The organism is Marinobacterium marinum (genome assembly GCF_013868415.1).
GTDB lineage: Bacteria > Pseudomonadota > Gammaproteobacteria > Pseudomonadales > Balneatricaceae > Marinobacterium > Marinobacterium marinum.
In genome coordinates this window covers 1-57,671 of sequence record NZ_JACEMT010000029.1, presented here as the reverse complement: position 1 = coordinate 57,671, position 57,671 = coordinate 1, and the positions used below count along the sequence as shown (strand labels likewise).

Below are 57,671 nucleotides of genomic sequence, written 5' to 3'. Positions count from 1 at the left end.
GATCAGACAGACCGGACAGTGATTCGGAGGCGCCCAGCAGAAGGTAACCGCCCGGACGCAACTGGCGGTGCATTTTACGCAGAATCTCCTGCTTCACATCCGAGGAAAAATAGATCAGCACATTGCGACAGAAGATCATGTCAAACTGTCCCAAGGCGCCGTAGGTCCCCAGCAGATTCAGACTCTGAAAGCGCACCCGACTCTTGATTCGGGTATTAATGGTCCAGCTGCCATCAGGCATCGGCTGGAAGTACTGGTGCAGACGGTCTTGTGACAACCCCCGCCCCAGTGCCAGCATCTCGTATTCACCTCGGCGGGCCTGCTCCAACACGGTGGATGAGATATCGGTCGCCAGTATTTCCTCGCCCGAAGAAAATGCCCCCGGGTTGGCCTGCTTGAACTCATCAATGACCATGCTGATCGAATAGGGCTCCTGCCCGGTCGAACAGGCAGCGGACCAGATGCGCAGTTTCTGAAAACGGCTGGCCGCCTTCAACTCGGGCAGCAACCGCTCTTTCAGAATTTCATAGGGGTGTACGTCTCGAAACCAGAGCGTTTCGTTCGTGGTCATGGCGTCAATCACCTGCTCCTTGAGGCCACCGCCTCCCGGACGATTCAGGCGCGCCAGCAGCTCTCTAAGGTTTTGACACCCCTGCTGCTGCATGATTTTGCCCAACCGGCTCTGTACCAAATACTGTTTGTGTTCAGCCAGCAAAATACCGCAGCTTTGCTCAAGAAAGCCGCTGAACTCCCGGAACTCGTCCGGCGTAATACCAAACCCGCTAACCACCCGACTTGGTCTCCTTAATTTTGCTCAACCTGGTGGATACGGTTCACCACAACACCCGCAAGCTCATTGGGATTGAATTTGGCCAGGAAACCGTCGGCTCCGACCTTTTTAACCATCGATACGTTAAAGCCGCCACTCAGCGAGGTATGCAACACCACATGCAGTCCCGCCATGCGTTTGTCTTCGCGAATCATCGAGGTCAGGGTATAGCCGTCCATTTCCGGCATCTCGATATCGGATACCACCATCAGGAACAGCTCTTCCACATTGATGTTCTTGTCGAGCAAATCCTTCAACAGATCCAGTGCCTGACGCCCGTTATTGGCCACCGACACCTTTACACCCAGGTCTTCGAGACTGCGCTGCATCTGCTTGCGTGCCACCGCCGAGTCATCGACGATCAACACATGATGTTCCCGCGCCTTCTCCCTCACTTCAGAGGTGGCGACTTCGTCACTGACATGGGTCGACATGGGGTAAAGATCTGCCAGGATCTGCTCAACATCCAGGATCTCGACCAGCCGGTTCTCGTACTCGAAAACCGCTGTCAGATAGTTTTCATTGCCGATTTCCGCCGGCGGCGCCATGATCTGATCCCACTGCGTATTCAGAATGCGATCCACCTTGCGCACCATAAAAGCGAGCGTGCGGCGGTTATACTCAGCCACGATCAGAAAGGTTTTCGGCAGATCTTCCTCGGGAATAGGCCTGCGCCCGATCGCCTCCGACAGATCCAGAACCGGAATTGTCTCGCCACGAATGTGCGCCATCCCCTTGATGGCCGTAGTCTGTCGCGGCACTTCGGTCAATTCGGGACATTGCAGTACCTCACGCACCTTGAAGACGTTGATACCGTACTTTTGATTGGTTTCCAGCCCGAACAGGAGCAGCTCCAAACGGTTTTGTCCCACCATCTGCGTACGCAGGTTTACAGTATCCAGGATCCCTGACATGATCTAACCAACCCCGAGGTCACTATCGATGAGTTCATCCCGGCCTTTATTCGCCAGGACGCCCGCGTGAATACACATACTCTAACATTTGTTGCCGCAGTTTTTGCCATAACCTGTGGATTAATGCACCCCTTTTCAGCGCGTGCCGACAATCCTTCGACGCAGATCAGCCAACAGGCAACGGATGCCATTAAACAACACTTCAATGAAAAAGTACCTGACAGCCGGGTCGAAGTGCGCCTGAACCCCATCAACCAGCAACTGGACTTCCCACCCTGCGGCCATCCGCTCAGTGTCAGCCTGCCGTTTCACAGCGGTGCGCGCATTACCGCCAAGGTCGGCTGCAACCAACCGCGCTGGAGCCTGTTCATCACCGGACACGTTCAGATCTTCAAGCCTGTTATCATGACTGCCGGCCCTATCGTCAAAGGCAGTCGCATCCAGGCCAACATGCTGCAGCTGCGCGAACAGGACATCACCTCACTCAACGGCGACTATTTTCTGCGTCAGCAGGATGTCAACGGTCGCATGGCCCGCATCAGCATCAACGCCGACAGCGTCATAACACCCCGAATGCTGACCCATGCCAATGCCGTCCAGAGAGGCGACCCCGTCATCATTGAGGCAGGCCGCAAGGGCGTCGTGATCCGAGCAGAGGGCAAAGCTCAGGGAACAGGCCGTATCGGCGACATTATCGATGTCATCAACAGTCGCTCAGGCAACACTATTCGGGCTCAGGTCACAGCTCCCGGGCGGGTTCGCGTCCCCTGACACAGCGGTTCGCCTTCCATCACCTTTTCGCTATACTGTGACTGTTTATTGATCACTGACAAAAAACCTTAAAGTTTCAGCCAAGGCGACCGATACCCTTGCACAGAACTGATTGCGAGGTACATGAACATGGCTATCGATTTTCCCGGCCTATCGCCCGTCCAGACGGCCGGTAACCGCGGCAAAGTCAGCGAACAAACCGCCGGCAAGGCACCACAGGCGGAGACTTCGACCGCACATTCTGCCCCCGCCCGGCAGGATGATACCGTGCGACTCAGCGATACGGCACAGGCATTGCAGCAGCGCAGCAGCGAAACGCGGCACAGCCCTGATATCGATACCGATCGCGTGGAACACATCAAGGCCGCGCTGAACGAAGGCCGCTACACCATCGACAACGAGCGTATTGCCGATCGCATGCTGCAATTTGAAGAACTGCTGGGTTAACCACTGAATGAGCGCGATTCTGTCTGACGATCACCGTCAACAACTCGATACCCTGATCCATCAGGGGATCGAACGACTGGTACAGCTGCAGGCCTTGCTGGAAGCAGAGCTAGAGGCCCTGCAAAGCCGCGCCCTGGACCCTCTGCAGCACAACAATCGCGCCAAGCAGGAGTGCCTGCTCGCCATTGATCGCAATATTCGCGAACGCAACACCCTGCTGGAACAGGCCGGCATTCGCTCCGACCGAGCCTCCGTCACCCGTTGCATTGAACAACAGCCCGAACCTGCACGGCTTGGCCTTGGCGAGAGCTGGCGGTCCCTCGAGTCCGAACTGGACAAGGTTAAACAGCTCAACCAGCGTAACGAACAGGTGCTTTTACGCAACAAACAAAGCGCCGACCAACTGCTGGCCCTCCTGCAGGGACACGCACAGGGCAACACCCTGTATGACCAAAAAGGCGACAAAGGCCGCTATGAAGGCCAACGCAGCCTAGGGAAAGCCTAGTCAAAACATCTTCTTGGCGTTAAAATCCTCGCCGTTTTCTCAGCGCCTCAGTAGCTCAGTTGTATAGAGCAGCCCCCTCCTAAGGGGCAGGTCGCAGGTTAGAGTCCTGCCTGGGGCGCCATTTAAATCAATAGCTTAAGAAAGAATCCGTCTTCCGAATTGATCAAAAAACCATCATAAACCAAAAGTGCACCATGGTGCGCACCATGGTTTTACCTTTGCTTGGTCTTGCAGTTTTTTCATCCCCTTTCCACAACGTCTACCCACGCGCCTACTTCCCTGCTCGGTTTTGACGCTTCAGGATGCAACTGCATGCTCTACTTCCAGCAATAATTGACTGACGCACCTGAAATGGACATAGAGAGGACTATCAATGCGGCCGCGACCTACAAGGAGTCAAATACAGCTTGAACCCGGATCAGGTTCGTCGTTCAGTTGCCACTTCTACAGCTATAGAGACGGGTGAGCCCTCAGGCACAATCAAAAAACGCTTGCAGGAAAACAATCGCTCAGGTGAGCTTGAAGGAGGCTCAGAGGGAAGTCAGAAACAGATTCCACATACCCCCAAGCCCAATAGATGCCCAACTGCCGACTCGTAGGGCTTCTATAGAAGCTCTAGCTGGTGCAGCCATAACTGGCCAAACCGGGTAGTGTTTGAGATCCGGCACCTTGTAATTGAGGACTGTAATCCAATTCAGAAGTATTGTATCAGTTCGACATCAATAGCTTTGCCGTTCTTCTCTGCGCTGGTTTCACCTGACGGGTCTGGTTTCTTGATAACCTTGAACCGCACTCGATCGCCTTTTTTGAAAGGCACGTCACGCTGGTCTTTCACCACATTGATCTTGTTGAAGAAGAACGAGCCACTATCATTGTTAATGAAGCCATATGCATTCAACCAACGATACACCACACCTTCAGCCTCTGGGTAATGTTTACTGGCTGCAGCACTGGGACAGAGTGAAACGAAGCATTGGCTCTTGTTGCTATCATCCATTTTGAAAAGATGAGTGCTAGCCTGGATCAGGCCCTTCAAAGTTTTAAAAGAATAGCTACGCGGGTCAAAGGCAGGGTCAATGCGTTTGATGTGGGTTCCCAGAATACCCAGATAGACCGCTTCGTTATCCTCCTGTGCCTCGTTGAAAGCCTTGAGCAGAATTCGATCAAGATCCAGCTCTTCTCTGGTCTCTTCGGTATCATCAGCAGCAAAGTCGAGCAGGTCACTATAGACAAAGTGGTGACAGGCCCGGCGTAAGCGCTCAGGCGTATTGCGCTTGCCGATGCCCATCACGTACAAGCCTTTTTCGCGGATCCTGAGCGCCAGCGTGTGGTAGCCACCATCCGACGACACAATACAGACAGCATCGATCCTAGGAGTATTCATTGTCAGTTCGATAGCATCCATGATCAGAGCGTGATCGGCCGCATCCTTGCCATAGTTGAACTGGTGCACCGGACGGGCACCGGTACTATGTAAAGTCTCTTTCCAATTCGAGTGTGCTGGCTGCGTCCAATCGGCATACACACGCTGAATGGCGACATCGCCTTGCTTTTCCACTTCCCGGATGATCCCCGGGAAGTCTTTAGGGCTGGAGTTCTCACCATCCACCAGTACTGCGAATGTGTAGTTTTTCACTGTAGTCCTTTACATCAAAATTATTAGAAGAGACTTCAGCACCTGGCTCAGACCACATGCTCTAAGTTCTGAAGGATTACTCTTCAACCAGCTTCATGGTTTCTGAGCCCTGATCAAATTTGTAGACGTAAGATGCAGTGCCACTCGGACAGCAGTTAGGATCATTTTCGCGGTAAGCGGGTCCTTCGATAATGACCATTCCCTGAGCACCAGCTACAGCTTTGACAGTACGAGTGGGTACCATGACATTTGCCTTATCAGCCAATACCTTAAGGTTACCGCCAGCTCGGGAGCCAACTGTTGTCATGATAACCCCATGCGATCCGGAGCCTCCGCTACAGCCAAGGTCGCCGGACCAAACCACCGTGTAGTAATCCATGAAGGACATTGGTTCATTTTTATCACCGGCCACCTGGACGGCCTTGAAATCTGAACCTTCATAACTACATGCGACCGTACTGGCATAGAGCTTTACAACGGCTTCTACCTCAGCAAGATCCGAAGCATTAGACGTGGTGCTAACAGCGCTCATAAACGCGAATATACATGCGGCCAGTGACTTCTTCCCGAATTTCTCAATCATCCTGATTTCTCCTTTTACAGCCTCTGCTGAATTTTATAAATCCATGTCCATTCACTACTGAAGCAACCCTAGCTGACGCCTAGAGCACTGGAGCAGCAGTTTTTAACCCACTTGGCACCACAATTCGAACATGGCTGATAACGAACATACTCCAGATTTTGTATCTCAGTCATAGGTTGCTGCCTGTATATATATCGGTCATTAAACTCTTTGAGTAGCTCCCCAGGTACCGTAGACCAATCATTCTTATTTGGAGATACATTCGCTTTAGCCACTAACTGCTTTAGCCCATTCCTAGATGGAGAGATTTTCGTCCGTTTTTTTTTACTACCTGCACTGTTGAACCCAGGAACTGCATTGACCGAGAACTCCAGATCGTAGAAATCGATACTTCTTGCCTGCTGATAGTCTTCACCAACAGCCTCACAATGCACAATCAGGTCATCATCTATAGTGACCTGCAGCTGAATACGCTCTTCCAGAGGAGGAAAGTCCGGGTTAATTTCGACCACCAGGCTACCGTAGGTGGTTCGCGGATCCGCTGCCGCCGATTTGTTGACCATCTGAGGGCGTTTGAACGTAAAAATGGCCTTACCATCTCTCGGATCAGAGCAATACATGGCCTGAGGTATCTGTATAGACTCTCCTCTTGCGGGAAGACGAGTACCTTGGTGAATTATGGTCAGTAATGAGTTGCGAGCTTCTACAAGCTCAAATGGCTTTGCCAGTGCCAGCTCTACCCCATCGCTGGCAATCCATGCTGCACCTTCTGAGATAATTCGGTCGCCCTTAGGTGATATGTGCAAGGCCGACACACCAAAAATTTCCGTCAACCGCGACTTAATCAAGGGCATATTGACCATGCCGCCTGTCGCCAGACAGAGTGCTATGGTTTGTGGGTCGACATTTGCTTGGTCCTGAGCCAGCAGTGAGCTAATCTCTTCAATCCCTTGATTCACCAAGGGCTTACAAATGGACTCCAAGGTAGTCCTGTCCAACCAAACTTCAATCTCGGCCTCATCACCTTCGCCTTGGAAATAGTCTGGAAGAAAGATACTGGTTTCGTCTCGTGTAGAAAGAGTGATCTTGGCTCTTTCACATTGCGCTAACAGCTTGGACTTCATACCTGGATTTACCGGAAGTGCCGTTTCTGATGACCAGCCGTGCTTCTTTTCATGCTCACGAATCACATAAGTCAGTATGGCCTCATCTAGGTAATCGCCCCCAACCAGATTGTTGCCCCGGTTCAAGACCTGTACCAGACACCCATCGACAATCTTGCACAGGGTCAAATCCAGCGTACCACCGCCCCAGTCAAACACGAGAACCATACGCTCATCGTAAGATCGGATCGTTTCCTCGAAGCGCTCTTGGTCCCTGAAGTATCCGTAAAGTGCAGCCAATGGCTCGTGCACAAACGCATCCACGTACACACCAGCCGTCATCAAGGCTTCTCGCAGCGTCTTGCGCCCTCTGCCATCCAAAGCGACCGGTATAGTGACAACGGCTCGGGTCAGGTCCGCAACCTGTTCCGAATCGTTTTCTCGCGCATCATCAATCAGATAACGGATGTACTCTCCAATCACATCAACCGGAGTCATCAAGCGCCCTTCAACGTTAATGGTTTCGTTACTGATCAGTTTTTTGGGGCCCCTTACCGTATTGCCCAATACCCCAATACCCAGCTGTTCGAGTTTATCCCGGGCTATTTTCCCGCAGATAACCCTGTCACCCTCATAACGAACCACGGAAGGGTGAGGCCGCCCCGTGTCATCGAACGATTTAATACGATTTCCCCGGGTCACCACCGAGATCAGGCTATTGGTTGTACCGAAGTCAATTCCTACTCTTTGAACCACTGCAAATCCCTCTCAATGCTTTCAACCACCAACTCAATTTGATGTATCGCCACCTTGGTCTTCGGATTCTCGCGTTGCAATGCTGAAAGGGAGAGGCGCAACGGCTCCAACACCTCCTCTGAAAGCAAGTTGAACGCCTTGGCTCTTACCTTGCCTTCGTTATCTCTCAAATGGGTGCGTGCGGCACGTGCATCCAGCTGCTGATCTTCCGCTTGCTTCTTAAGCTCTTCCAGTGCTGTTTGGTAATTTTGTGCTTCTGTAATCGCACGCTGAACTTCATTTTTCTTGGCCGTTAGATCACATCTTAGTTGCTCTATCTGCTGGTCTTTTTGCAGCATCAGTTTTTCGGTGCGCTTCAGGTCATCTTCAAGTTGCGTGCGCTGCTCAGCCTGCATGGCCAATAAACGGATCACCCGGGAACTCGGTGACAACCATTGCCCAGCAAGAAGTAGAGAAACATCTTTCAATGTCGCTTTAGAGCCGTGGTCTATTACCACCGATTCATTTAGGTAGCCGATGATGTCACGAAGGTCGCACTTACTTTCATTGAGCAACCACAAAACACCAATTAACAGCAAGTTGCGATGTTGCTTCTCCAGCGTTTTCTGCTGCTCTCTGCTACTGAGGCCAGATACAGGTTCTAGCGCCTCAGATTCGCCAGAACTTTGGAATGTCTCCCGACTTTTAAGGCCTGCTATACGCTTTTGGTACTTTTGACTCAGGCTGTATTCAAGAATGTTCGGCCAATCATCACGGTTGTTATGCTCAACAAAAATATCCCTGAATAGATCAACAGACCCTGTATGCTTATGAATCCAGACACCACTGGCCACTTGAACACAGAATGTAAAAAGCGCTTGCTGCCAGTCGCCCTCACTTTCATCTGTCACACTCAAGGCCAGTTCTGCCAAGCAATCCAGAGATGGATCCGTCAGCGCCGCCGCTTCGGCTATAGAGTTAACCAGCTCCCTTGTTAGAACCTCGTGGGTATTCAAGGAGTTAAGGCTCTTCAGATCCCGCTTGGTGATTTTGGCCGGTTTAATGCTCCCGTCCTTATCATGCTGTTTAGAAAATGCGCCCAAAAGGATATCTTGTGCCGTTTTTTTTGGCTCACATCCTTTTACAGAGCGATTTTCTGATTTCTTTTTATTTTCAGTTTCAAGTTCATTTTTTTCCTCTACCAGGGCTCTGTCTTTTTCTATTTTCGCTACAGGTTTTTCTACAGCTATATCTTCTTTTTTTCTCAGAGAAAGCATGCTCCTTATTTTATCACCCCCTCCCCCTATTCCGCTTTTAGCATCACTCATCAATAGGCCCTACCATTTCTGAAAACGCATCATCAAACGATAGCTTTTTCTTATAATTTTGAGCAGATTCAATATCGCCAACCTTAAGAAGCTTTCGATAGAGTATATAGTTGAATTTCATTTTATCCTGTAACGAAAGATGTTTTAATGGGAAATTATTCACTTCCTTCCGAATATTATCAAGCGAACCATTTCTGTAATAATCAAGAAGAGTTGAAACAATTATCTCAGTAGCATAATCCACTGGAAGTGATCTACTTCCTAGTTCGTGGTCGGACTTAGCAAGTTCCTTACCATTAAAAAATTCTGTAGCACTATCAAGTAAAGGAAGACCAGTCTTACTGACTGCAGCGAAGTCATTTCGATTAAAATCAATTACCGACCGAACAGCATGGGAGAGTTCTGTGTCGTAATACTTCAACGCTTGAGAAGCCTGATTAAAACGCTCCAAGAAAACGTCAAATGGCTCAGCATCAGCTCGGTTATCCTTTGCCATCAGACCCTGAAGGTAGCGAACCAGCCCATCACAATAGAGCTGAACAGTTTTGAATTTTTTTACTTTTTCCGTAAAGGACACGATAGCTTTCGGATTAAGCCCATTAACTTCAAAATACTGACAGAAAATATTACCAACTTGTTCTAATTCTTCTTGGTCCGCAACACAGATATTAATCTTGAGCTGTCGCACACTGTTAGCATTGCCATAACGGACATGTAAAAACGCCAGATTATCAGCTGAGATTCTGTCAACCAGCTCCTGCGGCGTATCGAGCACCTCTCCGTTAACAACCAATGTGTCAATATCACGCAACAGTAAACCATCAGTAGTGATGGGATCAGTAATGTTTAGCCGTTCTCCACAAATTTCCTTCCCATCAACAAATATTGTCGGATTTGATACCGGATGCTCCACCTCATGAGCGTCACGAAGCTCCAGCGAATCGAAAATTTTACCGCATACCCTGCAGGTATACGTGCGGTCGATAGACTCGCAACCATCGGAGCCTCTTTCCCAGTATCGATCCCAGCCTGTTTCCTGAATCCAGTTTAATGTTGGCATTGAACTTCCTTATTTTTGGCTTTTCCGAAAATAGCTACAACCTCAGACAGAGAATCCAAAAAATTACTGTAGCTTACATTGACGACACCATACAGTTAGGTGCTTCGCCACTTTTTGCCTCTACGTACATCAACCGCTTCAGGGCATTTCATACAGCCATAGGCAACCTGCCTACAACGCCAGGTAGTACTCCCGAATCACGCGGGCCATCAGCTTACGTCGCGCTTCAAGAAACGCAGGGTAGTTATCCGCGTTCACCTCACGGATAAACGCCGGTATCGCGTTCTCGGCCATGTTGGCGTCCAGATCACTCCGTTGGGTAATCTCACCCAACTTCAGCACACCCGTATCAATCTGCCCTTCCAGCCATGCCATGTACTCTGTCGGCGGGTAGTCCTTAATAGCAATGTTGATTGGGGTTTCCGTGAGCGCGAAATTCGCCACCTGGTTGTAGTCACCCTGTTTCGGGTAACCGTTCTTGATGAGGTGATTCTTTGGCACGATATGATGCATATCACCATGCCCCTCGATCATCTGGGCAACATTGATCGACTTGGAGAGAAAACCTCGGGCACCTTTACTCACCAATGCGGCCAGAAAAATCTGAAATGCCGGGCTGCGTTTGCTGGGTGATACCAGCTCCTGTGGCAATGTTACATCCCAGAATCCCTCGCCTAACTCGGATGTTTCGATAAGGCGCAGGTACTTGGTCGCCCCCTGCTCTTCAATTCGGCGCAGGTCGGTTTCCCAGGTGGACTCAAAACTGCCCACAGCCCTGCCAGTTAGCAGTGTCATCACAAACCAGCGCTTGACCAGCTGAGAGCGCTGCCCTTCCGAAAGCTGATCATTGTCACGCAGCCGCAGATACAAGGCATAAGCGAAGTTCAGTGCGTTTTTGGAGCCGATCATGCTTGCATCAATAAAGCCTGCCGACTTGATCATCATGACGAAACGCTCGAAATGGGTCCTGCTCACTATCTTATCGAGTGCATGGCCGAAGCGTGCGTAGGCGTCCGGTATTCGGGTTTCATCGATCTTGCGCGTTTCGGGGTCTAATCCGGCCAGCTCGCTGACAATGGCCGCCGCCTTACCGCGGGAAAAGCCGACCAGACCGGCAATGCGGATAACATCTGTGTACTCCGGCTGGAACAACTCATCAGATTGGCTTTTCAGCCACTGAATCTTGTCTAGGTGCGCCGACGCACTGAATTCCTCGTCGTTCTCACGAATGTCTTCGAAGGCATGCCCGGATACCGACAGGTGGCAAAAGTAATCGATCAACTTACGCAGGTTGCGACCCTCATCGCCATAGGTAGCAATCTTACTCATCACGAAATCCGCACTGGACAGCGGGACGCCCTTGGCGTTAATACGGACAAAGATCTCAGCCACGGTATCGACATCAAGGTTGTCCGCAAGCGAGATCACCCCCACCTGGGCATGCTCTATTCCGGCCAGCCTGGCTACCGCCGCCTCCACTTGCCCCTCATCCGCATCAGGGTTCTTATCGAAATACTTGCGCAGGAAAGTCAGCTGACTACTGCCGGAAAAGAACTCACTGATATCGTGAATCCACTGGCTGCTGTTGCTGATAGCCGGGGTGCGAGTCGCAAACTCTTCCGTTAGTGGATTGAAAGAGATGGCGATACGTTTCTTCTCATACCGCTTGCCCACCACAGGCTGGCCCGCGATTGCAGCACGCAACGCCGTTACACGCTGCTGGCCATCGATCAGGATTTGCTGATGTGCAGCGACCTGCCCACCTTTTAGTTTCGCACCCACTGATTGCCAAGTAATCAGATATCCCACTGGGTAGCCGTTGTATAAGGAGTCCATCAGATCTCTGACCTGGGAGGTCTTCCAGACAAACGGGCGTTGCAGCTCCGGTATTGCGATCTTGTCACTGCGCACATCTGACAGTACCTGACTGACTGCCGTTTGTTTTACTTCGTATTTGGCCATAAATCCTTTTCCCCGCTTTAAGCGCCCTTGCAAGGACTGAGTGCCTGAACGCCTCAAATATTCCTGAATATTTTATATGCGAAATGATGGGATTGGCCTCGATTACTCGGCTTTATTCAGCAAGCGCTTTCAGCAGTGCATCTCTCGCATCCTGATAAAACTGAATATCAACCTTGGTCGCCATCTCATCTGACAAGTCATAAAGCTGACGTCTGGCAGTCACTGGCATCAGCAAGGCACTGGCGCCTTTTTCTACCGCCAGCTCTGCAATATTCACGGCATTACTGATCGGCTCGATGGAACCACCCAGGTTGATCTCGCCCACCACTATCAGGCCACCTTTCACTGATTTTTTCAGCATGCTGCTACACATGGCAACCAGGGCTGCTACACCTAGCTTGGAGCCTTTCTTGGCGGCATCAAAAGCTCTTAGCTGGACAGTGAATTCATGAGCTCGAGGATCACGATCGCCGATCAGCTGCTGGGCACGCGCATAGAGGTTCTGTTCAGCATAGCGCATGGACTCCTTAAAGGCCGGGGGTGCCGGGTTATTCAGGATTTTCACGCCAGATCCAGGGCCTTCGTTTACTTCGATGCGATAGAGACCGGCATTGTCATCGAAATCGGTACCGCCTTCGCTAATCGTCCAGATCTGACCCGGTTCAAGCGGATCATCACCGATCTCGTTGTCGGCACGTAATTCGGGTGTGGCAACAAACTTTTCAATACCATCGTCACCGATAAAATAGCTGAAATGAGTATTACGAAACTCAGCTGCACCGACTCGTTTCTGCTGCTCTTTCACTCGGCGGCGTACTTCCAAGGCCAGGCGGGTCGCCCACTCCAGATCCTCATCGGACACCTGCATTTCGGGGTCGGGGTACATAAGTTTAAGCAGGCCGGAAACGGTTTTATTCACCGCATTGGTGTCTCGGCCACTCAACGCCCCGCCGAGATGCACACGGTTCTGCATGGCCGCCACCCTGCTTTGGAAACGCAAACGGCTCATGCACTCAGAGAAGAAATCACTGACCAGACCAAAGTGGTCTGTGGTTAGCTCCTTGCTCATCTTGGGCACATCCCAACCGGGCAGGTAGCAATGAATACGGTCCATCCAGGCCGTGTCATCACGCATCTCCTGGGGCAGAGGGCCAAACAGATGACCAACCCGTTGTTGATGCTCCACATCCACGTCGAAGTTACCCACAAACACCATGGAACCATCGGCACGGATGCTCTCCTTGCCACGGCTGAATTCACCGGATTCCATGTAGCCCTTCATGATGTTGATCCCTTCCTTGCTATCAAAAGAGATCCCGCTGACTTCATCAAAGCAGACCACGTCATACTGGCATACCAACCCCCGCTGTCCAGAGGCGTTGTTGACGAACATTTTGGCAATGGTCGCCTTGCCGCCCGAGATCAGGTGCGCATAGGGCGATACCTGCTGGAACAGATGGCTCTTACCGGTACCACGTGGCCCCAGTTCCACCAGGTTATAGTTGCGCTCAACAAAGGGCACCATTCGCAAAAGAATGGAGTCCTTGGCACGGTCAGACAGGGCTTCAGGCTCAAGGCCAATGGAGCGAATCAAAAAGTCACGCCATTCATGACTATCAAATCGACCGCGCGCCTCGGCCATCACATCCAGCACGTTACGCTTGGACATCTGGATAGGGCGCAGCTCGGCGATACCAAAGGCGTTACCCTTCTCTTCAGCAATGACGGGGTCATACTCCAGCGTGACCTCGGCATAAAAGCCGCCCGTTAGCAGGCGTTCATTGTCATCGACAATCTTGTCGGCAATGCGCACGCGGTTGAGATTGAGACTGGGCAGAGAAGCGACGTAACCGCCCTCTTTTTCGACAAAGCGAACACTGACGATATCGATCAGCTTGGCTGCACCTTTCTTATAGGCACGGGCTTTGAACAACTCCTCTTCACCGGCACGTACAGTGCGGGAGGCCAGCTGGCGCTGAACAATTTCCAGACCCTCTTCGATCTCCTCGGGATCGGTGGAGGCACAGTAGCGTCCCAGCATGAACTCGACCACATAGGTCGGGACCGGAAACTGGCGGGCAAAGGTCCGCACCAGATCCTTGCGCACGATATAGCCTTCAAAAACGTCTGCGGCCTTGTTATCCAGAGCATCCAGTTCCACGCGTCTCTCTCCTAACCTTATTCGTCACCAACCAGGGTCGGCTTTTTCGCCAGTACATTGCCGCTTTCATCCAGCAGCACCAGTACGGCTGTCATGCCTTCAAAGTCGTCATCCACCATCAGGCTGCACTTGCCGCCCTTGAGTGGTTTGCGCTTGCAGATCTCAGAGTCTGCATCCGCCGCATGCGTTCTCAGCACAGCCACCACGCCATCGGCACCCGTTTCTGCCTGGACCTTACAAGTCAGCCCCAGCCAGCGCAGGTCAGACAGGGCCGCCGTCGCACTTGGACCCGTTTGGACTTGCTGATTGCTGCTGATTTCGATGATGGGCGTCAGGCACTCCTGCAGGCTCAAACCACCGTGGTCATAATGCTGGCCTGCCTTGAAGCTGCTGATGCCGGGGGCCATGGCGATGCTGACATCCTTGTTCCAGTACCAGCCCAGCTGTAGATAGCCTGTATCCACCGCATCCTTGATCACGGCACAACGGCCCCAGCGGGTATCGGTCAGGTGTTTGGTCAGATCCACCTTGGACATGGTGCCGGGTGTCAGTACCCAGCCATGATCGGTTACGATACGAATCTTGCGCCAGCCCACAGCCAGGAGTTCATCGACCCGCTCAACCACTTCTTCCAGCAGCGTGTCGATGCGCGCCGCCAGTTTCAGGCCTTTAACATGGCCTTCCTTGTCGATATCACCACTTTGCACCCAGGCATTGGCGGACGGATCGCCCGTCTCGCCCTCTTCCAAGTACACCCAGCCTTTTTCCTTGAGAAACTTCTTCAGGTAATAGGCCGAAAAATCCTTATCCTCATCCAGCAGGCTGGGTTCAAAATCCCGATCGGACACCCGTCCCGTCAGCTTGTCATGGACAGGGGTAACAGCAGCTTTGGCCGTCGCGGTTACTGAAGGCAAGGCTGCCCAGTTGGATGACAATTTGATATTCGCCCTGGATACCAACATCTGCTCCAGTCGCTGGGCGATGTCGTAGCGCAAGCCATCCACAAAGAAGACCACCTCACCGCCCGGTGCATAAGCCGCCGTGGCTTCGCTCACCTGACCAACACCCGGATAGCCCTTGGCTTTCACCAGATTCTGGAAATTACGAGTCACTTCATCCAGCCAGGGGGTGTAAATCAGCGCCAGCAGTTGCTGCACCAGCGCTTGTTGCCCATTGGACAGTGGGTAAGCCAATGCCTTGAGCGCCAAGTCATCCACCTGCCAATATTCTTGGCGATAAAGTTCAGCCATCTCTTCGGCATCAATACCGGAGAACACCTGCTGTGTACGCTCGGCGATCTGGCTCACAAACTCCATTACACCCGCCAAGGGTGCCTGCCCCAACTGTGACCAGATCCAGGTACGACGCTCGGCGTGACGCTGTTCAAGTCGCAGCAGTTGTTGGCGCACCTGGGCTGAGTCCAGTGACAACAGCTGGCTCAGGTCCTGCTCAAGCCGCTGTTCATCATCGGCATTGATCACCGGATAGCTGGCACCATCAGCGGCCAGATCGGGCTGCACCTTCATCAGCAGATCCGGCAAATTGGGATAGTGGTGACAGGACTCGGCATAACGCTGCCACACACTCTCCCAAACACCCTGGCGCTGACACAGCAACTCCGCTGCCGTCAGTTCGCCATCGCGTTCCGGACTGAAGTGATATTCAGTCTCGCAGATACCCACCAGGGCCTGCCAACGGGGTGCATCCCAGCGTTCACGGCATACTTTGCTGTCATTCATCCAGCTAAGTAGGTCACGCACCGGATCACTGGACACCAGCTTATTGAAGTCCGGCGCTTCGAGGCGGCGGTTGGCAAGGTCTTCGCGCTCGCTTTCCAGTATTTCGGTGAGTACCCGCAGCATCGCCTGCTGCGACTTGTCATCCTTGGCCACATCCAGACCGGCACCGCCATTGGCCGATATCAGGAATGCATTGACCGTCCAGTCACGGCCGGTGTTGTTGTAGATCCACCAACAGCCGCGATACTGCAGCTCAGCCAAAGGCTTGAGCATATCGGGGCAATCGGCAATCGCACGCAAGTCGCGGCGCTCTACACCTGGCAAATACAGAATCGGGGTACGATCCTGCGGCAACTGCACTTCCGGCAACACACCTTCGATGACACACTTGATCCAGATGGCCGGTCCGCGCTTCTGCTCGGGGGCATAGTCGCCCAGCACCACCAGCTCCGGCATGGCGGCCTGCAGCAGCGGCAAGGCGGATTCCCACTGGCGCTGCTTGTCAGTCCAGAGAATAACGCTCGGTGCCATCTGGATATTGGAGTTATAGGCGGCGCTGGCACGGACTTCCTCCGCCAGCAGGTCGATCAGTTTCATAGCAGTCCCTGGCGGTTCGCTTCGTACCAAACGAAGGGTGATAGCTCTTTCAGACTTTCTTCATCTTTTCTGCGAAGGTAACGGGTAAAAGCCCTACTTCTCATTTTTCGGTGCTGTTCACTATCGAGATTCAAACGCGAGATTGTCGTCGCAGCGACCTCTGCCACAGCATTATCCAGTTCCGGATTAAGCTTTATAGCACCACTTGCCAGGTTCAAAACAAATGTATCTGGCTGTATCTCAAAAGGATCAAGTAGATCGGTGAATGCGTTCTTGGAGCGATTTGGCCCCAAACAGGACAAACGATAGTTGGACCACTCGTAAGCATCACCCGCGAGGGCCGACTTGGGTATGAAATGGTCCGTGGATGATGCTCCTGATACCCACTCGAAGTAGATAGCCAGGTAGGCACAAACGCCTGAGTAGGCTTCCCACAGCTGCTCGTTGGTCTTTTGCCAATACGCCGGAAGTTTACTCGGCTCGGGTGGAGCACTCTGTAAATCGATCCCTTTTTTATCCAACCAGGCAAGCCCAGGCTGGCGTACCTCCTCGTCAAAGCTCTCTGGCTCTGGCTGTAATTTAACTGGAATCATCACATGAGTCCTTTGGACTTACAGATATAGCGCCAGTTGAACAAGAAATCATCAGCCGGATTCAATGCCCTAACAAGCCTGGTATTCATCTCCTGAAATTCGGTTTTGGAGATCGTATCTTTTTCAAGTAGCTCGGATGCTTCCTTAATCAGTCGCTCATTAGCAAGCGAGCCGGAACTTTCCAAATCAAAGGCTTCACTGGTAAGCCAGTTTGAAGCATCTCCCATCGGCTCAAAGTCACGCTGCCGCAGTTTCACTTCCCCCTGCTCAAGGTCCAGATCAAACCAGGCATCCTGTGCAGGATCGAAAACCGGCTCGACGGATGCCATGATCAGCGGCGAATGGGTAGCGGTAATCAACTGCACATCAGGACGCCGAGTAAGCTGCTCCATGACAGACAACAGCGCCGGAATGATGCTGCGCTGCCAGCTGGGGTGCAGATGCGACTCTACTTCATCGATCAGAAATACCACCTGATGGGTCGGATCTTCCTGCAACAAGTCGGCGGCCTTGCGGTGCTCTTCCCAGGCCCAGACCAGGAAATAAGCCAGCGCGATAATACGGCGGATACCGGATGACGCATGGACCACCGGAACGTCCTGGCCATAGGGCATACGGATCGTCGGAATATCGCGGGCTTCATCCAGGCTGATGCGCGTCAGGTCACCCGGCTGTAGCTCCTCTTTATCAGAGGGCGACAGCACTTTCAGTACCTTGACCAGGTGCCTGAACGCCGCGCCTTTTTCCTTCTGCCAGGTTGCCCAGTCTTGTACCAGGCCATTACACAAAACAGTGCCATCTTCGGCTTTCAGGCCATGCCATACCTCATCGGGTGCAAAGACATAGGCCGGGCGGCGCTCCTGCACATCTATACCGTTGCGGGTCTGCCAATAGTTGCGCGACGGGTCCCATACGGCAAAGCTGCCATCGGTCATGGCATAGAGCACCAAGCCAGGATTCGCCGGACGACCGGCATTGCCTGTCCAGGCTTCTTCCCTGCGCTGATAGGTGCTTTCGTAGCTAACCTCTTTCACCTTGCCCGAAAACGAGAAGCTGATGGACGATTCACCCTTGCGTTGGGGCTGAACCTTTTTCCCCACGGTCAGCTTGGGATTGATTTCAGACGGCCACTTGCGGGTCATCGACCACCAGGCGATATCCAGCAGGAAGCTTTTGCCCAGACCATTATCCCCTGTGATCAGATTAAGACGCTTGCCAAATTCCAGCTCCATAGAGGGTGCAGGGCCGACATTGGTCAATTTAAGTTCTTTAAACATCTTTAATCTCCGCCACAGGCCACTCCAAACCAAGTATCAATGTTAGAAAGCTACTCAATTGATTTTCCAGACAGTCGCAGCAAGCTCAGCCAGATTTTTCTGCCGTGCTTCTATCTTGGCTTCGTTCCACTCATCATACCGTTCGGCGACACCCCGAGTAATTTGGAACTGACTGTTACGATAGACATCCCGCTTCTCGTTATACCCGGCATTGCCCAAATCACGGTTATCACCCGCTTCCATCGGGGTCATGTTACCCAGACGGTAGATACAACGCTCCTGCTGGTTTTCATCCATATAGTTCCAGGCTTCAGACGGGCTTTCCGGTAGAATATGCTCCAGGTTGTAGGCACTGCTTTCAAAGTCAAAGTCCTGCTCGGAGCGCTGTTTCTCCAACGCGAACAGGATATAGCGCACCACCTTTTTGTTTCGGCTATTGGTGGTTTTCAGTGTCTTGGCGGTAAAGGCCGTTTTAAACGTCCTATCATCCGGGTAAACATCGCCCAAAGCCTCAAGCACATCTTGCAGGCTGGTGTAATCGCCCTCAGTCAGCTTACGGGCAATATCGTTATAGACACGCTCTTGCTCGTGGGTTTGGAAACCACAAATGACGTTGTAACGCAGTGATACAACTGATACCGCGCGCAATATCCGACTGAAACTGGCTCGCTCCTGGTCATAGAAACGCTGGTAACAGGCCATCAACATCGCCAGTGGCTGACGGACATTAAACATCATCAGCTGTTGCAGGGCCTCGCGTTCATCACGATTCCAGCCATCATGCATAGGGTCTCGCAGCGCGGCATAGGTCTCGGCAGAATGGTCCAGTTCCCGCACCAGGCCAAAAGCATTTTCCCTTGTGGCGATACGGCGGCGAATGGTTTTAAACAGGTCGGATTTGCGCACCAGCTTATTACGACTGTTCCAGAACACGCGCAGAAACTCCGGGAAACTCTCGCTACCCAGCAGCCCCACAATGCGCTCCCAACGCTCTTCCAGCGACTTCATCTCGACTTCATGCAGTTCGCCACTGCTGATAAGAGAGAACAGGTAGTTTTTCAGCAGGTCCGTAGCGGAAAGCCTTACACCACGGGCATTCAGGGTTTCAAATACCTTGAAGGCATTCAGCTCATCGGTCACCGTGATCACGGTAAAAAAAAGCTTATCAACCAGTGCATCCAGCATGGCGGCAAACTGCTGTCCACTCTCTGTCGTGCGCCCAAAGCGACTGCTGAATCGCTCCTTGAACCAGTTAAATGCCTTACGCAGCTGATGTTCGGAGGCGTGCAGATTACGCTGAGGCATCCGCTCCAGAGGCACCAGATAGGTTTGATAAAAGCGGTTGTTGTGCCGGTTCAGTTCCAACTTGGAGCGTGGCACTAACGAGACCGGGTCCACATAACCGATATAACTGTTTTGCAGATGTTCCTTACGGCGACGATTGTTATCCGCATCCTGGCCTGCACCGACCAGATCCTGCAGATAAGCCAACCCCGCCAGAATCATCACGCTCAGGGTGGTAATCCGCTGCTGGCCATCAATGATATCGAAGCGTTTGCTATCGGAGGACTGCAGCACCAGGTAGCCCATATAGTGGGCAGGTTCACCGTCTTCTTCAAACAGGGCTATCACATCCTGCCAGAGATCATCCCACTCATCATCGGTCCAGGAATAATCGCGCTGAAACGGAGGCACACGGTAGCTCAGGCCATTGCCCAGCAGCTGGCGAAAGGTGCTGTTGGTGGTATTAAAGTTCATCGACATACCCGTATGCTCCGTTGGTTTACCTGATTATGACTCATTCCGGGCTGCACGCTTTTCAGCCAGGCTCAGATGATGTTCGTTGATACGATCGCCTTCTTTGCCGTCGTATTGCAAACCCAGGTGGTACCAGGGGGCGGAGGGCACGTCTTTGCCGCGATCTTTGGTCCATTTGACGTTGGGTTTGAAGCGCAGGATACCCGCGCCTTTTTTGCCCAGGTCTTTGGCCAGCAGGAAGGGGCGGATGTTGAGGCGCACGCCGTCGTTGAGGTCGGGGGTCCAGCCGATGGGTTGTTCCGCCAGCGGTTTCCAGCGCACGAAAATATCGTAGGGCTTTTCGCCTTCGAGGATCTTTTCCAGCTCGGTTTTCAGGGTTTCTGCCGCAGCGAGACGGATATCGGCACCGTCTTCGCCGTTGGCCACGCCCACTTTCTGAGTGCGGATCCAGTCATCCAGGTAGGTGTAGATCAGGCGCTCCAGCCCGGCCTTGTCCAGCTGGTGGTAGTTGACCAGGGCGCTGAAGCCGTCTTTCAGGCCATCCCACACATGCCAGATAAAGGGGCGGTTCTGGAACAGTTTGCAGTGCTGCTCAAAGAACTTGTCACGCAACCAGAGACTGAGGGATTTGCTGCCAACGGTGTCCAGCAGGCGGTTTTTTAGCGGTGTAGTCCAAGCTTGGCCATAAGCATCTTCCAGCAGGGCCTCTAGACGCTGGTCGGCAGCTTTTTCTCCGTACACCGGTGGTAGGCAGACGATACCATCATTATCCACATGCTCTTCCAGGTCCTTACAGCGCAACACCCAGGCACGCTGCTCTTCCGCCACCTCCATATCTTTGTCGAGTTCCGCCGGCCAGAGATAACCGAGCAGACGCGCCACCGCCACCTGCAGCACGGTGTCATCGACTCTCAGCTCGCCCTGGGCAGTCCATTTGCTTTCTTCGTCCCAGATCACCGAACCACAGGGGTGGCCGTGGAAGATCCATTGGGTGGGGTCGTTGGTGTAGGGCTCAGGTAAGCCGTTGGGGTATTGCTCTTCGGCAACCTTGGTCCAGTAGTCGAGATCGAAGGGAACTTTTGCCAGAGTTGCATCCGCCACGCGTAACTTTTGATTTACTTTACGGACTTCAGCAACATACTCGGGTGATGAAATAAAGCACCAAACAGCTGTGCGATTCTGGTCCTCAAAGGGTACGAGGACGCTGGCATTCATATCGAACGATGCTTCATTAAAAAGCGAGCAATTCAGATCTCCCATTGTTTGCACAGAAATTCCTTTCCTTGCCCACGCATCCTGCCCCCTGATGTATGCACTTGGACTAGCAACTAGTGCCCCTTTACCATTTTCCCACCTGATTACTCTGCTACGCCCTTGGTAAGTAGTTTTAGCACTCGGTGAACCTTGGCATTTAAGCCATTCAGGTGCCCTAACATGTGCTATCTCCCAGAACATGCGTGCGAACTGGAAATCATCACCTGTCTGTAAACCAGTGAACGATCTCGCATACTTTGTAAGAAGTTCACCTCTGCTTTTTGTCTCAAGCATCACCGAAGCATCCGGATTCTCCAGCTGCTTGCCCTGCTCCACACTCTTCACCTCATCCGCCAGCAAGCCCGCCGCTTTTTCTGCGGCAGTGCGCGGTTCAGACACATCCACGCCACGAATACAGTTACCCGGCTCGCCACTGTTCAGCAGATCCACTGACTGGCCTGCGCTATTGCCACGGCTCAGGGTGATCAACTGCACATTGAAGTCCCACATCGGGGTCTGGAACGCCTGCGCCCCCAAACGCGCAATTAGATGCCAACTGTCGTTCTGCAACAGCTTTTCACGGAACTTGCGGTAGCTGGTCAGGAACAGCCAGTTCTGCGGCAGGACTATGCTGGAGGTGCCGCCTTTAACGCAGAACTCCAGACAGCGGTCGAGAAACACCGTGGCCAGATCGTTTTTGCCTTCCGGGTAATACTCTTCGCAGAACGCTTTCAGGGTATCGCTCTGTTTGCCCCGCGCCAGATAGGGCACGTTGGTGATCACCCAGGTGTACTGCCCTGCCAGCAGCTCGGCGGCTTTGGCCAAACCCTGGGCGACGATGCCCGCTTCAACACGGTTATTGATATCAGAGCTGCCCGCATCCGCTGCGTCCTGCTCCTGTGCCTGTTCCTGAGAAAGGGCTTCTCCCAGCAGTTGCTGCAGTTCGCTCCACTGGGCGATCTGCGCGGCCTTGCTGCGGCGCGGGTTGATCAGGCTGCCCAACACCGGGGCATCCTTAAAAGTCTGGTACATCCAGTCCAGGGCGATGGTCAGGTTCTGCTTGCCCGCTTTGCGGCTCAGTTCCTTCCACTCCTCCTTGGCGGCGGTAATGGAGAGACCACTGCAAGCCAGATGCAGCTCCGGCAGGCTGCGGTAGCCACCGGCCTCCGGGAAGCGCCAGGCTTCCATTGCTACGGCAAAGGCGGCCAGCTCGACACAACGCTGATCCAACTCCAGCCCGTGCAGGTTTTCGCTCAGCACCCGGTCGATCGCCTGTTGCGCGGTGAGCTGTTCCAGTTCCATGCGCATGGGCACCAGCATTAAAAACGCCGCGACCAGGAAGTGGCCGGAGCCACAGCAGGGATCGAGGGTTTTCAGCTCACTCAGTTGCTGCGGCCAGCTGTCAAAAGTGCCGGAGGCGGGTTGCCATTGCTGTGTAGTGTCGTCTTTTACAAAGCGCAGGTAATTGAGCGGTACACCGGGGATGGCGGCCTTGTCGCGCAGTTCCTGTTCGCTCTGGGCGTTTGTAAAATCCGTATCCGACAGGCGTTTGCCCACCCACCAGGCTCCCAGGCTGTTATCCAGCAGAAAGCTGACCATATAGGGTTCGGTAAACAGCTGGGTGACCGGAGCCAGCTCATCGGCACCGATCTTCACCTCGGATTTGTTCACCTCCTCTTTGCGTTTGCTCTGCCAGAACTGGTACACCCAACCGAGACTGTCCTGGGCCTGGAAGGTGTCCGGGGCCAGGCCAGTAACCAATTTCTCCAGGGTGCGCTGATGCTCCGGTGCCAGTTCAAGCTCAAATACGGGGGAGTCGATCCGGAAGATCTGCGGCAGCATTTTGGAGGCCAGCACTCCGGCCAGTTCCCAGCCGGTGGTGCAACGGGCTTCCAATTCATCACGGGCGATATCCGGCTCCTGCACCAGCTCGTTGCACTCCGCCAGGGTCAGCGGCGTGTGCTCGTCGTACATCAGTAGGCTGTTCTGTTCCAGAAAACGGGCAAACAGCATGCGGTGCCAGTGTTCGTAGGCGACCTCGGTCACCAGCTTGCGGATGCCTTGCTGGCCATTGTCCTGCTTACTATCCCCCAACTGGCGGCCGTGGGCACGCAGGCGGTTGCGCAGGTTGCGCTGGGCATCGTTCAGGTAATCGGCGGGTTTGGCCTCGCCGACGCTCAGGCGGGTCAGGGCCTGAGTGGCCGCCTGTTCTGCCACTTCACGGGCTTTGCCCACGGTGGTTTCCAGCGCCTTACGCAGAGTGCGTTCCAATGGCTGACGGGTGTGGTTAAAAATGCTCATCAGAATGTCACCGGTCCTTCATTCAGTTTATCGAGTACCTGCTGTTTCACCTGTTCCAGCCAGGTATCCAGATCTGCCTCGGATTCAAAGGTGGTTTTGGGCAGGTTGATCCGTTGCAACTTGGGCTGCAGCAGCTCCACCGCTTCCACACGTGCGCTGTCGAACTTGCCGGTCAGGGAGTCGGTACGTTCGCTCCACAACTCCAGGCTGACGTCATTCAGGCTGTCGATAATGGCTTCAGCATCGTTGAGTGCGGGTTCATCCAGAGTCAGCAGTTTGCGCTTGGCCAGAATCTGGTTCTGTTGCGGCTCATCCAGCTGCTGCCAGTGGCTGTCCGCCTGCAGTTGCGCCAGACACTCGGCGTGGCGGTTCAGGTAGGCTTTAACATGGAACTGGATCGCTTCCCGCAGCTTGGCCACCAGCTGCTGAATCAGGCCCGTTACCGGGTTGGGCTCGGCCAGCAGGGAGCGCTGATCGATAATGGCCTCCACTTCGGTCTGAATGGGGCCGTGGAAGGCCAGGCCTTTGCTCAGCGCCAGCAGCTCCTGCAGTTGCGTCCATTCCGGGCGGCGGGCCTCAATGCGCTGGGCGGTTTCGGCCCAGGCTTTGATCGCCTGTTTAATGGCATCCTGCTCATCCAGGGCGTATTTCAGCTGGGTATTGCCGGACTGACGCGCCAGCTCATCAAAGAGTTTAGTATCCGGTTTGGCGGGCAAGGGTGCTTCACCCCCGGCTTTCTGTGCCAGTTCACGGCCCTTTTCCGCCAGCAGTGGCAGTTTGGCCGCTTCTTCGCCGGGCTGGTTTTCAATACCGGAGGCGGTCAGCAGGCCACGGATCTTGATCAGATCCACCGGGCGGATGGTGATGCTTTCCGGCTTGAAGTTGGTTTGGGTGATCTGCTTGCGCTCCAGTTTGGTCACCGCCACCGGATTGCTGCGGGCATCTTCGGCCAGCAGAATGCCGCTGGCCAGCAGCACAAAAAGAGCACCATCGATGGCATCCTGCGGCCAGCCATAAGGCGCAGCCAGGAAGTGTTCACGGATCTCACTGCCCTTTTTGGCGACCCCGATAAAGCGTTTGATGGCGGCACAAACCGGGTGTTTTTCCGGCTCGTCACTGTGGCCCACCGCTTCCAGGGCGTTCTGGCCGCCCTCTTTACCGGCGCGGTCGAACACCTTGCCCCAACCGGCATGGTCGGCCTGGTCAAAGTCACGGTAGAGGCGCACCAGGGAGGCGCGGGCAGCGGTTTCAATGCGCTCGGCAATGCTGTTGCCTTCCACTTCGTTGCCACCGGCCTGCAGCACCTGTACGCCATCGAAGATTTCACGCAGCAGGGTTTTCACCTGCTTCTGGGCGTCGCGGTGGCGGGTTTCCATGGCGGTGCGGGCGTCTTTACCGGCATCGGTGTTGGGCATACCGCGCTTGTCGAGGGTGGTTTGCGCGGCGTGTTCGGTGACGATGGCGTTGTTCAGCTCGGAACGGTTACGGGCCGGTACATGGATAAAGATGGTCGGCTCACCGGGATTGCGGCTGCGGGCATCGGCCAGGAAGTGTTTTTCATCCACGCTCCAGCCATCCTGCACCCAGGCGTAGATTTTGTCGGCGGCATCGCGGGGCAGCTCGGGATCAAAGCAAGGGTAAACGGTACGGGGTTCTTTGCAGTTACCCTGGGTCAGGCGCACCTGGGCGATCTGCTGGCGCAGCTCCTTATGCAGCAGGTCGACACGGATATTTTCAATACGCTGCTGGTTGCCGCGCAGGTCGGCTTCCTCCTGACGCAGGGTGTCGTACCACTGGGCGCTTTCCTGGGTCTGCAGGCGGTACTCGGTACCCACGCTGGTTTCCATCGGCATGACCAGACCCTCGTCGGCCAGCGCCTGCAGCAGTTTGGGCACCCGGTTGCGGATCGCTTCCTTACCACTGTTCAGGTCATCGATCAGCAGGTCGGCCAGCATATCGGCGGTGGCGCGTACACCACAGTCGGCAGTGGGGTCGGTCGGCAGTTTACCGATCAGCAGCACAAGTGCCAGGATGCGGGATTTGAACTGCTCATCCTCATCACCGGCAGACAAACGGCCAATGGCTTCGGCGATCTCTTTGGAGATGACACCGGTCTGCTGCAGGTTGACGGTGATCTGGTTGTAGATAAAGTCCGCCGGTACCACATGGCCCAGCGGCTGATCGGCCGTGGCCTGGGCGGCTTCGTGGATCACTTTCAGCTGGTTACGCAGCTGGGAGGCGGTGCCGGTGGTATCGACAATGCGCAGCACCTTTTCCCAAAAACGGCGGCGTACCGGCAGCAGCGGATAATCCGCCAGCATCACCTGCTCATCATCCTGATGGTGTTCGATTTTGGTACCGCGCAGCTGGCGGGAGATTTCCCCCAGATTGGTTTTGATCACTGCATCCAACTCGGACTGGGCCGAGGGCTTTTTCTGCAGGATCACCTTGCGGATCACCGATTCCACATCGGTATCGGAGAGCTGAATCGGAATCTGGAAACGGCCCAGCAGGCGCTGCAAGTTGGGCATGCCGGAGAGCGCACTCTGACCGGTGGCGACAAACAACAGCTTGTTCTCGAAGATGGAGTGCTTACAGCAGGTTTCCACCACTTCCTGAACCTGGTGCGCCTTGCCGGTATCGTCCCCAACGTACTGCTGCACCTCATCCAGCACCACCAGGGTCAACGGGAACTGGCCGTTCTGGGCCAGGGCATCATGGATGGCATCGACCATCTGCTGGTTGGTGACATCGTTGGCCTGCGGGTACTGCATTTTGAGCAGCTGGCGCATCTCTTTCACATCGCTGGCCAGAGTATCGTCAGCCTGCATCAACGCACGGGCGATACTGCGGGACACGTACAGATCTTCCAGTTCGTCTTCCCAGACATCGTCGTCGGCTTCGACCTGCGCCTTAACCTGTTCCAGGATGCCCTCTTTCTTCAGCCAGAGCACAAAGCGGGTCTGATGGTACTGTTCCGGCAGACCGGCAGATTTGAAGATGATGTTCAGCAGCGCCAGACGCACGTTATTGTTCGCGCCCGCCCCCAGCGTACCGGAAGCGGCATGCAAACCACCGTGGCGGCCGGCAGCGATGCTCAGTTCCTTGAAATGATCCTTGATCTCTTGCGGCAGGTCGGCAATATCGCGGGCGCTGACACCATCGCCAAACGGCTGGTTGGTCCAAAGCGCGCGCAGCATTTTGGCCAGGTGGGATTTACCGGAACCAAAGAAGCCGGAGATCCAGACACCCGGCTGTTCATGGCCATCGCCAAGGTTGCGCAGGTAGGCCGACAGTATCTTGTCGAGACCGGCTTCATATTCGCCATCACAGACAAAGGTTTGCAGCTCATAACGCAGGGTTTTGAGCGCCTGTGCGGATTGGTCGTCCTTTACTTCGGCGACACCGTTGTTTTCCAGCCGGTTTTGCTGGGGGTCCAGTTGGTAGATATCGCGGTTCAGCATCCTGTGCGTGCTCCCTTGTCGTGTAGCCATCTATTCATCAACGCCCGCCGGTGTCGCCGGGTGTGGTTCTGTTCTTTCAGTTGTTTGCAGTGCTGCTGTTTAATGTCAGTTGTCGGCGGTAATCGCTGTGGCCTGATAGCCCCAGCCATCGCGGGCATCCAGCAGTCGGTAGCCGTTGTCGATGTACTCACCGGGAAAGAGCACCAGCAACCGGCCCGGTACATGGGCGGCCAGCTGTTTGACGAAATCCGATACTGAGGCGAAACCAAACAGGGTGCCGCAGCCAACCAGAGTCACCAAGGTGTTTTCGTCCGCTTCGGCCTGAATCTGTTCGGCCAGCTTTTCCACCGACTGGCGCACAAAGGCTTTGTACTTCGGCTCCAGGTCTTCGGGGTCTTCAAAGTAGTCTTCCCGGTACTTCTGCGAGGCCATCCATTCCGGAAACAGGCGGGTGATGTCCAGCTCCAGCCAGGTATGCCCGGCACTTTCGGTAGCCAGGCGGAACTCTTCTACCCGTGCCCGCAGCTTGAGCTCATCTTCCTTGTGGTAGACGGCAAACAGTACCCGCTGCTCATCGGCGAGCCCTTTCATCCAGGGGATGCTGATATAGCCGGCGTAGCTTTTGATCAGGCGGTTCAGTCGATTACTCATGCTCTATTACTCATACAGCCAGGCCTCTTCTTCCTTGGTCAGGCAATCGGGAAAGGTGATTTCAACCACTTCGCTGGAGTGCTTGAAGCGCAACAAACCGCTATGGCTGGCCGAGCGGGCCAGCTCCAGCAAACGCTCGGTACGGCACTGCAGTACACGGGTCCACTCGGTATTGAACAAGCGGTTGCCGGTCAGCCCCTGCAGGTAACCCATGAACAGCGCAAAGGCGACGTTGACCGGGCGGATATCCGGCTCAGTACGATGTTTTTTAGTGCGGCCCTGCAGGAAACCGGCGTTGGTCCAGGTGCCGTTGACGTTCTGGGCGATGGATTTGAGCGTCGCCGGGCTGTAGCGATCCGGGCACTGTTCGGCGAACACTTGCTCCATCTCTTCACGGGGCAGCCATTGCCCCAGCTCCAGCTGTAGAATCTTGTTCATTGAGATGCGCAGCAAGGGGTCACGCGCCAACCCCATCTGGCAAGCCAATAGCGTTCGGGCCTGTTCATCTACTTCCCAGAAACGGCGAAAGATGCGGAACAGCGGAATGGCGGTATCCATGCCGTAAAGATCCACCAGATGCTTCCAGGTCAGCTTGCGGGACTTTTCCGTGGGCTTGTGCAGGACATTGAAAAGCTCCACATCTTCCTGGTATTGAGCGGCGGTGGCGTCCATGTTGCGACCGTGAAACAGCTCGGTGATTTCAGACAGCATCATGGTCCGGCTGGCATGAACGCCATTACGGCCATACTTGAAACCGAACTTCTGCTGGGATTCGGTCGAGATCATGGGTTGGGTGTCTCCTGGGTAAAACCGGGGGCAATAGACAGGTTCGCCTGGCGGTAAACGCTGGCGGGGTTCAGTAATGCCAGCTGATATTCATCCGGCGAAAGCCTGGCATTCAAGCTGCAATCTACCCCCCAGCGGCGCAGCCAATAACCGGCGGTGGCGGCTTTGATGCTCATCTGCAGAGTTTCGCCGGGGGCAAGGCCGTAATCCAATTCGATGGCACGCTTGTGTGCTGCTGCGGGGTGTGGAAGCAACTCTACGGTCAGGTAACGATTCCACTCTGCATCCTGCCCGATGCTTTCTACCGCCAATTCGATGGCGGAATTCAGCTCATCAGCCTGAGTGATGCGTGTCAGCACAAAGTCTCGGAACTGGGCATGGGTACGGCAGTAGGCTCGCACATGCCAGCGCAATCCTGTGTTCACTAAGCTATGCGGCACAATCTCCCGCTTGGATTCGCCACTGCTCACGGATACGTAACGGATGCTGATCGCCTTGGCGGCATAAATGGCACGGGATACTGCGGCGAGGATATCGAGATTCGGCTGGTTCAGTGCAGGCGCAGCATCCACCAGAATCGGCTGCTCACAGGGTTCCTGCCCTGCTGCCTGGCCAAGGGTCAACGTCTGCAGGGTGTGCTCGCGGTCGTAGGTGAATAACGGCTGGAATTGCGGTGTGCGCCGATAGACTTTATCGCGATGATCATAGTCCAGGTTGGACGGCGCCAGCTTGCGGTAGAGGGTGAAGTCACGGGTGGCGTTGGACAGTGCAATACCAAATCGATAGGTCAGATCCTGACGTGTTACCTGACCACGAAAACGCGCCAGAAAATCGATCTGCCACAGACGTTCGCGCTGGTTGGGTGAAGCGGTATCTGCTGCCGTCGTTGGCATGGGGTGCTGTCCTTGAGTTGCGGTGTCATCGTTTGGTGGTCATAAAAATGATGATAGCAGCATACATATACCTAAGCTATCTGACTAAGACTAATGAAAGTACCTCGAGTCACCGCATAACCACATTCCAGTCGATGCTGTACCCAGCGGCATTTAGCTCTCGGGCAAGTGACTGTTTCCACCCGCCTGCAGCATCCATATCCTCCCAAACCACTCCTGCAAAATCACTGGGGATCTCCAGCTCCCCTCGTTTTAAAGTACAGACTCTGTCACGACTCAGCCTGCCAATGAAGTAGCCAAGCTCAAGGAGAACATTCTGTCGGGGGCGTGTTTGTAGATTCCCACCCTTCACGCTGCCTTCATCATCAGGAGTGAGGAGCACAACAGCGAATCCCACGTCGCCATGCTTCTCAACCTTTTCAATCACTGTTCGGCCCTGGTTTGCTTGCTCATGCAAAATAACAGGCTCAAAGTCTATTTTTTCGAGAAAGCGGGCAACCATCTCACGCGCGCCCTCATCATGACCATGTACAATGAAGACTTTCCGCGACCGCACGTCCTGTAACGCCACTAATGCACTTCCCTTTGACTGGGTGTAGCTTTTGTAATCACGAATAAATGGGATGATCAGCTGCCCGGTCAGGCTGTGAATTCCAGCAATTATCTTGCTACCTGAGTAGTAGAAGTCATGCGCAAAGGTAGCGGCGTAAGCGGGGTCTTCGCCCATTTTTTGTAGTAGTAGAAAGGTTAGCCCCAAACATTCTTCAGCACTATCAGGCCATAGGAGGCGCTGACTACCCACCATGCTGCCGCCGGTCCGTGCACTTTCTTCGAGAAACGTCTCTAAATCCAGTCCCTCTGTTAGCTCAGCATTGTATGTTTCCAAATCAGGATGCTGGAGCAAGCTCACTAGCCTTTTCAAGGGACGTTCATAGGTCTGTAACTGAGCCCCCTGTAGATCTAAAACCGCGTGATTGATTTCTTTAAACAGGTCTTGAGACATCATGAGTCTCCGTCAGATTCAAGCCGCGCTTGGCTTGCATGTTGGATGATTTGCTCACGAAGTCCTTCCTTTGTTTCCGCTACTAACGACATAACAATCTGGTTGGATGCGTAAGCTTCCGTTTTTTCATCAACCATTTGGTACACAGCTTGAATCGCGGACTCTATGCTAGCAGGATCTTCAGGGTCATAATTGACTTCACCCAGAGCCCCTCCCAACTCTTCTAGAGCCAGTTGAACTTCCTCCAGTGTTTTTTGTAACTGTTCGAACCCGTTTTTACCTGCCATGAAGCTACCTACTCTTTGCCTTGTGTATTGTTAATGGGTTCACCTGCATCAGGCTATAACGTAGAAACCTGGTGACATTGAACCGACAGAAAGATCGAAATTAGCATTTCCCTAACTTCAGCCGTAGTCAATGTTGAACAAGAGCATCATAGACGGGTCAAGCGACACATTTTGTCGCCTGTAACTAGGCTTCTGCCAAGCCGGATCCTCTAGGCTTTCAACCCTTAGCTCCTGGATACCCCAAAGCCGTGATAACGTTCACCATACACCTTTGTCCTCACCTTGCAGAGGTAGCTGATGCGCTTGAATAGATCAGGTTCTGCAGCGTATCCATCGTTACTCGATAGGTGGTAATCAGCATTTTTGGGGATATGCATAAAGCCTTCAACACCTCCCGTTTGCAAATCGATAGCCGACGACCAAGCTGCATGTACCAGTGCATAGAGGTTATCCGCATCTTGATCATAACTCCCCAAACGAAAGTATCGATCTCGGTTGAGCAGCAAAACCAGGTGATAGTGAGGGTTAGGTGAACGATCTTGCTCACGCGCCCAGATCATTCTCACTCGACAGGGGTGAACACGTTTACCATCACGCTTCAGCATTTTCGAACGCCATTGAACTCGACTATCAAGCGCTTTTTTGAAGCGTTCCATCACTTGGTTATCTTCAGTGCCAATGGCTTTGATATTCGCTGGGTACAGAAGCTCAATACGTACTGCATAGATACGGTTATATTCTTTTTTTGTACGTGCCAACAATTTCCACGCGCTTTCTAGGTACTCCAATACACAGGGATATTCCGGAGATGCTAGCACAGGAAGTCCTCTGTATACTGGCTGAGTAAACAAAGATAGATTTGGATTATGAGTTAATTTTTTATAAGGCATAACTCCTCCATTATTACCATATCGATATCAAAAAATATTCTATAAATATAGAAAAAATTAATACCATTTTATTTTTCATAATCTATTTGTTTTTGGTTATATTAATCTATAGGAAATAGGGAATTATCGTATAGATAATAGGTTATAGATATTAATACACCGACAATCGAAACATTCATTTTTCTGAATTTAGTATGAATGAATCCGAAAAAAACTGGCATTTCTCTTTATTTCATCACTCGAGGAAAGTATGGATCGATAATATTAGCAGGAATAGAAAAGGGGGCTAACCCCCTGTCACTCGTTGAACCCTTTTCCTTCATCACGTAAAGCAATACGCTCAAGAATCCATTGCTGCACTTCATCCTCGACCCAACCAACCGATTTATGCCCGAGGGACACTGGGGATGGAAAGCTTTTTTCGTTGATTTTACGGTAAATGCTAGAACGGGAAAGACCGGTAACTCTAATCACTTCGGCAAGTTTGATTATTCGCATGAACCTGACTCCTGTATGTTCGTTCATGCGATAGGGGTGGGAGTAGAAAATTACCGATCTTTAATTTTTCAGCAACGAGGCTATACCTATCAAAACTACTAGCTTCACTTGCATCTATGAGCCGCTGTACACATGCCTCACAGCTCCTCCTGATTCGCTCATGTAGCTTCACCAGCCCACTCAACACTGAATCACTGGCCAGAGGAGGAAAAAGTAGCTAGAAGCCAAAAATAGGTTGCTTTTTAACCAAAACAGATATAAAAGAGTTAAAATCACAATATAAAAGAGTTAAATCACAACATTATTATGCCAATATCGTTAGAAACGCTATCCTTTAAGTCTATTAAGGTATTATGAAATGGACAAAAAACTTAAGCGCTCTCCTCCTTTTAAGCCTCTTCTTGCCACGGATGCACCCAAGTTTAAACAGGCTCAAGCATCTGAATTAGAAAACGAATTTCGGATTCAATGGAGCCATGAAAGTTTATTTGAATTCTTCATATTCGATAAATTAAATGAAGCAGATAAAGCCGTAAAATATTTACTGAACCACCCTGATTTAGCAGTATTTATTGAAAGTAAAAATGGACGCCATAAAATCCACCCCGCACTCGTATCGATTACCAATATGGTTAAATTCCTTTCAGCTGGGTTAGTAGCCACTACTGATGACCTCCTTCCTCCTGAACATCGCGAAAGAAGCTTAAAGCCTTCGATTCGTTTACACCCGTATCTAGAACTGTTTATATGGATGGGTTACGCTTTAAAACAATTCAATGAAAATCTACGTGATTTCCGATACACCGCCCCTTCTGAAGAGAGAGCTAAACTGGAGAACTATATTGCCAAATACCTAGATAATCTAAAAAGGTTAATAAAAAATCAGTCATCTGAACCAATACAAGATGCTCGTCTCAGAGCTATCCAGGCACGTAGTGATTCATTAGAAAATGAAACTTGGAAAACGGCTATCCATCGTAATCAAAAACGGCATCGGCAGAACCATGTCTCAGCAAATAAATTTTATGAGAACACTTGGAAAAATGCTCCCAAAGAAGGATTAATATTTCTACCCATTCCTCTATGCTACACATTTAGAGGTATGTGGCCCTACCAACAGGGCATACCAGATAGCGATATTGAGATAACTAAAGAAAATTTCCAGTTACTTGTAAAAAAATTTACACTACGATTTAAAGAATGCATAGACTACATCTGGTTTATTCATTACACACCCAAAGGTGGGTTAATTGTTCGTTGGCTACTTGTGTTTCCGGGAAGCAAAAAAAAATTTGAAGTAGATGAGGTTTTAACATTTATTAAACAAAACTGGATTAGCATTAAAGTCCACTCTGGATATATCGGATTTCTTTCACAAAAGAATCAAATCTGGTGGCGGGAGCCGAAAAGAAAATCTCCATGCCGAGTTAAATCTCTACTGGATAGATGGGTACTTTATGACCAATTCATCAAAATCGAATCTCAGGGTAAAACCTTCAGAAGCATGGGACGCAAACAACACCGTCACAAGCATACTTCACTGGTAGATAAAGACGGCTTTCGGGAAACGCGTACCTAGCTGGTAGCAATCACGTAATTTTCACCTATATATCACCTCCTTGGACAGGCACGGTGTGTCTTTTCATTTACTTGTTCAAGGAGTTATTCCCATGTCTCTTCAATGTCCTTGCTGCCAATCACAGCAGTTGATTCCCCGTTCTATTGGTCGTACTGCCGGTACTCTGGTGGGTACTGCAGCAGGTTCAGCCAGTGGTGCTGCAGGTGCGCTGACAGGAGCGCGTGCTGGCGCTACCGTTGGACTTTTGGCAGGCCCTCCTGGTGTGGCACTAGGCACCCTGGCTGGGGCCTTGCTAGGTGGCTTGATCGGCGGCGCCGCAGGTGGTGTCACTGGCGGCCGTATTGGTGACCATCTTGACCGAGAAGTGCTCGATAACATCGAGTGCTTGAGTTGCGGTCATACCTTCAGAGCGGATGATTGAATCATACCACTCTGTTGGATATCCAGAATTGTGGGGGTGAAACCCTGCCCTCAACGTTACACCATCAATGCCGCTATTCTCAGGGTCATACCCTGGATGATACACGTCAAGTGGACCATCAAACCTGGCTGCAGATACGCCAGAGCGATATTGGCAGTTCTAATGCCGCTGCTTCCGCCGGGCTCAATCCGTACAAATCTCAGCTTGAACGATAGATGGAGAAAACCGGACGCCTTAGTACCGTTTCTTAATCCATCACCGCTATTCCATGTATCACAACTATCTGCATATACCCTATCCCAGCCCCGGTGGCTGGGATAGGGGTTGCTATGCCTGGAGGTTTTCATGTTGAAAGGTCTTGCTATTACCCCGCCGATCCTGGGGCGTATCGCCATTGGCAAGGTGATCGAAAAGGACGGTAAACGCCTGCCACAGAAGGATGATCAGTTCACGCTAACGTCTCAGATCCAGACACGTGATGGCTGGTTGGCCCACCCGCTGGATGAGTCCCTACGTGAAGCCCAAAGTGGTAAGTTGAGGCGTATTCCGATTCGGCTGCTGTTCAATGAGCCCGAACTCAATCTGCGAGCGGAGTACTCACTGTTTGATCGCAGTACGGCCCGACCGCTTTGTGTCGGGGATGGTGAGCAGTGCCGTCGCCGTACCCGTGAAGGGATGCAGACTCTACCGTGCCCCAGCCCTGATGGCTGCGAGCTGTCACAGGGTGGGCGCTGTAAGCCCTATGCTCGGCTGAATGTGATTGTGGGGGACGATGATCCGTTGGGTACCTTCATCTTCCGTACCACCGGCTTCAATTCGATTCGGACCTTGGCTGCGCGGCTGCAGTATTTCAAAGCGGTATCCGGCAACAAGCTGTCGTGCCTGCCACTGGAGTTACGCTTGCGCGGAAAGTCCACCCGCCAGAGCCATGGCACACCGATCTACTACGTGGATATCACCCTGCGTGACGGCATGGACCTGGAAGCAACGCTGGCCAACGCGCAACAGATGGCAATGGACCGGCACGAAGTCGGGTTTGATCAACAGACATTGGATCAGGCCGCTCGCATGGGCTTTGCCAATGGTGACTTTGAAGAACAGGAGGAGGATGCAGCCGCTATCGTGGAGGAGTTTTATCCACAGGGCCAAGAGACCACACCGAATGAATCTCACCCAGCCGATCCTGGTATGCCTCGCAATGGGGTTGATCCTGTCCGGCTGACGCAAAAGCTGGCGGCCAAGTCGCGCCGCATTCGATCTGCCCAACTCGACCGTGATAACGCACCACCTGAAACACCCACACAACCCAACGAACCACACGCTGACACTGAAGCTGGTTCTCGATACTAACACCCCCTGAATCCCTCGATGACACCCATATACCCTGCCGGGACCACACCCCTGCGGGGCGTGGTTCCGTGCAGGCAAGGAGGCTTAATCATGAGTACCTTATCCCGTGAACAACTTTACCGTCAGGCACCCGCCATCTTCGCACAGGCACCTGATCTGTCAGTATCTGACCATTATGGCTTCGTACCGACCATAGAAGTCGTTGACGCCCTGCAGGCTGAAGGCTGGTACCCGGTCAGGGCACAGCAAACCCGTGTACGCGACCCTGAACGCCGCGATACCACAAGGCACATGGTGCGTTTTCGCCAAGACCCGGATCGTCAGATCACCGTGGGCGACAGCATTGCGGAGTTAGTGCTGACCAACAGCCACGACCGTACCGCCGCTTATCAACTGGACCTGGGGCTTTTCCGCCTGATCTGCAGTAACGGCATGGTCACCCCCGTAGGAGATATGGGCGGTATCCGCGTACGGCACGGTAAGCAGGTGGTGGACCAAATACTGGATGGCTCAATCGCCCTGATCGATGAAGTACCCAACCTGGCTGGTACCGTCGAGCAATTCCAGTCCATGCGTCTCAGCCCCGAAGAATCACGGCTGTTCGCTCAGTCCGCCCTGACGCTGCGTTACGGCGAAGACTGGCGTGAAGTCAGTCCCATTCAACCCGATGCCTTACTGCAGGCCCGTCGCTCAGAAGACCGGGACCAAAATCTGTGGCGCGTATTCAATCGCGCCCAGGAAAACCTGCTCAAAGGCGGCCTGGCAGGCCGTTCCCGCAATGGGCGCCATACCAGCACCCGTGCCATTCGGTCCGTCACAGAAGATGTCCGACTCAACCGAGCGTTGTGGCAGTTGACCGAACACTTCGCTCACCTGAAAGGCCAGTCCCGCGCCGCTTAACCATTCAAGGAGATCATACTCATGGCAATACAACTGATCGCCGGGGAGTTGCCCGGCACCTATGTCGTCCCCGAAGCGGTTACCGATACCGAGCTGATGCGCCTGGCCAAGATGCTGGCACGTCGACGCCTGAAGCGTGGCCGCTCAATGGAAAACCCCGATGCCGTGTTCAATGCGCTGCAAACCCTGCTGATGGACTATGAACGTGAAGTGTTCGGAATGGTATTGCTGGACAACCGACACCGGATCATCGAGTTCGTGGAGCTGTTCCAGGGCACAATCAACACCGCCAGCGTCTATCCGCGTGAAGTGGTAAAAGCTGCCCTGGCACAGAATGCGGCTGCGGTCGTCTTGGTGCATAACCACCCCTCCGGTGATCCTGAACCGAGCAGCGCGGACCGGCAGATTACTGATCGACTACAGCAGGCACTCAATACCGTTGAGATACGGCTGCTGGACCATGTAATTGTGGGGTTTGAGGGGACCGCTTCATTTGCGGAGGATGGGCTTCTTTAATTGCTATTATCTGTCGTAATAGCAAGTGTATGAACTTGATATTACGACGGATAGTTTATAAACATAGCTTTAGATATAAACGTAAAAAAAATCATATAAACTAAAAGGTAGATATATTAGACTTTAATTTTTCACAAATATCTAAATTTTTTTTGACAAATTCATCCCAAGACAATATGTTTATATAATATTTTTCATATTGTACATCTACTCGGCATATTTCAGGTCGGCTTTCATATATAGAACATGAATGAGAAGAAGAATCATAATATTTACATACTCCATCTCCTCGATCAAGAAATTTTACCTCTTCAGCCAAACCAACATTTTGACAACAAATACCACATCTATCACAAGGAAAAGCGCTATCAGAATTGGAATGCATCTTCAGATTCCATCATTGCATCAAAATCATCAAAACTTTTAAAATCTAGCGCCTTATCAAAATGGCTATTAATAACTTCCAGTGCAGAAATGAAATCATCATTATTTTTCGAAATTATAGAGGAATCAATTTTATTAAAATTGTCTTTGAACTCTTTCACACGTTCAGAAAAATGTAATTCAAGGTAATTCTCTAAATTCTCTCTATTTTTTTTAATTTCTGACTTAAGTTCTTCACACAGGTCTTCTATTTCCTTCCGGCGTTTTTTTGCTTCCCTTACAGACGCAGTTTCACCTAATGCGATATGTCCAGACTGGTGAAGAGAGTTCCCAATAAAAAAACCTGCGGCAGATCCCAAAAGGAAGCCAACAGCTGGGATAGGTATTGCTGCTTGCCCCAAGCTTCCATACCAAAACATTGACGTTGAAGTAACTGCTGAATGACTAATTTCATTAAGCATGGTTCTTTTATCAATATCACCATTTATATAAGAACGAAGGCATCTTGCGTTTTCTGCTATCACAATTGCCATATTAGATAATGGGTTTGACTTACCAATATGCTTCAGCGTTGTTTTAGTGGCCGTTTTCAATACGCCATTAACTTGACGGCTAGAACCAGTTCCATCAATGCACCAGTTTACGAAATTTTCGCAATTATTCCATAAAAGATTATAACTTTCCTCATTTAATCGATCATATGCCCTTTGAGCTGCTTCCTCTCTTGAATATTTTATATAGTCATGTGGCTGAACTCTGTAATCACTACCACAGCAAAAATCAGTTAATGAGACTTTTTCTATTGGCCCTGATTTAAGCCCATCCGCTAGACCAGAGTAATGAATTATACATTTTGCATCACTATTAGAGTTTTTATTATCAATACCGACAAAAATACCATGATGATTATAGCCATTTCGCGGTGTTACAAGGTGATCACCCACGCTAAGAGAATCTATTCGGTTTTCAATAAAATCAGATATAACAACAGAGTTTCTGAATGTTTTCATCAAAAGGTGGTCAATTTGTGCTTTAGTCATAAAGTCATAGACTTCCGAACTTAACTGAACTTCCTCTAAATTCATTTTATATTACCCTTTCTAAAAATATGAGCTGCTTGCATTACACAAGCAGCTCATATGTTTTAAATTTTATGCAAGAATTTATTCCCTTCTCTTACCACTTGACGAGATTCCGGAGTAAGCGCTCCCTCTGAGTCCAAAATTTTAGTGTCAAGGATATTTTTTATCGTTTTAGCTAATGCTTGTATTTTAAAGACTTCCTTTTTATCCTCTTCAGAATAAGTTGAATAATCTGGGTTATGATTCACAAGTTCAATAAATGGCCCTAATGCCGGCTTGAGCCTACTATTTAGCTGCATTAGAACTGTATTGATTTCATTAAAACGCCTACGGAGTCCGTCGACTGCAACAGTCCCAGAAGTCATATTTTCAACTTCTACTTCTGCTTTAGACAAGTTGGAGTACGCATCTTCCTTCGCTGTCTCTGCTTTTGACGCCATCATCATGCCACCAACAGCAAGCACCGGACCGGCTACAATACCGCCTAATACAGCCGTTCCACCAGCGATTCCCATCCCCCCAGTTGCCAGAGACCCCCCCCCTAACCATGCTAATGTAGCGTTAGTGGCAGCAGCACCTGATAGAGCGCTAATAGCAGTTCCTGTTGAGGCAGATGCAAGCATTTGAACACTACCGTATGCTGCAAGCCCAGCTAAACCACCAGAGCCCAAAGCTGTACTTCCACCGCTTGCCAGCTCTTTCATAGACATTGCTGTCTTTCGCATTAAAACCAAGTCAGATTCGGTAATGACTGGTAATTTTTCCATACCAGCAAGATCAGAATCATGAACGTCTATATTCTTTATCTTTTGAAATACTTCAATAAATGGATCTATAGATTCTGTCCAAATAATCAGCTTTTTTTTGCCAAGGTTTTCCATCGAATTCTTAGCATTGGCATGAGCATCCTCAAGTTTACCCTTAGCCTCATCATGGATTCTCTTAGCTTTTCTATTTATATTTTTTGCCTTATCAAAGTCTCCTTTTGCATCGACTCCTTTCTTGACTCCATACCCTCCCGCTACCAGTGCGGCTCCTGCTAATATAAGAGGTAATGGCATTATTCAGCCTCCATGAAAATACGGGCTTCTTTCATCAAAATAAACTGACGATGAACCCAAGACTCCATGTCTTCGAGAAGAGAAGAATCTATAAACAAGGCTTCAGAGATATCATTTATAATATTACGTTCTAATTCATGATAATTTTCATCAGCATGTGCAACCCCTACAAGCTCCAGTAATAACGCAATTTTTTCTTTCTGTGATGAAAAATAATCTGCTATTGAATCCAATTTCATTTCTTTTGGTTCAACATCGGCCTCACATTGTGCAACAATAGAGTCATATAAAGCCAACTCTTGAGCTTCAACAACACCATCAATATTAATAATTTTTTTAGATAGTGAAAGCAATATTCCTTGCTGATCTTTATTGAGGAATGAAATAAACATCAAAAGCTCCTTCTTTTATTTTAAATCCTAAAAATCAGGTTTAACAATCTAGTTAAATCATATTTTAATAAGTGGATAAAACGGCACCCCCCACTCCTGATTATCATTATTTATCATGATTCCCAGAATCAAAGGGATGATTTTGCCAAGCAAGGTTGTACAGCTTTTTAGCTGCTGACGGTTAGCACTGCTATTATCGGTTGATCCACCGTGCATCACCTGATTACGTAGGGTATAAACTCGACGAAAAAGTATCGATAGAACAACAACTGTGTCCTGCTGAGCCAACGCCACTGCAGCTCTCTTCTTGGACGCCTTGAAGCGACTCTGCCATTGCTCCTCAGAAATATAGCCGTTCTGATAGTCCCAAAATGGCTGGAATATGTACTGATTATCTAGAAGTGAACGAATCAGACCGGAAAACTCATTCCAAACCAGCTCATATATTTCCTTACTGCTATCAAGATCAACCAGCTTCATGAAAAACTGCTCGAACATCCGCTTTTCAGTTGAACGATACTGTTCGTCTACATCAACCGCATAGGCGGCGTTGAATGCGATCCACAAGAAAATAAATTTTGCGTCCAGATCGTCTTCATTCTGCTCCGCTTTTTTCAGCCAGCTTAGGGACCGATGAATCCTCAGTGACAGTGCGGGCACTGAAGCATCACGCCTTGCCCTATGCATTTCTTTGAGTTCGTTATATTGCATGGTCATCCCTTCTTTCTTCCCATTCATTCCAGGAACTAGGTTTAGTCTTTCAGACCCAATATTGCCCTGGCCTGCTGGTGTATTGATTCCCGCCAACTGACCGGCTCTACAACATCAATCGATGCACCGAAGCCCTGTATCCACCATTGAGTCTGCTGATCATTGGGTACTTCAGCTTCGAGCCAAACCCAACCCTCAGCGTTTTCATCTGAAAGAATTTGCCTAGCGCTCAGCGGGGTTTCAGATAGCAACCAGGCCACTTCAGGCCTAATAAATGCCTTGAGTGAGACTGTTTTATCATCTACCGGGTACCCAAACGCACCTTTCTCGATGTAGCTATCTACACAGAAAGCAGGCTTGGACTTGTAAGGCTGATCACTCTTTGCAATTGTGCGTATTCGGTGCAATGCAAATTGCCTTACATCTTCGTAGTCATTTACCGTAGCTAACAAATATGACGCACTATGTCGGGCAACGATGCCCAAGGGATGTAACGTGAAGGTTTTATGTTCATCCTTTGAACGGCTTAGGTAGGCAACATCTAAGGCGTAACTACAGAGCAGTGCATCTGTAACCAGCGGCCATACATCCTGGTTGATTGGTGCAGGCTTCAAAGCCTTACCATTAGGCACGGCTTTCACATAATGACTCCAATGAGCCAGCCTATTCCCGTTCAAGCCATTGAGATATTTGCGTGCCTTATCGAACTGACCTGCCAACTGGTCAATCGCGATTTGGGGTAATAAGTCAATCAGGTACTGCTCAGCTAGCACCAAGGTCAATGCCGAAGCAGTATCCAGCTCGGGAAGGCTACTTTTGAAATCAGGATGAAATGACCAGCGGTAAGGCCTCTGACTTCGATCACACATCAAGGGGAAGTGCGCTGATATTTTATCCAGGTCGCGCTGGATAGATCGCAGCTCTACTCTGAAGCCCTGCTCTTCAAGCGAGGTCTGTATCGTTGTGGTGGCCTTTTGATGCGGGTATCGAGGTATCAGCTGTAGAATGGCTAAATACCGAAACAGCGTATCCTGGCGACTGCTCATCTCACTTCCTAGTGACTGCCTGTTTCTCTTAGGAGACAGCATATCAAATTTCCCTTCTATTGCTACACTGAGTCACATCATCGGTGGCTAATGTTTTGCCAGGGCTATCCAATTGCTCCAGTCCCTCCACCAGAGCGACAGGTGTCATCCGATTACCTGCAATCTTGCTTCTAACCTCTCCACAGACACCAAGTCAGGCGGCCGTGACTGACGCATTCCCAAATGCTGGTTAAAGAACATCCAGACTTATTCAAAATCAAAATATCCATCCGAATCATGCAGTTATATTAACTGGACAAGTTAATAGACACGTGAGCAAGGCTGTGCTTGAGCAAAAGAACAATGCCATGGAACACCCCACAGCACCGGCAACAACAAGCGACTCGGCTAGGGCACAGCGAAAACCTCGCTGCCTGTTGCTGTTCGGGTGCAGGTGATTGCTAGGCGATTTACTGATTTGGTATCTGAACGTAGATCATTCCATCATCACGTTCTTCAATGGTGATGAACAGTTCGTCGCCCGTATCCAGGGTTGCGGTTGCTTTATAGAACCCTGTCGTGACTTCTTTATCAATTGTCACCCCCATGCATCTAGCTGAACTATAAAACTGCTCTTGGATAATATCTGTAACGACCGGACAAGCCGATTCTTCAATAGCCATTTCAGAGCCACCAACATCGATCAATACTGATAAAAACAATGCTGAAATCCAGGCGAAAAAATAATGTTTTTTATGGTTCAGTAATGCTGCCCTTTTCCAGATATATACAGGCACAATAAATACCGACCAATGCGCTGGTGAAACATGACCTGCTGCTTTCAATTTCTTCTCGTCAAGCAAACATAGCGCAATATTTGCCATTATAGATGGTAGAAAAAGAAACATTCCTACGATCAAGTCTATAATAGCGCCGATGATAGGGACTGTTACCAATATCCACATAAATTTATTATCGATATCCTCTCCTGCTAGGGGAGGTGGCGTAGTCGCTTTGTGCACTCCAAAGAATTCAGATAGCAAAGTTTCGCTTGCATGAACCCAATCACCTTCGCCAGGCCAAACTTTAGTTGAAGGCGTGATTTTCCCATCACTAATAGCGCTCTTGACTTCATCTAAAGTTAACGGACCAAACTGTGCTCCATTTTCAACGTAATGCCATGTTGTCATTTATAGATCTCCATTTCCTTTTGGTTAAAAAATTTTAGACGCAGGACTGAACTTCCTAAAATTTCTATTTACTTGAGCAGCCTGAGCTACAGCTTTGCTCCCACCAATCTTGTATAGAACCAGGGCATTTCCATTCATCGAGCATGATCATTCCCTTGTGAGCCTGGCATCACTCAATACTGATATAAGTAGCTGCTATCCCAAAATCCAATTCAGGTAAATTCCTGCGCTGATGGTAAACAATGGTTTCCCATCAACACAGCCAGATAGTACCCAAACTCTTTTTCCCAGTGCCTTTCGACTCATGTAAGCAGACAAAAGCCTTTGGGTTTTGTCACAAACCCAACACTAGATGTTCGAGATAAAAGTCGGGGTTCACCAATGCAGGTTTATAGCAAGATTCCACTACAAGGCGACGACCCTTATAAGCCCATTGGTAACCACGGGCCTTAGGTATCTGAGCGACTAGCTGCAGCATCGATGGTTCTGTGGTGACTTGAATCCTGTTAGCAGCCAACATATCCATGTATCTCCTTTCTACTGCCATCGCTCCTTTCTAAAAGCATCAAGCACGTAGATGACTGTGTCTGATACACAGCGTACAGGGGGGATACGTCATAACCGGTCGCTTAAGGAAAAGCCACCTTCGTAAGGCGGCTGCTTTTTTCGCCCAGGCGGTGCTCGACCCCAAACCCAAGTGATGGTCTCGTTCATCGACGAGCATTGTTCTTGGTACGGGGCCGAGTCGATTTGTAGCCAACTGCCAATCACCCCATCGACGTATTACCATTGCAAAGTGCTTGAAGCCGATCCTGGGTGTCGACCGGAACGGTACCGGAGGGACAGTGGTTAATGGCTGAAATTCAGCGTGCATGGGAGTAAAACTTCTGCGTCTACGGCGTGCTTAAGGTCTGGCAGCAACTACGGAGGGAAGGCATTGATGTAGTGCGCTGTGCCGAAGAACGACTGATACGCCGTCTGGGGATTCGTGGCGTAGTGAGGGTGAAGCGAGACTTTACGGCAACGCGCCCCAATCAGCTTTGGGTGGCTGATTTTAAGTACATAGCGACCTAATCAGGTTTCGTATACGTTGCCTTCATCATCGAAATCTACGCCCGCTGCATCATGGGTTCGTGTGTCGCGAAGTCTATGAAAACGGAACTGGTACTTGATGCATTGGGGCAGGCACTTTGGGCACACAAGCGCCGTCAAAGTCTGATCCATCACAGTGATAGGGTAGCCAATACCTATCAATCCGATACACCGAACGCATGGCTGACGAGGGTATCGATGCCTCAGTCGGTACCACCGGTGACTCCTACGACAATGCGCTCGCCGAAACCATTATCGGCCTGTTCAAGGCAGAGGTAATCCACCATCGTGGTCCATGAAAAGGGCTGGATACCGTGGAATATGCCAGCTGGAGTGGGTTCGTTGGTTCAATAATCGCCAACTTCTGGAACCTATTGGAAACGTGTCCCCAGTAGAGAGCGAGAAATGGCGTACTATCGCCAATTGGAAGAGCCAGGTGAAGCCGCCTGACTCAAACAAAACGGTCTCTAAAATAACCGGGGTGGTTCAGTTACACATCATTATTTACAGGCTCCTCGACTCCCATAGAAGGCCTACTCGTCGTTGTCCTTTTTAGCTAACAGCAGAATAATCCGCTCCACCTGTTTGGCCTCTGCTTCCGTAAAGACAGCCTCGTCGCCGGCAGGGGTATCAACAATCTTTCCGACGAGCGCTTTGTATCGGTTTTTATGCCGATACAGTAGGTAGGCACTTCCCGCAACAGCAGCTCCGCCCAGTGCAAAGGGTAAAGCAACAGATACCGTGGGGATTACGCCCAAAGACACCAGTGCACCTTTAATGCCTGAGGCGCCAATGGAGGTTCCCAATATACCGGTCGAGCCGATAGCCGCGGAAGTGCCGCTACTGACCGCGCCGGCCGCTGAGCTGAGGAGGCCGGTGAACGCTGCCAGGCCGGCCACCCCCGCGGTACCTGCTGTGGTTAACAGGGCTGCAATGGCCGAGGTGCTCAGATACGTACCAGCGACATATCCACTCGCCCCGCTGACGATCAACCCCCCCGCTGCATGGGGAACCAGGGAGCCGCCCGCAGCAAGGGCAGAGAGAACAGGAATCAAAGGAATAGGCATAGAATCCTCCCGAATAATCCAACAAAAAAATCGCACAATTTGGATGCGTAATCGCTGCGGAGACGCGAAGATTGATTTGCGTCTTACCCGCAGGTAGCACTACCAAAAAGACGAGCGTCATACCGATCGGAGTGTGTTATTCCCGTCACGGTTGTCCGGACTACATCCGGCTTGTTGGACGGCCACGTCGGTTAGTGGCCGGGATTGACTTCATTGTAAAACGTGTTTTTCAGGAATTGCAAGGGGCAATAAAAGCATTATTCGATCGTTGACACGGGATAATTTGCCGACTACCCTTGTCTCCGCTCAATGAGCACCTTCAAAACATAGGTTTGCGTGTCATCTGATCACGCATCTCAAAATCCGGCCTCATCTAGCGAGGCTTCCCAAAGCATTTTTGTTGCAGTTTGTGCTGCGCCGATTTGTCTGGACGTTAGGCGTCCAGGGGGATTTTGCGTCTTTTTTGGAGGTGTCGATGACAATACTCAACTCCGCTCCGTCGGTTGAACAGGCTCTTACCCAGTTAGCAGCGTTAGAGTCTGCCGTTCACTCCATGCCCGTTCGTGGCACAGTTTCTATACGTTTCACCCTAGTCCCAATACCCTGGCACTTCGCATCAATGGATGTGTAGTGGTCTAATGATTCCGGACACCCAGATAGGTGGTACCCTTGCCACCCAAGAGGTGTTCAATGAAAAGACAACGTCGTTCCTTTACCCCTGAGTTCAAACTTGAAGCTGCCAGCCTCGTCCTTGATCAGGGGTATTCCATATCCGAAGCCTGTCGTGCGCTTGATGTAGGCGAAACAGCGCTGAGGCGCTGGGTAGACCAACTTCGTGCAGAACGAGGTGGTGAAACACCCACCAGCAAAGCTATGACGCCAGAGCAGAAGCGCATCCAGGAATTAGAAGCCCAGGTCAAACGACTGGAACAAGAAAAGGACATATTAAAAAAGGCTTCCGCTCTCTTGATGTCAGACGAGTTCAAACGTATGCGCTGATAGACCGTTTGAGAGAGTTCAAGCCCATCAAGATGGTCTGTCAGGCATTAGGCATTAAACGATCCAGTTACTACGACTATCGCCGCGGTAAGGGCAGCATCAACCGACGGAAGCTGGAGCTGAAAACGCACGTGAACCGCGCTTTCAAGTTGAGCCGTAGTGGGCTGGGAAGTCGTGGTATCCGTGATCTACTGGCGTCAGAAGGTATTGAAGCCGGGCGCTATTTGATCCGCCGCCTGATGAAAGAATCCGGCCTGATCTGTAAGCAACCGGGGCCTCATAAGTACAAGAAAGCGACGGTAGAACATGTGGACATCCCCAACCGACTGAATCGTGAATTTGATGTCCTGCAACCCAACCAGGTCTGGTGTGGTGATATAACCTACATCTGGACAGGGGCTCGCTGGTCATATCTGGCTGTTGTACTAGGTCTTTACGCCCGCAGGGTTATTGGCTGGGCAGTCTCATACTCGGCGGACAAAGAGCTGGTCACAAAGGCCCTGGATGATGCTTGGCAACGGCGAGGACAACCCGAGGGCGTGATGTTCCACTCCGATCAAGGCTGCCAATACACCAGTCTGAAGTTCCGCCAACGGATCTGGCGTTATCGAATGGTACAGAGCATGAGCCGTCGGGGGAATTGCTGGGATAATTCCCCGATGGAGCGACTGTTCCGAAGTCTGAAAACGGAATGGGTACCAGAAACTGGCTACCGCTCATTGCCTGAGGCCAAAGTGGATATTGGTCATTATCTGATGGGCTACTACAACCAGCAACGGCCTCACCGTGCCAATGGCGGTATCAGCCCTCAGGCAGCGGAAGAAAAACTTAAAACCGTGTCCGGGATTAGTTGACCACTACACAACGAGTGGTCGGTAAGTCAGGCGCTCACGTTTTTGGGCGAGCATGAAAAGGCTATCCCGTATCGGGTGAAAGATGATCTCACCCGGTTAGGTTCCAGGTTACTTGAGCGTCCTTTAGAGCAAATCGCTTCTGCACCAGCAGTCCTCACGTCAAAGGGCTTCTTTGATATCCTCCGTTAGGTCTTTTCGAGGGTATCTTCTGTCTATAGCCTGAAGCGCCCTGAATCAGCTCTCATTCCGCGTCATGGCGAATGGCTGAGATGGGCAAGGCACTCATTTACTTAAAGGATGCGGTATGAACGGATTCGAATTTGCGAACGAAGCTCTCTCGATCAAGGGCTACGAGTTGGATTCGATCATTGAAATAACGGAAGGGGAAGAGGTCGACTGGCTTGAGTTCAAGGCCGCGATCCAGCCCCAGGATTCGGATGAAGCGTCCAAATTCAACGAGGCGGATTACATTTTTCACCTTGTTAAAGCACTGGTCGGCATGGCCAATAGTTCTAGTGGCGGTTTGGTCGTGCTCGGCATCGATGATGCTGGCAAGGCTATAGGGCTCGAGGCAAGCGGCTTTGACGGGGATAAGGACAAGTTCACTCGTCGTATATCGAGCAAGGTGCTTCTCAAAGAGGGGTGGCGTACGACAAAAGGCCACTGGCGCTGGAAAGTCACCGCGGACCAGATCACTTTCAACCCCCAGTGGGCGACGTATCAGAATATCGATGTACTGGTATTCGCTGTCCCGCCACGTGAGCATGCACTTGGCCCACTTACGCTGACACATGCCGCCAGCAAAAACAGCGAGCTGCAGGATACTGTCTTTATCCGGGTTGGTGGGGATCGAGGGCAGGTCATCCAGTACTCCAGAGAAGATGCCGTCCACTGGTGGGGGCAGCGTGATTTAACACTCTTTAGCCAAAAGTTCATAACCTGGATCAGAGAGCTTCAGAAAACCGATCCGGCTGTGTTTGTTAACACCGTTCGCAACTACTGTAGTGACGCAGTGAGAGATTGGGAGGAGGTTGGGCGAACCTACGTCCCGCTAGAAGCGGATGTCTGGCTGATTTCCAATGATTCCACCCGGCACAGGCGTATGCCCGAAGAGGATTATCTACTTTCTGGTAACACTGATGGGGGGGCGAGTAAGTGGCGGGGTGACCTGCAGGAAGTAGTGACCAGGGTTTATCCCGCTTTTCTGACAGGTGAGCCCGGGGCAGGTAAAAGCACTAGTCTGAGGGAATATACGCGAAAACTTTGTCTCCAGGGGCATAGCGAGCCCGGTACGTGGGGCGTGTATGTGCCGCTTGCAGCGTATACCGCTTCTGGTTTGCGTGACCTGATCTGTCGGGAAATCCCACCGCTAAATTGGTGTGATATTCAGCTTGAACTGGACGCTGGCCACTTAACCCTGGTTCTAGATGGATTAAACGAATGTCCTTCCTCTCACTATGACCAATGTGTTGCTGAACTGAGTGACCTGCTAAAAGAACACCCCAACGGTAAAATTATCGTATCTACGCGCACATCCCACCTTCCTTCCTATGCGCGGAAAGTAATTGAACTACGCTCGATGGCTGCTGAAAGCCAGCAGCAATTCGTTAGGAACCATTTGGGCGATGATCCAGATGTCATACAGGCGTTTTGGAATACATTGCATCTGAAATCGACAGCGCCGATGATCGCGCAAAGCCCGATACTACTGCGAGTGGCGGTCAGTGTATGGGACGATAGTGGCGATCTTCCCGGTGGTCTTGCTCAGCTCTATCAGTCCTTTTTAGATTCATGGATACGACGAGAACTGTCGAAGGACCTTTCTGCTGGTGAGGTGGCAATTTGGTCGGAAAGTGATATCCGGGAAGGTTTGGCTATTCTCGCTTATTCAATGCACTCTGATGGGCTGGTTGCCTGTACGGCAGCGTATGCAGAAGAACGACTTCGTATTGTGCTGGGGGATCGATGCCATTCATTCATCACCCGGGTGGTACAGGGGCTGATGATAGAGTGGACCTATAATGGACGGGTCATCCGGTTTAAGCATGAAACCATACAAGAGTTCCTGGTCGCGTTTTTTCTGGTGGAACATTCTGAATATGAACTCATTCAAGCGGCCAATATATCTGATCCCTTGCGTTGGGCTATGCCCATTGCTTTTGCGTTTGAGCTATTTGACCAACCACCTGAAGACTTTTTGCAGAGCGCTTGGCGAGTTGCTCCCTTGCTGGTCTGTGCAGCTTACCGAGACGAGGAAGCGTTAAAAACATTACCAGAACCGGGCTATCGTCACCTTGCCCCACAAAATAGCCTTTGGGTACAAGGCATCATCAGATGCCTGAGGGGGGAGAGCGTAGAGAGCATTACCCAGCGCTTGTCGTATCTTGGACGCACCCCGTCACCACGGCTTCGGAAACAAAAGCATGCGTTGCCGCAAGAGCTGACTGCTGCCCTTGAAGGTATGGCATTTTGGTATTCGCTGAGTAGCCATGATAACGGACTGCGTCGGATAGAGCGTCTGCAGCATCTACTGATCGATCAGCGAAACCTTTGGCTTGAACTACTTGCACATGTCCTAGTCGCCCAGCCCGGCTGGCTTATTCATCTGACTGAAGCACAGAAATTGTTAGTGGGTGAGCTGACTAATGATGAACGTGACCAAGCGTTGAGTGAGGCATCGATTGCCGAGCTTTGTTTCATGGTGAGAAATAAGATTATCAGTCAGGATGAGTTTCGGAAGCACTGGAAGCGTGCTCTCAATGCGGATAAAACCGAGCCCTTAGATAGCAAGCTTCTCGCATTATTGGCAGCTAAGACAATCAAGGCGTCTCAGCTTAACGGGGAACAGCGCTCTTTACTGAAAACCATGGCGAGCAACAGAGAATTATCTCCGCGAATCCTGAGCACCTTGGTTCGTGATGGAGTCGTGCAAGCGGCAGAAATACGCCATGACCCGGTGCAGATTAACCGCCTTGTTGATACAGTATCTCCAATCCGAGCGAAACAGCTAGTGAAGACGGGCGTCCTCCGGCGCGAGGACTTTAACAAGCAGCAACTTGAGTCCCTTTACAATAGAGTTAATGAGGGTAAGGATATTCAGTTCATCCTGGAGGCAGGCTTGGCTGACTCGCGCCAGCAGATACCAAAATCGATTCGGGACCGGGTTCATGGGATAGGCCACGAAAAAGGCCGCACGGAAGTACCTCAAGCCCCCCATATTCGAAGCGATACCGGTGCTACGAAGGACTCGGGTGATGTACTCGCACAAATATACTTGTCTCCAGAGCAAATGCTTCTCAAAAATATTCGCGAAGATATGCAGAAACCTCATAACTTTCCTCCAGGTAATGGTTACCATCGTTTCCTTGCTGAACAAGTTGAAGCCAGTACCCGCTGGCCATTAACTGAGCGCAAGGAATTGATCGACCTGGCGGAGGCGTTCTTCCTTGAACACGGCAGCAAGAAACGTCGCAAGGAATATCGAAGCCTTATAGGCCTCGCTAGAGAGGCGCTTCGGGGAGCCTAATCATAGCCGGTTCCTAGGTACGCACGGATGCGGGGCCTTTGAAGTAGTACTGGTCGGTGACTTGAATCGCTTGGGTCCCGATCAGTTTCCGGGCATCGGCTATGTCATACTCATATATGTGGGCCGATGCGATATACCCGCTCATACTCCCGACGCTGGCACCAGCCCTGTCTGCCAAGCTTTCGAAAAGCGTCGCAAGAGCCAAAAAATTCGCGTACTGGCGACCAAAAATATTCTGGCTACGAAAAAAGAACTGTAAATGGAGTTCACCATTTCGGATTTTCGCATCAAGTGTGCTCAGGCATGGAAGGTTCAAATCATCTAGGCCAGGCGTGACTAGTGAGATTGTTGCTGACTTCGTTTCAGGCTTGTCCCGCAACCGTTTCAACATCCACTCGAATTGATCCACACCATTCATATCGTAGATGAGCTGCCCATACGTAAATGGGCGGTCATTCATAACGACTCCCTTCGAGAATTTTTCCAACATCTTGTTGATAACCTGATGGTCGCCAACACTTTCGATAAACAGATCTTCTGAGGAGGGTCGTTCGATTTCGACACACAGCCCTAAAACTTCATATATAGCCACATCTTCGTCATAGTGACGAACCCCCTCGGCAAGCACAGTCTCAATGCACTTCTGCCAGCACTCCCCTAAGGTGTGAGCTGTAACTGTAAACATGAATTAATCTCAACAAATAATAATCAGTGGGCGTTGCTACTCGAACAGTTCACGGGGATCGCTTAAGAACTCAAAGTAGCTTTTTCCCTCGACGCGATCAGAAAAACTGTCATGCTCTATCGGGCGCAGTCTTTTCTGCTCTCCATCTAACGTCTTAGCCCATATACCGTGTGTATCGGTGACCTCGCCAATCACGGTTAGCGGAGTACCACTGTGCTTGGATAAGGTGTTCAATGCGGTTAATTCCTTCTCCGGAATACTATAAAGGAATTGCCAGTCCCCGCCCGCCAGGGAAAGCTGAAGGGGTGATAGTGACAAGGTGCTGGCTAAGTCTCTTAGTTCGCAGTGGATTGGAATTTTTGCCTCATCCAGCTCGATTCCCAAGTTAGTACCCGAGAGAATGTTACGGCAGGCTGCTTGGAGGCCATCGCTGATATCCGTGCATGCATGAGCAATGCGAGCTCCACTCATAGCTAAGCCTAACCTAAATGGTGGGCGCTGCTGTATAAGTGCTTGATCAAGACGTTGCCGGACATTATCTGATACTTGAAGTCCCCTTTTATAGACAATGGAGCCGAGTAACATCGAGCCAAGCGTGCCTGATACAACCAACTGGTCACCTATTTGGGGAGTGTTCCGAAATAGGAGATTGTCAACAGGGGCTTTGCCGAGCGCAGTGACGACTAAAGAAAGCGCTTCAGCCTTCTTAGTATCGCCGCCTGTGAGTGTTACACCATAGTGCGCGCAGGCCTGCTGTATACCATCGACGATTTCATCGACTAACTGAATAGTTGCCTCGCCAGGTAGTAGTAGTGCTACAGACACGGCAAAGGGGACGCCCCCGGTTGCTAGAATGTCGCTAACAGCATGAGAAATCGCAAAGTCACCAATACATTCTCCACCGGCAAGACCTAGTTTGTATGCTTTATTAACACCTGACCGATCTGTGTTTACGAGCAGAGTATCGTCTGGTTTGAGCGGATTATTTAAAACGCCGGCATCGTGTCCTAGGCCTCCAAGCAAGCTTTGTGTTGTCTCGGGAGAGCTCTGCAAACGACGGATAAGTCGTTCCTTGATGAATCGCTCGCCTGTAGCCTGTAATGTTCTGTTATCCGCTGTTTTATCAAACATAGTGATTTTTCTTCAGTACCTGATCAATCATAACTAGATCAAGGCCAAGTATAAGCGTATATTTTTGTTGTGTATTATAGCATCGAAGTGTACGCTTTTGTCATGAAAATTCGTGCTGAATTTATTGATTTTTTATTGAACGAGTACCCATGGAATGCCGATACAAATTCATCTTTCAGGTGATGAACGCCTTAATCTGGGCAGCTCATCAATTCTTTATTTACCTAATACAGTTAGTCTTGAACACTTGCAGAAAATTGCCGACGGGCTGTGTGAACAGGACGTAATATTTTCTGCCGATACTAATACTAGTAGAGAGCTGACCACCTATGCGGCTAGATTTTGGAATGAGGTATCAGCTCCTAAAAAAAAATCAATATCAGAAGAGAATTTCAAAAAATTAGAGACTAATTACTACCGTAATCACGCGTGGGGTTCTAAAAAAAACAGTCAAAAGATTCGGCAGCTTGAGCTCGATGCAGAGAAATTTGTTACTGATGTGTCAGATGTAAAAGAAAGACTCCTCCAAGCCAAAAAAGATGGCGAATTAGCTTATAGCTTAGTCAATAGCCTCTTAAATGAAATCAAGAAATTTGGATTTGGAGAAAAGTTAGATAAATGGGTGAAAGCGACATCTGATGGCTTACCGAATCGAGTTATCGAGTCGATTCTTAGGGAGAAGAAAAATAAGCTAAGCAGACTTGAAAAAAATAAAATCAAAGCAGAGCTGAATAAAGGGTATCGAATATCATCAGAAGAGTTAACGTTAACAAACGATATTCACCCCAACTTTCTTCCGGCGCTGAAACCAAGCACTAAATGGACAGTTGCTATTGATGAGACGGGAGAAATTCATGATCCTAATTTTGCATCAGAAGCACAAAATTCATTTGTTGGAAAATTCGTTGCTCTGATTGTTCCTGAATCTATTTCTCTGCCTCCACTAGATGATGGGTTCCATGCTACAGATGAAATTCATGCCGTGGTTGAGGAAAACCTACGCAGGCTAACCTCACAGCCAGTAGGTATCTTCGGTTTTTCAGTTAAAGACCCAGTTGTTTTTGGAGATAACTGGTACCAACAAATTGATTTGCTGATACGTTGGGTATTGCGGTTATTGCCGATCGATCAACATCAAACGACAACGGTAAAATTTGAGGTTGAACAAACTACAGACTACAGAGGGTCTGCCTTAAGTATCCGGGCGGAGTCTATACTGGCAGAGCTGAAGCGTATCAGTCCTGCCCGATATTCAAACCTCGAATTACATATGAAGTTTGTTAAAAAGAAAGAAAGTAAATTTAACGGTTATGTCGATACCATTGCAAATTGCTGGGGCAGCCCGACACCGGAAAGAAAAGCACTGCTGCAACATTTCAAGCTGGAAGACCATTGTCTCCTCTCGCCTGACAGTAATGGGCTTTTGGAACGAACATTAATAGCTTTGAATGATGGGCACTCCCTTCTGCCGGAGGATTGGTACCGGCTCGCATCGTCTATTAACGAAATAGGTTCAAGGACACTGGTCGACGACGTGCTGTTACAGTTAGGTGAGACTGCGCAAAATGCGCCATATGTATGGATAAGGTACTTAGCGGAAGTTCAAGAACGGCTTAGAGTTAAAGAGGCTTCGCCTCACATACTTTCAAGGGCTATCGGGTGGCTAAACACATATAAGCCAAAAGATCATGAGATTCCTAAAATTGTAAAATTACAATATAGGGCTGCACAGTTAGCATTGGATAACCATCAAGGTCTCTCAGCTCAAGACGTCCTTGCTGAGACAATGGCTCTGGCGTTTCAACTCCTTGATGAAGATGCTCCACAGGCTGCTGAAGTTATTTTACGTTCGGTAATATCAATGACCAATGCTTATAGCTTCGATTTAATGCTTCCCTATATAGATAAAGTTCTAGAAGAAGAGCCAAAGGTTTTTGGGTTGAAGAATTACGGTAAGTTGCTGTCGACCCGCGGACAATTAGCTGCATTTAAAGAAGACTATGAAGGTGCGGTGAATTACTTTGATCAGGCTTTGTTGAGCTTCAATAAGCTATCCGATCCGATTCAGCGTAGTCGGGAGATCAAGCAGACTCAAAGCTATCGCATGTTTGCACTTTTAGATAAGAGTTCCGCGAATTGCGGCCTTATTAAAGATCAATGTGAAGAATTTGTTAATACACAGAGCCGTACGAATCTTAATCAAGCTGTAAAACATATGCATACTTGGGAGGGTACGAAACGTTTTGCTCACCATCTTTTACTTCGAGCGCTTGCGACAGAGCGTCTTAAAGAAGAATATTTAGTAGATCAGTATATCGCGTCATTTGATGATTGGGTGCTTGGAGAAGATCATCCCTGGCAGTTAATAGCCTTTTATAGAGCAATACTCCTTGCTCGTCATGGGCGCATAGCAGATGCTCAACAGCAAATCAGGCTTTCACTTGATATTTGTGACGGTCATCCTCATGGAACGATCACTTGGATAGGCACCGTCATAGAGCGCTGTGCATCACAGCTTGATCTCCTGCCTAAGGACCTAAAGGCGGACGCTGGCAAGCGATTCGAAATCGCTAGGAGAGCACTGCCTAATGCGCCCATTAATCACTTAGAGACTGCCTTTAGCGGGTCTTTTGAGGCTATCGATGATGAGTTACGACTGTTATTACCGTTCAACTTCAGGTGACACCCTGTAAACAGTCCATCTGTTACGCTTTACGAGCCCCTGTTTCAGCGGGCTCTACCCATCACTCTACTCCGCAATAATGCTGGTAGGGGAAGCGTCAGGATTTACCAAACTTCACGTAGACCACGTTATCATAGTCCTGCGGGCGCAAACCACTTTCCGTGGTCGAGGTTAGTGAGGTCAATAACTCCCCCCATCGCTCCCAAGTCCGAACCTGTAAAGGCCAGCGATCTGCTCTGTTGTAGGTTGCAATCAGCTTTGGCTCTGCATGACCAATCATCACATCAGCCAGTAGCTTGTCTGCTCCCAAGTGCTCGGACCATGCCGTAGTAGCAGTTCGCCGCAAATCATGGATTGAAAAAAGGCTCATTTCCCCCAAAGGTGCTGAAGCATCTCGCTCCTTTTGCTTTCGGCCTTGGAGTCGGTTCAACGACTGCGTGGGAGTATCCATACCAATGGGTTGTCCGTATCCGCCGTTAAAACGACCCACTTGCCCTTAACTGTACTGCGCCACTTTTTTTGAAGTACGTTCCAGCTCAACATTCCAGGGCAGCAGTCGCTCCAGCTTTTCCAGGGTGTCAGCATCGGCGATGCGCTCCAGCACATGCCGGATGTACGCCGAGGGTTCCAGGTCGTTGGCTTTGGCCGTTTCGATCAGGGAGTAACAGGTGGCACTGGCGTGAGCGCCCTGCGGAGTATCCGCGAACAACCAGGCCTTGCGCCCCACGGCGAACGGGCGGATGGCATTCTCGGCCAGTACGTTGCTGATATGCAGGTCACCCCGCTTACAGTAGCCGATCAGGGTGGGCCACTGGTTCAGGGTGTATTCCATCGCTTTGCGAGTTAGCCCGCCTTTCATCACACGCCCCACGTTCGCATCCAGCCAAGACTTGAACACTTCCAGTTTGGGGAGGCTCAGCTCCTGACGGATCCGGTAGCGTTCGTTAGGGTTCAGGTCCTTGATCTGACGCTCGATGGCATACAGCTTGTTGATGTGGCCAAGTGCCACATCCGCTTTGGACAGCTTGGTCTGTTTGCCTTTACCCGCCGGCTTGGCCCCTTTGGTCGCTTCGATAAACTTACGGCGGGCGTGATCCCAGCAGCCGATACGGGTCAGCTCATTGGCTGAACAGATCGGCGCATAACCGGAGTAACCATCCGCCTGCAGCACACCCTTGAAGTCATCAAGCAGGCGCACGGGCACCGCTCCACTTCGAGAGGGATCATAGGCGAACAGGACGGAAGGTTGGCCCGGTGGTCCGCCACGGGTCACCCACATCCATTTATCGGATTGGGCGGCTTTGCCATCCTCTTTGAGTACCTGGATCCGGGTTTCGTCAGCCTGCAGGTAGGCCGCACTGTTCTGCGCTTCCCGCATCAGGTTGATCAGGGGTTTGAACACCTCATCCAGACGGATGATCCAGTGCGCCATGCGGGTGCGGCACAGCTCATGGCCCAGACGCTTGAACATCTGCTCTTGCCGATACAACGGCAGACCATCGGCATATTTGGAGGTGATCAGGTAGGCCAGCAGGGCCGGGGTGGCGATGCATTTGCCCAGCGGGTGTGTCGGGCGAGCCGCGGCCAGGATACGCTCGTCGCCGTTCTCCTCGAACACCGCTTTTTCCTGCCAGTATTCCAGTACTTTGAGCTGGGCGGGGATATAGTCCAGCTCTTCCTTGACCTTGGTGAAGAAGGTTTTGACCGCCCCGGCCTTCTCTTCATCACTCAGCTGCAGCTCGATACGCTCACGCAGCAGGTGATCGGAGAAGCCGCGCTGACGGCGCTTGGGTGCAGGCGTGACAGCAGGGGTATCACCTTCAGCGGCTTCAATATCGTCCGGGAGCTGATCCCGCAGCTGATCGATCTCGGCTTCCAGTTCGGACTCATCGAAGAGGTGGATCTGGTGGGCCGTTTTCTCACTGCTGGCCGCGAACCGCTGGATGCGTTGCAAGCGCAGCATCTCTTCCAGCAACAGGATGTATTGCTCGCGCTGCTGGAGTTGCCGGTCACGCGCTTTGACGGCCTGATCCCGCTGCTCAAGCACTTGGTTTTGCCGTTCAAGCTCATCCTCTTTCGAGGCCAGTTGCTGCTGCAGCCCGGCCACCATCGACAGCAAGTCAGCGGTCGATAAACTGCTGATATCAGGCGTCTTTGAGGTGGTTTCGGGCTGTGTTTTCATGGGCAAAATTATATCAAAAACAGCCAGTTGAAGCACCCAAAACCGGCTATCCAACGGCCTCATACTGCAAGGTTTTATGGCCTTGCAGCAGGCTGATATCATAGCCATCGAGCAGCCAGTTGATCTGCTCGCCGGTCAACGGCATGAGCTCATCAGCCGGGCTCGGCCACTTGAATTTCTCTTCGGCCAGCGCCTTGTAATAGAGGATAAAGCCGTTGTCCTCCCACATCAGGCACTTGATCTTGTTACGCTGTCGGTTGGTGAAGGCATACAGCGCACCGGTGAAGGGGTTCTGTCCCAACTCCTGTTCAATCAGCACCGCCAGACCATTGGCCTGCTTGCGAAAATCAATGGGCTCACGGTACAGATAGATCTCGGGCATGGACCGAGAGGGACGAAGATACCGCGGTTTCATCAGAGCTGCCTCAGGATCGCGCCGAGCAGGTCGACATTACCGGCATGCAGCCCTGTAATGGCCATGCCGCCGGGAAGCTTCAGGGTCAGATCATCCGATAGCGGTGAAGCGGCCACCTGGGTGACGCGAGCAAAGCCGGATGTTGGTGTACGCTCGGTATCGGTCGCATCATCTGTACCTTCGAGCTTGCGGCGCCAATAGACAAACTGGTGATAGGACAGTGACTGCTGTTTGCAGAAAGCAGCACCGGATAGCCCGGTATCACGCCAGTGTTCAATGTGCTGTTGCCAGTAGTGTGTGCGCTCGGCTGAGTTCATGCTGGATTCCTCGCGTAGGTGACGATGGAATCAGTGTGCGGCGGTCAGTGGCTGGAAAAAAGGTGCTGATTTAAGGGCGCTTAC

The 57,671-nt window shown here is 51.1% G+C and carries 46 protein-coding genes, 1 tRNA gene, 1 pseudogene and 1 other annotated feature (1 of these 49 running past the window's edge); of the genes and pseudogenes, 13 read left to right on the top strand and 35 right to left on the bottom strand.

The annotated features are described in order from the left end of the window. On the bottom strand, window positions 1-790 hold the 5' portion of the coding sequence (locus H1S06_RS00760) for a CheR family methyltransferase (protein ID WP_181736373.1). It extends 50 nt beyond the left edge of the window; 790 of the gene's 840 nt are visible here — the first part of the coding sequence; its start codon is at window positions 788-790; its stop codon lies beyond the left edge, outside the window. Window positions 791-804: 14 nt separating this feature from the next. Further along, window positions 805-1,743 carry a chemotaxis protein CheV gene (locus H1S06_RS00755; RefSeq protein WP_181736372.1) on the bottom strand — a complete coding sequence of 313 codons (939 nt, stop codon included), beginning with the start codon at window positions 1,741-1,743 and terminating at the stop codon, window positions 805-807. 123 nt (window positions 1,744-1,866) lie between these two features. Here H1S06_RS00755 and flgA point away from each other — a divergent pair, with 123 nt between their 5' ends. The 4 genes from flgA to H1S06_RS00735 all read left to right on the top strand — a co-directional run bounded on the left by flgA (window position 1,867) and on the right by H1S06_RS00735 (window position 3,587). Then, on the top strand, window positions 1,867-2,514 hold the full coding sequence (gene flgA, locus H1S06_RS00750) for a flagellar basal body P-ring formation chaperone FlgA (protein WP_181736371.1): 648 nt from the start codon (window positions 1,867-1,869) through the stop codon (window positions 2,512-2,514). A 129-nt stretch (window positions 2,515-2,643) separates the two neighbouring features. Further along, window positions 2,644-2,961: a flagellar biosynthesis anti-sigma factor FlgM gene (gene flgM / locus H1S06_RS00745; protein ID WP_181736370.1), complete on the top strand. Its 318-nt coding sequence runs from the start codon at window positions 2,644-2,646 to the stop codon at window positions 2,959-2,961. A 7-nt stretch (window positions 2,962-2,968) separates the two neighbouring features. Further along, window positions 2,969-3,466: a flagellar protein FlgN gene (gene flgN, locus H1S06_RS00740; protein WP_181736369.1), complete on the top strand. Its 498-nt coding sequence runs from the start codon at window positions 2,969-2,971 to the stop codon at window positions 3,464-3,466. Between the two features lie 44 nt (window positions 3,467-3,510). Continuing rightward, window positions 3,511-3,587 (top strand) — tRNA-Arg (locus H1S06_RS00735). Window positions 3,588-4,160: 573 nt separating this feature from the next. Here the strand turns inward: H1S06_RS00735 and H1S06_RS00730 are convergent. The 20 genes from H1S06_RS00730 to H1S06_RS00635 form a co-directional block, all read right to left on the bottom strand. After that, window positions 4,161-5,102 carry an NYN domain-containing protein gene (locus H1S06_RS00730; protein WP_181736368.1) on the bottom strand — a complete coding sequence of 314 codons (942 nt, stop codon included), beginning with the start codon at window positions 5,100-5,102 and terminating at the stop codon, window positions 4,161-4,163. A 76-nt stretch (window positions 5,103-5,178) separates the two neighbouring features. Continuing rightward, window positions 5,179-5,685, bottom strand: a complete 507-nt coding sequence (locus H1S06_RS00725; protein ID WP_181736367.1) for a hypothetical protein — start codon at window positions 5,683-5,685, stop codon at window positions 5,179-5,181. Window positions 5,686-5,753: 68 nt separating this feature from the next. Further along, window positions 5,754-7,544 (bottom strand): Hsp70 family protein, encoded by a 1,791-nt coding sequence (locus H1S06_RS00720; RefSeq protein ID WP_181736366.1) that lies wholly within the window; start codon window positions 7,542-7,544, stop codon window positions 5,754-5,756. Further along, entirely contained in the window at window positions 7,529-8,851 is a 1,323-nt protein-coding gene (locus H1S06_RS00715; protein WP_181736365.1) for a hypothetical protein, read from the bottom strand. Before H1S06_RS00715 ends, H1S06_RS00720 begins: the two co-directional genes overlap by 16 nt. Beyond that, window positions 8,844-9,911, bottom strand: coding sequence for a hypothetical protein (locus H1S06_RS00710; RefSeq protein ID WP_181736364.1), 1,068 nt, complete (start codon window positions 9,909-9,911; stop codon window positions 8,844-8,846). Before H1S06_RS00710 ends, H1S06_RS00715 begins: the two co-directional genes overlap by 8 nt. A gap of 171 nt (window positions 9,912-10,082) precedes the next feature. Continuing rightward, entirely contained in the window at window positions 10,083-11,873 is a 1,791-nt protein-coding gene (locus H1S06_RS00705; RefSeq protein ID WP_181736363.1) for a GmrSD restriction endonuclease domain-containing protein, read from the bottom strand. A 112-nt stretch (window positions 11,874-11,985) separates the two neighbouring features. Further along, window positions 11,986-14,034: a protease Lon-related BREX system protein BrxL gene (gene brxL, locus H1S06_RS00700; protein ID WP_181736362.1), complete on the bottom strand. Its 2,049-nt coding sequence runs from the start codon at window positions 14,032-14,034 to the stop codon at window positions 11,986-11,988. Between the two features lie 17 nt (window positions 14,035-14,051). Next, window positions 14,052-16,370 (bottom strand): BREX-1 system phosphatase PglZ type B, encoded by a 2,319-nt coding sequence (gene pglZ / locus H1S06_RS00695; RefSeq protein ID WP_181736361.1) that lies wholly within the window; start codon window positions 16,368-16,370, stop codon window positions 14,052-14,054. Next, window positions 16,367-16,963 (bottom strand): HNH endonuclease family protein, encoded by a 597-nt coding sequence (locus tag H1S06_RS00690; protein WP_181736360.1) that lies wholly within the window; start codon window positions 16,961-16,963, stop codon window positions 16,367-16,369. The genes pglZ and H1S06_RS00690 overlap by 4 nt, the downstream gene beginning before the upstream one ends. After that, window positions 16,963-18,240, bottom strand: coding sequence for an AAA family ATPase (locus tag H1S06_RS00685; protein WP_181736359.1), 1,278 nt, complete (start codon window positions 18,238-18,240; stop codon window positions 16,963-16,965). Before H1S06_RS00685 ends, H1S06_RS00690 begins: the two co-directional genes overlap by 1 nt. A 54-nt stretch (window positions 18,241-18,294) precedes the next feature. Continuing rightward, window positions 18,295-20,004: a DUF262 domain-containing protein gene (locus tag H1S06_RS00680; RefSeq protein WP_220183707.1), complete on the bottom strand. Its 1,710-nt coding sequence runs from the start codon at window positions 20,002-20,004 to the stop codon at window positions 18,295-18,297. A gap of 27 nt (window positions 20,005-20,031) precedes the next feature. Then, a complete protein-coding gene (locus tag H1S06_RS00675) occupies window positions 20,032-23,553 on the bottom strand; it encodes an Eco57I restriction-modification methylase domain-containing protein (RefSeq protein WP_181736358.1) in 3,522 nt (1,173 codons plus the stop codon). Beyond that, the gene (gene brxC, locus H1S06_RS00670) at window positions 23,553-27,017 is read right to left on the bottom strand and encodes a BREX system P-loop protein BrxC (RefSeq protein ID WP_181736357.1); all 3,465 of its coding nucleotides are present in this window, start codon (window positions 27,015-27,017) and stop codon (window positions 23,553-23,555) included. Before brxC ends, H1S06_RS00675 begins: the two co-directional genes overlap by 1 nt. Before the next feature lie 105 nt (window positions 27,018-27,122). After that, on the bottom strand, window positions 27,123-27,668 hold the full coding sequence (locus tag H1S06_RS00665; RefSeq protein WP_181736356.1) for a BREX protein BrxB domain-containing protein: 546 nt from the start codon (window positions 27,666-27,668) through the stop codon (window positions 27,123-27,125). Window positions 27,669-27,674: 6 nt separating this feature from the next. Beyond that, a complete protein-coding gene (locus H1S06_RS00660; protein WP_181736355.1) occupies window positions 27,675-28,454 on the bottom strand; it encodes a hypothetical protein in 780 nt (259 codons plus the stop codon). After that, on the bottom strand, window positions 28,451-29,347 hold the full coding sequence (locus H1S06_RS00655; protein ID WP_181736354.1) for a helix-turn-helix transcriptional regulator: 897 nt from the start codon (window positions 29,345-29,347) through the stop codon (window positions 28,451-28,453). Before H1S06_RS00655 ends, H1S06_RS00660 begins: the two co-directional genes overlap by 4 nt. A gap of 109 nt (window positions 29,348-29,456) precedes the next feature. Beyond that, on the bottom strand, window positions 29,457-30,350 hold the full coding sequence (locus H1S06_RS00650) for a TIR domain-containing protein (RefSeq protein WP_181736353.1): 894 nt from the start codon (window positions 30,348-30,350) through the stop codon (window positions 29,457-29,459). Next, the gene (locus H1S06_RS00645) at window positions 30,350-30,637 is read right to left on the bottom strand and encodes a hypothetical protein (protein WP_181736352.1); all 288 of its coding nucleotides are present in this window, start codon (window positions 30,635-30,637) and stop codon (window positions 30,350-30,352) included. The genes H1S06_RS00650 and H1S06_RS00645 overlap by 1 nt, the downstream gene beginning before the upstream one ends. Window positions 30,638-30,861: 224 nt before the next feature. Beyond that, window positions 30,862-31,527 carry an inovirus Gp2 family protein gene (locus H1S06_RS00640; protein WP_181736351.1) on the bottom strand — a complete coding sequence of 222 codons (666 nt, stop codon included), beginning with the start codon at window positions 31,525-31,527 and terminating at the stop codon, window positions 30,862-30,864. Between the two features lie 297 nt (window positions 31,528-31,824). Then, window positions 31,825-32,025, bottom strand: a complete 201-nt coding sequence (locus H1S06_RS00635; RefSeq protein WP_181736350.1) for an AlpA family transcriptional regulator — start codon at window positions 32,023-32,025, stop codon at window positions 31,825-31,827. Between the two features lie 358 nt (window positions 32,026-32,383). Between H1S06_RS00635 and H1S06_RS00630 the strand changes: the two genes are divergently transcribed. The 5 genes from H1S06_RS00630 to radC all read left to right on the top strand — a co-directional run bounded on the left by H1S06_RS00630 (window position 32,384) and on the right by radC (window position 36,791). Next, window positions 32,384-33,604, top strand: coding sequence for a hypothetical protein (locus tag H1S06_RS00630; RefSeq protein ID WP_181736349.1), 1,221 nt, complete (start codon window positions 32,384-32,386; stop codon window positions 33,602-33,604). Between the two features lie 91 nt (window positions 33,605-33,695). After that, the gene (locus H1S06_RS00625; RefSeq protein ID WP_181736348.1) at window positions 33,696-34,025 is read left to right on the top strand and encodes a hypothetical protein; all 330 of its coding nucleotides are present in this window, start codon (window positions 33,696-33,698) and stop codon (window positions 34,023-34,025) included. Between the two features lie 345 nt (window positions 34,026-34,370). Then, entirely contained in the window at window positions 34,371-35,375 is a 1,005-nt protein-coding gene (locus tag H1S06_RS00620) for a recombination directionality factor (protein ID WP_220183706.1), read from the top strand. Between the two features lie 90 nt (window positions 35,376-35,465). Then, window positions 35,466-36,275, top strand: coding sequence for a DUF932 domain-containing protein (locus H1S06_RS00615; protein ID WP_181736347.1), 810 nt, complete (start codon window positions 35,466-35,468; stop codon window positions 36,273-36,275). A 21-nt stretch (window positions 36,276-36,296) separates the two neighbouring features. Continuing rightward, window positions 36,297-36,791: a RadC family protein gene (gene radC, locus H1S06_RS00610; protein WP_181736346.1), complete on the top strand. Its 495-nt coding sequence runs from the start codon at window positions 36,297-36,299 to the stop codon at window positions 36,789-36,791. 100 nt (window positions 36,792-36,891) lie between these two features. Here radC and H1S06_RS00605 read toward each other — a convergent pair whose 3' ends face one another. The 7 genes from H1S06_RS00605 to H1S06_RS00575 form a co-directional block, all read right to left on the bottom strand. Continuing rightward, window positions 36,892-37,176, bottom strand: a complete 285-nt coding sequence (locus H1S06_RS00605) for a YkgJ family cysteine cluster protein (protein WP_181736345.1) — start codon at window positions 37,174-37,176, stop codon at window positions 36,892-36,894. Next, window positions 37,160-38,260 carry a lecithin retinol acyltransferase family protein gene (locus tag H1S06_RS00600; protein ID WP_181736344.1) on the bottom strand — a complete coding sequence of 367 codons (1,101 nt, stop codon included), beginning with the start codon at window positions 38,258-38,260 and terminating at the stop codon, window positions 37,160-37,162. Before H1S06_RS00600 ends, H1S06_RS00605 begins: the two co-directional genes overlap by 17 nt. A 59-nt stretch (window positions 38,261-38,319) precedes the next feature. Next, window positions 38,320-39,318: a hypothetical protein gene (locus tag H1S06_RS00595; RefSeq protein WP_181736343.1), complete on the bottom strand. Its 999-nt coding sequence runs from the start codon at window positions 39,316-39,318 to the stop codon at window positions 38,320-38,322. Then, a complete protein-coding gene (locus tag H1S06_RS00590; RefSeq protein ID WP_181736342.1) occupies window positions 39,318-39,710 on the bottom strand; it encodes a TerB family tellurite resistance protein in 393 nt (130 codons plus the stop codon). The genes H1S06_RS00595 and H1S06_RS00590 overlap by 1 nt, the downstream gene beginning before the upstream one ends. A gap of 57 nt (window positions 39,711-39,767) precedes the next feature. Further along, window positions 39,768-40,421 carry a HEPN domain-containing protein gene (locus H1S06_RS00585; RefSeq protein ID WP_181736394.1) on the bottom strand — a complete coding sequence of 218 codons (654 nt, stop codon included), beginning with the start codon at window positions 40,419-40,421 and terminating at the stop codon, window positions 39,768-39,770. 41 nt (window positions 40,422-40,462) lie between these two features. Further along, window positions 40,463-41,467 carry a helix-turn-helix transcriptional regulator gene (locus H1S06_RS00580; RefSeq protein ID WP_181736341.1) on the bottom strand — a complete coding sequence of 335 codons (1,005 nt, stop codon included), beginning with the start codon at window positions 41,465-41,467 and terminating at the stop codon, window positions 40,463-40,465. A 449-nt stretch (window positions 41,468-41,916) separates the two neighbouring features. After that, the gene (locus tag H1S06_RS00575; protein WP_181736340.1) at window positions 41,917-42,636 is read right to left on the bottom strand and encodes a DUF4339 domain-containing protein; all 720 of its coding nucleotides are present in this window, start codon (window positions 42,634-42,636) and stop codon (window positions 41,917-41,919) included. Window positions 42,637-43,294: 658 nt separating this feature from the next. Further along, window positions 43,295-43,411 (top strand) — a sequence feature (AL1L pseudoknot). Window positions 43,412-43,485: 74 nt separating this feature from the next. On the opposite strand from H1S06_RS00575, the pseudogene H1S06_RS15760 reads away from it, so the two are divergent. Beyond that, window positions 43,486-44,178, top strand: a pseudogene (locus H1S06_RS15760) (IS3 family transposase); the annotation flags it as partial. 83 nt (window positions 44,179-44,261) lie between these two features. Here the strand turns inward: H1S06_RS15760 and H1S06_RS00565 are convergent. Continuing rightward, window positions 44,262-44,795 (bottom strand): hypothetical protein, encoded by a 534-nt coding sequence (locus tag H1S06_RS00565; protein WP_181736338.1) that lies wholly within the window; start codon window positions 44,793-44,795, stop codon window positions 44,262-44,264. Between the two features lie 690 nt (window positions 44,796-45,485). On the opposite strand from H1S06_RS00565, the gene H1S06_RS00560 reads away from it, so the two are divergent. Both H1S06_RS00560 and H1S06_RS00555 read left to right on the top strand, forming a co-directional pair. Then, a protein-coding gene (locus H1S06_RS00560) for an IS3 family transposase (protein ID WP_181736337.1) occupies window positions 45,486-46,648 on the top strand; the annotation gives its coding sequence in 2 pieces (ribosomal slippage) (window positions 45,486-45,741 and window positions 45,741-46,648; 1,164 coding nt in all). A gap of 304 nt (window positions 46,649-46,952) precedes the next feature. Beyond that, window positions 46,953-50,174, top strand: a complete 3,222-nt coding sequence (locus H1S06_RS00555; RefSeq protein WP_181736336.1) for an NACHT domain-containing protein — start codon at window positions 46,953-46,955, stop codon at window positions 50,172-50,174. 13 nt (window positions 50,175-50,187) lie between these two features. Here the strand turns inward: H1S06_RS00555 and H1S06_RS00550 are convergent, their stop codons facing one another. Both H1S06_RS00550 and H1S06_RS00545 read right to left on the bottom strand, forming a co-directional pair. Then, the gene (locus H1S06_RS00550; RefSeq protein WP_181736335.1) at window positions 50,188-50,859 is read right to left on the bottom strand and encodes a thymidylate synthase; all 672 of its coding nucleotides are present in this window, start codon (window positions 50,857-50,859) and stop codon (window positions 50,188-50,190) included. A 36-nt stretch (window positions 50,860-50,895) separates the two neighbouring features. Next, a complete protein-coding gene (locus H1S06_RS00545; protein ID WP_181736334.1) occupies window positions 50,896-51,990 on the bottom strand; it encodes a thiamine-phosphate kinase in 1,095 nt (364 codons plus the stop codon). 154 nt (window positions 51,991-52,144) lie between these two features. On the opposite strand from H1S06_RS00545, the gene H1S06_RS00540 reads away from it, so the two are divergent. Then, window positions 52,145-54,673 carry a hypothetical protein gene (locus H1S06_RS00540; RefSeq protein WP_181736333.1) on the top strand — a complete coding sequence of 843 codons (2,529 nt, stop codon included), beginning with the start codon at window positions 52,145-52,147 and terminating at the stop codon, window positions 54,671-54,673. A gap of 496 nt (window positions 54,674-55,169) precedes the next feature. Here the strand turns inward: H1S06_RS00540 and tnpC are convergent, their stop codons facing one another. Genes tnpC through tnpA form a run of 3 tightly spaced genes read right to left on the bottom strand, consistent with a single transcriptional unit; the run spans window position 55,170 to window position 57,587 of the window. Next, window positions 55,170-56,855, bottom strand: coding sequence for an IS66 family transposase (tnpC, locus tag H1S06_RS00535; protein ID WP_181736332.1), 1,686 nt, complete (start codon window positions 56,853-56,855; stop codon window positions 55,170-55,172). Between the two features lie 46 nt (window positions 56,856-56,901). Then, window positions 56,902-57,270 carry an IS66 family insertion sequence element accessory protein TnpB gene (gene tnpB / locus H1S06_RS00530; protein ID WP_181736331.1) on the bottom strand — a complete coding sequence of 123 codons (369 nt, stop codon included), beginning with the start codon at window positions 57,268-57,270 and terminating at the stop codon, window positions 56,902-56,904. Continuing rightward, window positions 57,270-57,587 carry an IS66 family insertion sequence element accessory protein TnpA gene (gene tnpA / locus H1S06_RS00525; RefSeq protein WP_181736330.1) on the bottom strand — a complete coding sequence of 106 codons (318 nt, stop codon included), beginning with the start codon at window positions 57,585-57,587 and terminating at the stop codon, window positions 57,270-57,272. Before tnpA ends, tnpB begins: the two co-directional genes overlap by 1 nt. Window positions 57,588-57,671: the final 84 nt, after the last annotated feature.

Bases quoted from the DNA above. Each gene is read 5' to 3' on its own strand.
- H1S06_RS00555 (WP_181736336.1), top strand. From the start codon at position 46,953: ATGAACGGATTCGAATTTGCGAACGAAGCTCTCTCGATCAAGGGCTAC.
- H1S06_RS00680 (WP_220183707.1), bottom strand. From the start codon at position 20,004: ATGTCGATGAACTTTAATACCACCAACAGCACCTTTCGCCAGCTGCTG.
- brxC (WP_181736357.1), bottom strand. From the start codon at position 27,017: ATGCTGAACCGCGATATCTACCAACTGGACCCCCAGCAAAACCGGCTG.
- flgA (WP_181736371.1), top strand. From the start codon at position 1,867: ATGCACCCCTTTTCAGCGCGTGCCGACAATCCTTCGACGCAGATCAGC.
- H1S06_RS00575 (WP_181736340.1), bottom strand. From the start codon at position 42,636: ATGACAACATGGCATTACGTTGAAAATGGAGCACAGTTTGGTCCGTTA.
- radC (WP_181736346.1), top strand. From the start codon at position 36,297: ATGGCAATACAACTGATCGCCGGGGAGTTGCCCGGCACCTATGTCGTC.
- H1S06_RS00620 (WP_220183706.1), top strand. From the start codon at position 34,371: ATGTTGAAAGGTCTTGCTATTACCCCGCCGATCCTGGGGCGTATCGCC.
- H1S06_RS00725 (WP_181736367.1), bottom strand. From the start codon at position 5,685: ATGATTGAGAAATTCGGGAAGAAGTCACTGGCCGCATGTATATTCGCG.
- H1S06_RS00675 (WP_181736358.1), bottom strand. From the start codon at position 23,553: ATGAGCATTTTTAACCACACCCGTCAGCCATTGGAACGCACTCTGCGT.
- H1S06_RS00545 (WP_181736334.1), bottom strand. From the start codon at position 51,990: ATGTTTGATAAAACAGCGGATAACAGAACATTACAGGCTACAGGCGAG.
- H1S06_RS00585 (WP_181736394.1), bottom strand. From the start codon at position 40,421: ATGCAATATAACGAACTCAAAGAAATGCATAGGGCAAGGCGTGATGCT.
- flgM (WP_181736370.1), top strand. From the start codon at position 2,644: ATGGCTATCGATTTTCCCGGCCTATCGCCCGTCCAGACGGCCGGTAAC.
- H1S06_RS00635 (WP_181736350.1), bottom strand. From the start codon at position 32,025: ATGCGAATAATCAAACTTGCCGAAGTGATTAGAGTTACCGGTCTTTCC.
- H1S06_RS00580 (WP_181736341.1), bottom strand. From the start codon at position 41,467: ATGAGCAGTCGCCAGGATACGCTGTTTCGGTATTTAGCCATTCTACAG.
- H1S06_RS00690 (WP_181736360.1), bottom strand. From the start codon at position 16,963: ATGATTCCAGTTAAATTACAGCCAGAGCCAGAGAGCTTTGACGAGGAG.
- H1S06_RS00590 (WP_181736342.1), bottom strand. From the start codon at position 39,710: ATGTTTATTTCATTCCTCAATAAAGATCAGCAAGGAATATTGCTTTCA.
- H1S06_RS00705 (WP_181736363.1), bottom strand. From the start codon at position 11,873: ATGGCCAAATACGAAGTAAAACAAACGGCAGTCAGTCAGGTACTGTCA.
- H1S06_RS00710 (WP_181736364.1), bottom strand. From the start codon at position 9,911: ATGCCAACATTAAACTGGATTCAGGAAACAGGCTGGGATCGATACTGG.
- tnpA (WP_181736330.1), bottom strand. From the start codon at position 57,587: ATGAACTCAGCCGAGCGCACACACTACTGGCAACAGCACATTGAACAC.
- tnpC (WP_181736332.1), bottom strand. From the start codon at position 56,855: ATGAAAACACAGCCCGAAACCACCTCAAAGACGCCTGATATCAGCAGT.
- H1S06_RS00650 (WP_181736353.1), bottom strand. From the start codon at position 30,350: ATGTCTCAAGACCTGTTTAAAGAAATCAATCACGCGGTTTTAGATCTA.
- H1S06_RS00630 (WP_181736349.1), top strand. From the start codon at position 32,384: ATGGACAAAAAACTTAAGCGCTCTCCTCCTTTTAAGCCTCTTCTTGCC.
- H1S06_RS00600 (WP_181736344.1), bottom strand. From the start codon at position 38,260: ATGAATTTAGAGGAAGTTCAGTTAAGTTCGGAAGTCTATGACTTTATG.
- H1S06_RS00565 (WP_181736338.1), bottom strand. From the start codon at position 44,795: ATGCCTATTCCTTTGATTCCTGTTCTCTCTGCCCTTGCTGCGGGCGGC.
- H1S06_RS00615 (WP_181736347.1), top strand. From the start codon at position 35,466: ATGAGTACCTTATCCCGTGAACAACTTTACCGTCAGGCACCCGCCATC.
- H1S06_RS00625 (WP_181736348.1), top strand. From the start codon at position 33,696: ATGTCTCTTCAATGTCCTTGCTGCCAATCACAGCAGTTGATTCCCCGT.
- H1S06_RS00660 (WP_181736355.1), bottom strand. From the start codon at position 28,454: ATGATCTCGACCGAATCCCAGCAGAAGTTCGGTTTCAAGTATGGCCGT.
- H1S06_RS00755 (WP_181736372.1), bottom strand. From the start codon at position 1,743: ATGTCAGGGATCCTGGATACTGTAAACCTGCGTACGCAGATGGTGGGA.
- H1S06_RS00605 (WP_181736345.1), bottom strand. From the start codon at position 37,176: ATGCATTCCAATTCTGATAGCGCTTTTCCTTGTGATAGATGTGGTATT.
- tnpB (WP_181736331.1), bottom strand. From the start codon at position 57,270: ATGAAACCGCGGTATCTTCGTCCCTCTCGGTCCATGCCCGAGATCTAT.
- H1S06_RS00665 (WP_181736356.1), bottom strand. From the start codon at position 27,668: ATGAGTAATCGACTGAACCGCCTGATCAAAAGCTACGCCGGCTATATC.
- H1S06_RS00540 (WP_181736333.1), top strand. From the start codon at position 52,145: ATGCCGATACAAATTCATCTTTCAGGTGATGAACGCCTTAATCTGGGC.
- H1S06_RS00550 (WP_181736335.1), bottom strand. From the start codon at position 50,859: ATGTTTACAGTTACAGCTCACACCTTAGGGGAGTGCTGGCAGAAGTGC.
- flgN (WP_181736369.1), top strand. From the start codon at position 2,969: ATGAGCGCGATTCTGTCTGACGATCACCGTCAACAACTCGATACCCTG.
- pglZ (WP_181736361.1), bottom strand. From the start codon at position 16,370: ATGAAACTGATCGACCTGCTGGCGGAGGAAGTCCGTGCCAGCGCCGCC.
- H1S06_RS00640 (WP_181736351.1), bottom strand. From the start codon at position 31,527: ATGCCTTATAAAAAATTAACTCATAATCCAAATCTATCTTTGTTTACT.
- H1S06_RS00685 (WP_181736359.1), bottom strand. From the start codon at position 18,240: ATGTTTAAAGAACTTAAATTGACCAATGTCGGCCCTGCACCCTCTATG.
- H1S06_RS00595 (WP_181736343.1), bottom strand. From the start codon at position 39,318: ATGCCATTACCTCTTATATTAGCAGGAGCCGCACTGGTAGCGGGAGGG.
- H1S06_RS00645 (WP_181736352.1), bottom strand. From the start codon at position 30,637: ATGGCAGGTAAAAACGGGTTCGAACAGTTACAAAAAACACTGGAGGAA.
- H1S06_RS00655 (WP_181736354.1), bottom strand. From the start codon at position 29,347: ATGCCAACGACGGCAGCAGATACCGCTTCACCCAACCAGCGCGAACGT.
- H1S06_RS00715 (WP_181736365.1), bottom strand. From the start codon at position 8,851: ATGAGTGATGCTAAAAGCGGAATAGGGGGAGGGGGTGATAAAATAAGG.